Source organism: Lyngbya sp. PCC 8106 (genome assembly GCF_000169095.1).
GTDB lineage: Bacteria > Cyanobacteriota > Cyanobacteriia > Cyanobacteriales > Microcoleaceae > Capilliphycus.
This window is the reverse complement of sequence record NZ_AAVU01000026.1, coordinates 1-57,671: the sequence shown is the minus strand read 5'-3', so window position 1 is coordinate 57,671 and position 57,671 is coordinate 1. Positions and strand designations below refer to the sequence as shown.

Sequence of the window (57,671 nt, the reverse complement as noted above, 5' to 3'; positions counted from 1 at the left end):
CCACTGAAGTTTTTGTTGAAATTCTTCTCGCAATTTTTGATATTTTTCGGCTTTGACTCGATCTTTATTGAGACGATCTCTTTGGGCGATTAATTCTTGTTCGACAATACGACTGCGTTCTTCTCGTTCTTTTACGGTGTCTAACTTCTCTTTGGCTAAGGAAATTTTACGATCAAATTGCGCCACTCCCGCCAACTCATCGATAATTTCTCGACGTTCACGGGGTTTCATCGTAATAATACTGGTGACATCCCCTTGTAAAACAACGTTGTATCCTTCCGGGTAGACTCGCAGATGATTGAGTTGTTCGTGTAGTTCGGTTTGGGTACAGGCTTCTCCGTTGATATAGTAGGTGGATGTGTATGTCCCTTGTTTGGTGACGCGCAGCTTTCGGGTAACACTCCATTCGGGGGTAAAAGCTTGGGTTTCAGCTTCTTCTGTTGTCTGAGAACCATTGGTTTCTGAGGAGTGATCGGTTTCTAATTCTTCAAGTTCCTCGTCTGCGTAGAACTTCCCGTTGCGCTTCATGGCTGACCAGAGGTGGTTATCTTCGGAAAGATCAAAAGTTACGGTAACGCGGGTTTCAACGGTGGTTTTGCGGCTCTGGCTGTTGTTTACTAAGTCGGGTAAACGTTCGGCACGCATTCCTTTAGATGAAGAGAGTCCCAACGCAAAGAGTAACGCATCGAGGATATTGGACTTTCCGGAACCGTTAGGCCCTGAAACCACAGTAAAGCCGGGTAACAACGGAATATCCGTCGTACCGCCAAATGATTTGAAATTGGTGAGTTCTACGCGCTTGATGTGAACCATGTACGCTTTGGAGCTGTACCTGTGCCAACTGTGTGTTTATCTTCAACAGGGTAGCACAGTCGTTGTCCAATTCGTCATCGCGATCGCGAAAACCTCTACCAAAAAACAAAAAAAATCCCTCAGCCGAAGCCGAAGGATAATTGATCAGGGTGCATCTACTATCTTTTGTTTCTGTTGGGGGTATGGGGTTTCCGGAGAGTTTAGAATGTTTTTTAGAAAAAGGTGCCATCGGGAACGAATATAATTTCACTATCTGCGATTTCTGTTTGTAAGTCTTCGGGAATTGCTGTTCCTTCTTCGATGATAAAGACTTGTTTTCCGGGTGTAGTGGGTGCTAACAAATTATCAGCTTCGGTGGCTTATTTTTCCGAACTATCAATATTCAGTCTCGATTTCTAGAGTGCGTTGATGTAGCGTCAATAATTGAGTTGGGAGTCATGCTGTCAAAAAAAATCCCCTAACCGAAGCTAGGGGATAACCATCAGGGTGCATCTACTCTTCTATAGACTTCTGGTACGATTAGATCGGTTCCGGATAGGTTCTAAAATTTCACTGTTAAACAAGTTTATTTAGATTATTTGTGAGAAAATATATATCTAGCTAAAACACACCTCTACACAAAAAAAACCCTCAGATTAATCCGAGGGCTAGTTGATCGGGGTGCATCTACTCCTGTTCTGTTATTCGGTAAATATCAAGAGGCTTCCGGAATATTTGCAGAATTAATTTGATATCAATTTAAGTTGAATTGTGGCTAAATTGTGAAAATTTTGGGAACGTTTTGGGCAAAAAAAAATCCCCTAGCTTTTGCCAAGGGAAATTCATCAGGGTGCATCTACTGAGTGATTCTTCTACTCTCTATTGATCCTTTCAGGAGAGTTTCGTTAGAATTTAAAAAAGTAATCGTCTTTTGTCTTGTGCTAATGGTTTAATTAAAGCCTGCAACCGTTGAAGATTGCAGGAATTGAACATAGATAGATCAAGTTTCTTAAGCAATGATCGTGTCTGGTTTGACATCAAATACAGCTACCGTCATATTTTTAACGGAAATTTTGATTTTTTGAGCAAGGCGCATTTGAGAAATAGGTTCTCTTAACAGCTTTTGGGAAGCCGCCATCAAATCAGCCATATCTTGGCTAACACATTGAATATGCAACACACCCCAGCGACGGTAGACTTTGCATTTTGCTAAGGGCTGAAGTCGTTGCAGTTCTTCGTGATTTTCACGATAGAAATCCCAAATTAACCGGGTTAATTGTGAAGGTCGTCTCATATCACTAAAGTTTATCAAAGTTAGATTCAACAGTGAAACACTGCATTAATTAATTGCGTGTCTTTCTTCTAGTATGAATCATAAATTACCCTGGTTATCCATTAAATTAGTGAAGCTGAAATAAGACTTAACAGGAGTTTTCAAACTGTAAACTTTTGGATAAACGCACTCAAATCCTGTAAATTCAATCTCCTCTTACTATTCGAGGATCTGTTTATTTTTTTTCTGGAAAGATAATTAGACTTAACTTTACAGAAGTTTATACAACTTAACTATTTTGTCTCGATTTTATCCTCAATTTGTATCGTATGTAGCTGATCTCTTTGACGCTTTTGGTCTTTACTTCTCTTACCTGAGAGAGTAGACCTCTAAAGTGAAAAAAGAATTAATCACCACAATAAACAATCAAATCAATCTCAATATCACCCAAATCGGCAAGCCCGAGAACCCCGACAGTCGTGCGACTGGGTAAACGTTTTGAATTAAAATAAGACGCATAAATCTGATTCACACTTTGATAGTCACGAAAATCTGTTAAAAAAATTCGTGACATGACAACCCGATCAAAATTCGTTCCGGCGTGTTCGAGAACTAACCTCAAATTTTCCATCACTTGTTGGGTTTGTTGTTCAATACTTCCTTTGAGAATTTCTCCTGTATTGGGATCTTCAGGAAGTTGTCCGGTAACAAACAGAAAATCCCCTGCCCTGACTGCATGAGAATAGGGTGCAACAGGTGGTAAAATATTATCGGGTAGGGTGATATACTCAAACATTGTTAATAATTGCGACAAAAAATCTGAAAATTCTGATTCTGCTCGTCTGTTGATTCTACCCTATGCACTGCCCTCAATTGTTTAAGCTATAAATTTTTAACTTGTAAATTTTATATTCAGAAGGGGAACTGACTCGTGATAGGATAAGGGTTTTGCACGCACCCCTCAGAAGTATTGCAAGGAGAGACTCACTATGGCTCGGATGTATTATGATGCAGATGCCAATCTAGATTTATTGGCAGATAAAACGGTTGCAATTATTGGTTATGGTTCTCAAGGTCATGCTCACGCCCTCAACCTCAAAGACAGTGGCATAAACGTAGTCGTCGGGCTATATCCGGGTAGTAAGTCCGCACCCAAAGCCAAAGATGAGGGGTTAACGGTTCATCCTGTAGACAAAGCCGCAGAGATAGCAGACTTAATTATGATTCTGTTACCGGATGAAGTGCAGAAAACCGTTTACAAAACCGAAATTGAACCGCATTTAAAAGAAGGTAAGATTTTAGCCTTTGCTCATGGTTTTAACATTCACTTTGGTCAAGTGGTACCTCCGCCCGAGGTAGATGTGATTATGGTTGCGCCCAAAGGCCCCGGTCATCTCGTTCGTCGAACTTATCAAGAAGGACAAGGGGTACCGTGTTTGTTTGCAGTGTATCAAGATGCTTCGGGTCAGGCCCGCGATCGCGCTATGGCCTATGCAAAAGGGATTGGAGGAACTAGAGGAGGAATTTTACAAACCACGTTCCGTGAAGAAACCGAAACCGATTTATTTGGGGAACAGGTGGTGTTGTGTGGGGGTTTGAGTGAATTAATCAAATCCGGGTTTGAAACCTTGGTAGAGGCAGGCTATCAACCGGAACTAGCATATTTTGAATGCTTACACGAAGTTAAACTGATTGTTGACTTGGTGGTTGAGGGCGGTTTAGCTAATATGCGCGATAGTATTTCTAATACGGCTGAATACGGCGATTATACACGCGGCCCTCGGATTATTACTGATGAAACTCGCTCAGAAATGCGTAAAATTCTTAAAGAGATTCAATCAGGTCAATTTGCGCGAGAGTTTGTCTTGGAAAATCAATCGGGTAAACCGGGTTTTACTGCGATGCGTCGCCAAGAAGCGGAACATCCTATTGAGGAAGTCGGAAAAGATTTGCGGGCGATGTTTAGTTGGCTGAAGAAAAAATAATTCTGTAGAAGTGTTCTAGGGGTAATTTATCAACTACCCCTACTCCGTATCAATGCTGGCGATGAGATCTTACCTGTCTCCTCTCTCCTATTTACCTTTTTTCTCTAACTGTTCAATTTCTTTCTCTCGTTGGGCATCAAAATCTCTGCGTCTTAACCAATCTGGCCATAAACCCACGATGAACTTTCGACTTTTGACGCTGGCTTCTCTAGCGGGTTCGGGGAGAAACTCATAGGTATCGCCCGAAGTGATAAAGATGGCGACTAACAGTAAGAACAAAATACCCAGTAGCTTTTTAGGATTCATATCTGATGTTTTTGACAACTCCCGTCGCTAAAAGCGAGGGATTCTTCCTTCACAGTTTAACGCCTTGCAAAAGCAGTGCCTTTGCTTGGTCTGACTCGAACTCCAGAAGCGATTGCGCTCCGGCCCGCCCGCCACGCCAGTTGCTCTTCGACGGAGACCGTCAAGACCGCACTGGCTCAAAAGTCGTAAACCTTCTTCTCTGATATTTATCGCGGCATTTATGTCTCTGTCATGTTTTGTCTGGCATTTTTCGCAAGTCCATTCTCTGACATCGAGAGTCAAACTACCTACTTGATTCAGGCAAACATGACAAGTTTTTGAACTAGGAAAGAATCTGTCTACTTCAATGTAGGCTTTTCCTTCCCACTCCGCTTTGTATTTGAGCATGGTGCAAAATTGTCCCCAACCTGCGTCGCTAATTGATTTGGCGAGCTTATGGTTTTTGACCATGTTTTTGACCGCTAGATTTTCCACAACTATGACTTGGTTTTCGTCAACTAATTTACGACTTAGCTTGTGTAAAAAATCTTCTCGACAACGAGTGATTTTAGCGTGAACCTTGGCTACTTTAATTCGAGCTTTGTTTCGGTTCTTAGAACCTTTAACCTTACGGCTCAGTTGCTTTTGTTTCTTGGCTAACTTAGTCTCATATTTCCGATAATACTTAGGATTACCATGCTTACTTCCATCAGAAGTAATGAAAAAATGCGATAACCCACAATCAATCCCGACTGCTTTTCCGCTAGCTTTGACCGAGGGTTTTTCTTTGCCATTTTCGTACAGACACGAGGCGTAAAATTGACCCGATGGAGTTAGTGAAACTGTTACTGATTTAATTGTCCCTTCTGGTAATCGAGAGACTTTACAGTAAACTTTTCCTAATTTCGGTAATTTTAAATAGTCACCCGGCAATTTGACGCTTTGAGGAAACCTAATCGACTGCTGGTTGTGTTTCTTTTTAAAGTTGGGATATTTAGCCCGTTTCTCAAAGAAATTTAAAAATGCACTCGACAAATCTAGAGCGACTTGTTGCAAACACTGAGAGGGCGGTTCGCTTAACCACTCATGCTCTTTTTTTAAGCCGGGTAAAAGCTTGATGATGTCATTGCGACTCAAACCTTTACCTGTTTCTTTATAGGTTTGGGAAGTTAAGTTAAGGGCGTAGTTATAGAACCAACGAGCAGAACCCATTGACCGAATCAACTGGTCTTTCTGCTTGTTGGTGGGATATATTCGGTATTTATACGCCTTTAGCACATTTCTTACCAAACTACTTCTGCTATGATATCACATCCCTGGACTGCCATTCATCCCGTCACTAAATGTGAGGGTCTTCTGGCAGGTTAAGATAAAGGTTTAGCTTAGATTCTATGCAATATTTTGACATACTCCCCGAACTGAAGTTACGGGAATTCTAGACTCAAAAGAAGTCTATCTCAAAGAGGTGATCTCTCTCCAGTGACAAATTATCTCTTGGGTTTCTGTCGGAAGACTGAACTCAGATTGATTTCTACAGATTAAAATAAAAAAACCAGCCGAAGCTGGTCTTTCGTTACAATGAAAAGCACCGTTGTTGTTTCGATTTGAGACTAACCCAGGAGGTACGTTCCCTTGTAACCTGCGGGTTGGAGTTCTCAAATCTCCCTAATTCTCTATTGTAACAAAGAACACCAATTTTTCCGATAGTGTTTTCACTGATCTCGGTGAAGTCGGAAGGGTAATGTCGCGGTGTCAACACCTGTCGTCTAAAATGTGAGTATCGTTGGATCACTAATCTAAGGGTTTATAACCGCTTGTTGAGGATTCCCCCAGATCACGGTTTCATGCTTATAAATTACCATTCCAGGTTTGGCGCCTTTGGGTTTGTAGACGTGTTTGGGTTTGGTATAAATCACCGGAACTTGTTCACTCTGACGAGCGCGACTATAATATGCGGTTAAATTCGCTACAAACTGCAAATCTGTTTCCTCGGGAACTTCTCCGGCGTTGAGTCTTAATAACACATGGCTTCCGGGGATTTCTTGAGAATGAAACCACAAGTCATAATCTCCGGCGACTTTTGAGGTGAGAAGATCATTTTGGCGGTTATTTCGTCCGACTAATAATTCAAAACCACTAGGAGTTTTATACCGATAAAATTCGGTTTCTGTCGTCGAACGATTTTGATAACCGGGAGTATTAAAATAGCCTTCTTGGGTGAGTTCATCCCGAATTTCAGCTAGGGTTTGTAAATCTTCTGGTGTTTGATAGGTTTCAATTTGGGCGATCGCTGCTTCGACTTGTTCGAGATAATCAATTTCGGCTTGAACTTCGGCTAAAAGCGGTTCTACGGCTATTCGGGCGCGTTTTAACTTCTGATGACGTTTATAATAAGCTTGGGCATTTTGAACGGCATTTTTTTCAGGATTGAGGGGAATTTTAATCGGTTCTCCGGTTTCAAAGTCAGAGAGGGTCATACTTTTCATTCCGGGCTTCCATTCGTGTAGAGAAGCCATTAATAAGTCAGCTTGGGCGCGATAGGTATCGGCGTCGTCGGACTGTTTTAGACGTTGAATAAACCCATCGGCTTTTTGACGCAATTTGCTGAGAAGATTGTTGAGTTTTTGGCTAACTTGATGGCGGAGTTGCTTAAATTCTTGTTGGTTTAATTCGGCTGTATAGTAACGGTTTAAGAGTTCTTGTACGGTTTCAACAGCAGATTTCGGCGGGGTGTTGTTCCAAGCGATGACAGAATATCCGGTTTCGGTAAAATGAGGCTGAAAGTTTGATGTTTCTAGCGCTTCTAACCATTGACACCAACATTCAAATAAACGAGTCCATTCGGCTTCTGTCAGGTTTTCAGTCAGGCATTGTGGATCTAACCCTGCGGCTTGAACCATTGCGATCACTAAAGCCGAACTTAACCCCCGATAGGTTTTGAGGAGTTGGCGCTTGAGGGAACCCGGAATTAAACTGACTCGTCGTTGCCATTGTTCTTGGGGTTCATTTAACCGAGGAATGGGATCGGTGAGACTGGGCGGGAGTTCGTAGGGTTGACTGGTTTGGATCGGACGAACACTCGACTGTTGGCTACTGACTTGATGGGCGGCAGTGACAATCAGATGATCTTTTCCGGTTAAGACTACATTACTGTATTTGCTCATTACTTCGACATAGAGATGCCAGAGGGGGCTTTCGCCAGGCCGTTTGGCAAATTGTAAGTCTAGCACCCTTTCCCACGGTGAAACCTCAGCGATCGCCACTAGGGCCAGACCACTTAACTGATGTCGCAGTTGATCGCTAAAGGTAAAAGTATCGGGTATGCGAGGGGGGGGATCACCGATACACATTCGGGCGGCTTGGGGATGCCAAGCAATGTCTAGCCATCCTTTGCGTTTGAGGGTGCGTAACAGCAGGGAAATGGTAAAGCGATCGCGCTGATAGACTTGTTCGAGACGGGCGGGAAGCCATTCTTGACGAAGTTCAGTACAAGCGGCGATCAGAGTGGTGTAGTCAACAGGTTGCATGATCGAAGGAGGTAGGGAGGTGGGAGATGGGGAGGTGGGGAGGTGGGGAGATGGGGAGGTAGGGAGATGGGGAGGTGGGGAGGTAGGGAGATGGGGAGGTCGGGAGGTGGGGAGTTGCGAGGTGGGGAGATCTTGCCTGTTACCTGTTGCCTGTTACCTGTTGCCTTTTGCCTCTTGCCTTTTGCCTCTTGCCTGTTCCCTGTTCCCTGTTCCCTATTCCCTTTAACTAAATCCATGTTCGGTGAGAAAATCGGGGGTAATTTCTTCTATTGTAGAAATTGGGGAGATTTCGTCGAAAACGGGAGAGGTTGAGGGGTGGGGGCTGCTTCTGAGGAATTTGGCAACATATTTCCCCAGGATGTCGGCTTCGAGATTCACACAACTTCCGGGTTTGAGGTACTTGAGATTGGTTTCGTCGTAGGTGTGAGGAATAACGGCAACTTGAAACCCGTTCCCACGCGCGTCGCATTCAGCAATGGTGAGACTGATGCCGTTGATGGCGATGCTACCCTTGGGGACAATGTAAGGCGCGATTTGTTGGTACCATAAGTTTAAGCCTTCCCTGGGGGCGGTAAACTGCATTTCCCAGGAACTCGCCGTTTGAACCGAAGACTGCAAGCATCCAATCCCATCAACGTGACCTGTTACGAAGTGTCCGCCTAGCTTGCTGCCAGCACGCAGGGAGGTTTCGAGGTTAAAATAGCCGTTGAGATCTTGTCCTAATGTTGTCCGACGCAGCGTTTCTGGAGAGGCTGTGGCGACAAATCCCCCTTCTACGATTTCAACAACTGTCAAACAGACGCCGTTAACTGCAACACTGTCACCTATGGCTAAATCTTCTAAGATTAAATCAGTTTGACCGGAAACGCAGGAAATTTGAAACTGTTCGTCTGTTAGGGGCCGAATTACTCCCAACGCTTGAATTAATCCTGTGAACATGGCATTTTTTCAGTAGGGGATCAATGTTAAGTGAACAAATCTGAATTCGCGTATGACTTGAAAACTGAGTTTGACTCGCACAACGGGTTAAACAAAAATCCATTGTTGATTTCAGGGAATTTCAAGGCATACTGGAATGCAGGATGTTCTTTCTACGGGTTTTATCACTCGTTTGCCTAAAGTATTCTATCGAGGCTGAGTCGATGATTGAAATGAAAGTCGCCGGAATCGCGCTAGATGCTGCTACTCGCAGTCCCATCGTTCTTCTGAGGGATGCTTCAGAACGACGTGCCTTGCCTATTTTTATTGGTCAGGATCAAGCTCGATCTATAATCGGCGCATTGGAAAACCATAAACCCCCTAGACCGTTAACTCACGATTTGTTCGTGAATTTAATGGATTCTTGGGAAATGACTTTAGAACGGATTGTGATTCACTCTCTGCAAGATAATACCTTCTATGCGGTTTTAATTATGCGTCAAGGAGACATCAAAAAGGAAATTGATGCTCGTCCGAGTGATGCGATCGCTCTGGCTTTACGCACAGATAGCCCAATTTGGGTGATGGAAGAAGTGGTTGCAGATGCTTCAATTCCGGTGGATCGTGAGGCTGATGAGGCTGAAAGACGGGCTTTTCGAGACTTTGTATCCAATCTGAGTCCGCAGGATCTGATCAAACGCTCTGATTTTCGCAAAAAAGATGAAGCCCAATAGTCGGAGTTTAGATGATGGATGGTTGGATTGACAACTATTTGGCTCGATTTCCTAATCTAAAATCTGAAATTTAAAATGCGTTATCGGCGGTTTGGTAAAACCAATCTACGCCTCTCTGTGCTAACGCTTGGGACTATGCGATACCTGGCGTCGGCGGAAAATGCACGGCAAACAGTGCAGCAGGCAGTATCCCAAGGGATTAATCACATTGAGACGGCAAGAGGGTATGGGAATAGTGAACGGTATTTGGGTGCTGCATTGTTAGCCGGATTGCCTATAGCGCGATCGCAATTGTACATTACATCAAAGCTTACCCCGTCGGCTGATCCTAGCCAGATGGAACGTTGGGTTGATGAATGCTTAGATCGGCTAAATCTCGATTACCTCGATTGTTTAGCCCTTCATGGTATTAATAGCGGGGAACATCTCGATCAAGCGATTCGGGGAATGTCTGGGGTGCAGAAGACTCTTGAGGATGGTCGAGTCAGACACGTTGGCTTTTCGACACACGCACCCCTAGAGGTGATACTCGCGGCGATTAATACACATTTATTTGAATTTGTCAATCTGCATTATTACTATTTTTTTCAGCGAAATGCAGCGGCGATCGAGTTGGCGAATCAAAATGACATGGGGATATTTATTATTTCCCCGGCTGATAAGGGCGGACAACTTTATACTCCATCCCCGGATTTAGAACGGTTGTGTCAGCCTTTTTCTCCTCTGATGTTAAATTATCGCTTTTTGTTGAGCGATCGCCGAATTACAACTTTAAGCGTGGGGGCGGCGAACCCCGATGAGTTGGATGGGCCTTTGACGGTGGCTAATCAAGATGGGGAGTTAACCCAGGAGGAAAAAAGGGTTTTAGACCGTTTAGAAGCGACTCAGCGCTCTGTTTTGGGAAGTGAACGCTGTAGTCAGTGTTATCAGTGTTTACCCTGTCCTGAAGCGATTAATATCCCGGAGGTGTTGCGGTTGCGAAATTTGGCTGTTGCTTACGGAATGACGGAGTTTGGACAGTATCGTTATCGAATGTTTGAAAATGCGGGTCATTGGTTCCCAGGGAGTAAGGGAAACCGTTGTACTGACTGCGGTGACTGTTTACCTCGTTGTCCAGAAAAGTTGGAGATTCCGATGTTACTTCGGGATACTCATCAACGTTTAAAGGGGAAAGAAGGACGACGGTTGTGGGAATAAAACTAGAGGAAAACAAGGAGAAATCACAAAATGTTTCAACCTGTATGTGAACTCACCCAAGTCAAAAGTTATCCGACTATTATTGCAACCAATGGGGATAAAGCTGATATTTATTATCCCGATTTATCTCAACTCAAACCAACCAATTTTAAATTTCCGATTGCTTTATTTTTACAAGGATTTGAGGTTGATAAATCATATTATACTCGATTTTCTAAGTTAATTGCTAGTGCTGGATTTGTGGTTGTCGTTCCCAATCATACGCCGCCGGGTCGAACCTATCTCGCCCCTGAACTTACACAAATTCAAGCAATATTAGATTATTTTAAAAGCAATCCCGTTCAAGAAAATGCGGAAATGCTAGACTGTTTAGACCGGGATAAACTGGTTTTATTGGGTCATTCTTGTGGAGGGATAACAGGTTTAGAAGCGATTCGATATCCCCAAAAGGTTGAGGAGATTTCCCAGAAAGAATATATTCGACTTCCTGAGTTGGTTGGAGGGGTTTTTTATGGAACGAATCTGTTGAGAAAAGAAGCCGGATCGCTAACGATTCAAAACTCTGGAATTCCGATTGCTTTAATTGCGGGTGAACTTGATAGTATTGTTTCACCTGAATGGACTCAAAGAACTTATGAGAATATAGCCGATAGTCCGAAGGTTTTTCTGAGCATTAAAGGGATAAATCATTATGGAATTACCGATGTTTCTCAGCCGAAAGATGGGCCAGAAGAAGAAAAACAACCTCAACTTCAACAAACAGAATCTATTAAAATAATTGCGGAGTGGAGTGCATTATTTTTACAGGCTTATGTTCTAAAACTGCAAGCTTCTTTAGAGATTTTATCGCAGCATAAAGATTTTTCTAACGAACAAGTACAGGTAATGAGTGAGGGATAATTGATTAATATTATTGTCAAGAATTTTGCAAATTCAGTTGTTTGAATCGAAAAATAAGCAAAAAAGGGACAAAATTGCAGTATAATACCCCCTACATTCAAATTTAGAATAACAATAACCTTGGATAAAAATACAATCAAAATCGGATCATTAGAATGGTTTTATCGAGAAGCCAAACCTGAAAAAACTGATAAATCACCTGTTTTACTCTTACATGGGTTAGTTTCTCAGAGTTATAGTTGGGTTGTATTGATGGAAGAATTAGCCGCTAAAGGCTATCGGGCGATCGCACCAGACTGGATCGGGGCGGGGTTTTCTTCTAAAGCTGATAAACGGGATTTTGCTTATACTCCTGATGCGTTTTTAAAAGCATTATCTGAGTTGATTGAAGCCTTAGAATTGACTAAATTTCATCTAGTTGTACAGGGTTTTTTAGGTTCTGTTGGTTTACAATATGCGTTAAAAAATCCAGATAAAATAGATCGTTTAATTGTTCTGAATACGCCTATTTCATCTACGGCTAAAATTCCCTGGAAAATCAAACAAATGGGTTTACCGTTTGTCGGGGATATGATGGTACAAGATCCGCTACTCGTTGATCGAACTTTGGAAGGGGGAAGTGGTTATGTGATCGAAGACAAAGATTTAGATGTTTATCGCAGTCCGTTTTTAAAAAGTTCTGCGTCGGGGCGATCGCTTTTAGCAACGATTAAAAATTTAAAGCTGAAAGAAGCGATGGTGGAAGTTTCAACTGGGTTTAAAACTTGGGAACATCCAACTCAAATTATTTGGGGTGTTGCTGATCCCTGGTTGGGTGTTGAACAAGCCGAAGAATTTTCTAAGTTGGTTAGAGGTTCGGAGTTAGTAAAGATAGAAAAAGCCGGACATTATCCTCAAGATCATTGGCCAAAAGAAATTAGCGAATCGTTGTTATTGTTTTTAAGAAAACAAGCCGTTTAAATCTCGCGGTAACTCCCCTAGTTCCTATTTTATCCCCCTAAAATTCCCCGCCCCCGTGATCCCCAACATTGGGGGTATTGGGGGTAGAAGGGGGACTTTAAGTACACTTACCTCCTGCTATTTTCCCCTTTCTAAGAAGGGCTAGAGGGGATAAATCATCTAATTCCCTAAGTTAACTCGCCTTAACAATAGCAAGGGAATTATCGAGGGCGATCGCATTTCCGTAGGGGCTTAAATTCGCCCAAAGGGGAGAAAAGAAACGGTTGTGAAGGTTCATAACCTGATCGAGATTTGTCACTAATTCAACGTTATCATAGCCCTGTGCAGCTTTACGCCATGCGGTTAGAGTCAGATTTGTACTTCCTTTAAAGGCGATCAAACCATCAATTACAATTAACTTTTGATGGGGAACAGTCGCCCAATTGTCAGCATCATAAATAGTTTTTAGTTGCAAATTTGGGGATTCTTGGCTATAGTTTTGGAGTTCATCCCGCAGCCAAAGTTTATCAGGAGTGAGGGCGATAATTCCCCGAACGGGTATTTTTTTTGCCAGTAATTTCAACGCAAATAAAAAGTCTCGACTGATTCCAAAACTATTAATATGAACAAAAGATTGGGCTTGGTTGAGACTGTCTAAAAGAGCGGAAACGGGTGGATAATAACTGTTGTTTAGCTGCATTTTTTGAGCAATGGAAGCTAATTTTTTGGCGTGTTCGATGATATTGTCGAACTCAATATAGAGATTTGAGGCTTTATAATGATTGCGAAAATTTTCGTATTTTTCCACCCGTGTTTCACCGGAAACAACCGTCTCTACCCCACAAACCGGACAGGGAATATTACCCTTTTCATTGCAGGGGTGAATAGATGTCAGCAACCCCAAACACTTCTGACAATGGGCGCGAGGGGGTTGTAAATTCAGCAGGGTTTGTAAGTCAAAGCCGAGTTTATCTTGAGAAGAATTGAGAGAATACATGATTAAATATCCTGAAGGTTGACAATTTAATTTTGATTTATCTTGAGAAGAATTACGAGTGTAAATAGGGATAAGTTTTGGGGAAGTCTTCCCGACAGTTTAGGGGAAATGGGGAAGTGAGTTTTCCCTATTTTCCCTGTTCAACTTTGTTAGAGTCCGCTACAGTAGGAATAAACTAAGTTTGGGAGAGTAAAGCTATGTCAGATGAACGTTTAAGCTTGACTGAGGAAGAAAGACAAAAATTAACACAACTCTATAAAGAGAAAGAATTGACTCAACAGGAACTTGCTAAAAAAGCGGGTATTTCTCTGGATACTCTCAAGCAAATGTTGGGGAAAAAGGGAGACAAAGATTTAGTGAATAAATGGGATATTGAGAAAGTAGCTGATGCTTTGGGTTGTCATCCGACTGAATTTATTAATTCTCAACGTTGGAATATTGAAAAAAGCAAATACACGGGAAGATTTCAGGGATTAATTGAGGAAAAAATACGCAAGTTTGTAGGACGGGAGTTCGTTTTTAATGGGTTTGAAAAATTTATCAAAACTCACGATAGAGGATATTTTACAGTAGTGGGCGATCCGGGTGAAGGAAAAAGTACAGTTGCGGCGAAATATGTGAACGATCATCCCTCTTGTCTCTATTATTTCAATATTTATAACGATAGTAAAAGTCGAGCAGATCAATTTCTAGAATGTATTTGTCAGCAACTAATTTGTGAGTACGGGTTGGAAGATTATCAACCGGATTCGTTACCGCAAGAAGCCACAGAAGATAGCAACTTTTTAAAGGATTTACTTCAACAAGTGAGTAATAAACTCAAACCCCATGAAAAAGTAGTGATTGTGGTTGATGCTTTGGAAGAAGTAAATCTGAGTGATCAACAAAACGGTTCTAATATACTATATTTACCCCGATATTTACCCAAAGGTGTGTATTTTCTGCTTACTCGTCGTCGAGAGTTAGAAACCCGGTTGTTGTTTGAAACCCCTCAAGAGATCTTTGATTTCAAGGACTATACCATGAACAGTCGAGAAGATATCAAAAAGTATATTTATCTCTTTTTTGAGGATGATGAATTTAAACACTCGTTAAATGAATGGATTGGTAATCAAAACCTCAATAAGAAAGAGTTTGTCGAGACATTGGCGGAGAAAAGCGAAAATAACTTTATGTATTTGAGGTATGTGTTACCGGAAATTGCCAAAGGTTATTATCAAAATTTACAGTTAGAAAATCTACCCCAAGGTTTAACGTCGTACTACGAAGACCATTGGCGGCGAATGGGAATGCAGGATAAACCCTTACCGAAGTTAAAGATTAAGATTGTCTATATTCTCGGTGTGTTGCGTAAACCCGTTTCTCGTCAGTTAATTGCTAAATTTGCGAGTGTAAAAGATGAAATAATCGTTCAAGAGGTACTCAATGAATGGTCACAGTTTTTGCATTATAGTCAAATTCTAGGACAAACTCGCTATAAAGTTTATCATGCTAGTTTTGCTGATTTTCTCTCCCGCAAAGAGATCATTGAAGCCGCAGGAATTGAAATTACAGAGATTCATGGTTCGATAACGAATGCTTTGTTAGAAGATTTGGATACAACTGAAGACGAGGACTAAAACAATGAGTCAAATTGGCAACTGGTTAGCTAGAAAAACAGAAGAAGATAGAGAGTTTGTTTTAACCGAACTTATTTATCATTTGGTTGAAAACTCTCAGTTCCGAGAGGTGCATCGCTTTCTAACCGATTTTGAGTTTATGCAAGCCAAAATAGAAGCGGTGGGAATACAAGCGTTAATTGAAGATTATCAGCGTGTTGAACATCTGGAAACTGACGAAACCTTGAGACTGCTACAACGAACTTTTGAACTTTCGGCTCATGTTCTCAATAAAGATACAAATCAACTCGCCAGTCAACTCTGGGGACGACTTTTATCATATGAAAATAATCCCCAAATTCAACAACTTCTGCAACAAGCAAAACGATGTCAAACCTCACCTTGGTTGCGTCCAACTGCTCCTAATTTAACACCACCCGGAGGAGCGTTAATTCGGACTCTTGTTGGACATGGTAATCAAGTTTCAGCAGTCGCTATCACTCCTGATGAGTCAAAAAATGAGTCAAAAATTGTTTCGGGTTCATGGGATAAAACTATTAAAGTCTGGGATTTAGCAACGGGAAAGATACTGTCTACTTTAAGCGGACATGGTAATCCAGTTTCAGCAGTTGCTATCACTCCTGATGGCTCAAAAATTGTTTCCAGTTCATGGGATCAAACCGTTAAAATTTGGGATGTTGCTACAGCAACAGAACTGTTTACTCTTAATGTACATAGCAGTCTGCTAAAGGCTCTTGCTATTAGTCTCGATTGTTCAAAAGTTGTTTCGAGTTCAAATGATAACACTATTCAAGTCTGGGATTTAGCTAAGGGAAAAGAACTATTAACTTTGAGCGGACATAGCGATTCAGTAAATGCAGTCGCAATTACTCCTGATGAGTCAAAGTTAGTTTCTGGTTCTTCCGATAAGACTATCAAAGTCTGGGATTTAGCGACAGGAAAGAAACTCTTCACTATCAACGGACATAGTGATTCTGTAGAAGCAGTCGTCATAAGTCCTGATGGATTGAAATTAGTTTCAGGTTCCAAGGATTGTAGTGTTAAAATATGGGATTTAGCAACAGGAACGGAACTATTTACTCTGCTCGGACACAACTATCCGATCAATATAGTCACTATTAGTTCTAAGGGTTCAAAACTTGTTTCTAGTTCATTGGATCAAACTATCAAAGTTTGGGATTTAAACAGTGGAAAAGAACTGTTTACTCTTGCTGGAGATAACAGTTTCAATTTTATAACAGCAATAGCTATTAGCCTTGATGAATCAAAGTTAGTTTCCAGTTCATGGGATCACACTGTAAAAGTTTGGGATTTAACAAGTGAAAAGCAACGGTTAACTATTCGTGGACATAAGGGTTGTGTAAATGCGGTTGCTATAAGTCCTGATGAGTCAAAACTGGTTTCTTGTTCATACGATATGACTATAAAAATTTGGGATTTAGCAATGCGAAGGGAAGTGTTTACCCTTGATAAAGATCATGGTACAGTAGTAGGGATTGTTATTAGTCAGGATGGTTCAAAGTTAGTTTCTAGTACAATGAATACAGTCAAAGTTTGGGATTTAGATAGTAAAAAAGAACTATTTAATTTTATTGAATATAGTTATGTTAATCATATAACAGGAATTGCTATAAGCTCTGATGAGTCAAAGCTGGTTTATGCTATATTAGGGTATAAAAGTTTCGTAATTAAAGTTTTTGATCTACCCAGTAAAAAAGAACTATTTACTCTAAGTGGACACAGGAGTTTCGTGAGAGCAGTTACTATCAGCCCTGATAGTTCAAAACTGGTTTCTGGTTCATGGGATAAAACTGTAAAAGTTTGGGATTTAGCTACAGGAAAAGAATTATTAACTCTCAATGGACATAGCAGTTCAGTAAAAGCAGTCGCTATCAGTTCAAACGGTTCAAAAGTTGTTTCTGCTTCATCGGATAAAACAGTTAAAGTTTGGGATTTAGCTACAGGAGAAGAATTATTAACTCTCAATGGACATAGCAGTTCAGTAGAAGCAGTCGCTATCAGTTCAGATGGTTCAAAAGTTGTTTCTGCTTCATCAGATAAAACAGTTAAAGTTTGGGACTTAAACACAGGAAAAGAAATAATCACTTTTATTGGAGATAGTAATTTTAATTGCTGTGCGATTAGTCCCGATAATCAAACGATTGTGGCGGGTGATGTTTCTGGAATGTTGCATTTTCTGCGGATAGAAGGCTTGGACGTGAACGGCGTTGATTGAACTGAATACTGATTCAATGACAGGAGATGTTTCACTACGTTCAACATGACAGGAAATATTTTGCTGCGTTCAACAGGATAAAATGCCAACATATTCAAGCTTGAACGTGAGGAAAATTGTCTTGATTTTGATGATTCGAGGGTTCGGAAAATCGGGAACCGCCATCGTTTTGAACGGGAGGTTGCGGCTTGAAAAATCGACAAATCATTGCGTCTTCAAGTAGAGGCGAACTGATTACCGAATTCACCAGACCAAACACACTAGAACTGATCATTGCAGTCAAAAACAATACATTAATAAGGCTCTTAAATTTCATCATATCACTCTGGAACTCTACTATTCACTCAGAGGAAATGGAGAAATTTTATGCAAATCCCGTTTTTCGTGTAACAGTGATTCCTCTGAACTCCGGTTCAGTAGGTGAGGTGAATAGAGAAATTAAATTGTTATAAAAATTCCTCCTCGCCTTCTAGGAGAAAGAGTTAGGTGATAAAATAAGTTTTGTATTATAATAACTTCCGAAGTAATTGATCAATTTGTTGTCGGGTTTGTTCGAGCTGAAAATTTTCATTGGCTTTTTGATAAGCTTCTGTAGCAACATTGGCAGCTAATTCAGGGTTTTGATAGCAATTATTAATCACGTTAGCCAGTTCTTCTGAGTTACCCGGAGTAATCAGCCAGCCTGTTTTTCCCGGATTAACTAATTCGACGACACCCCCCGCAGCAGACGCCACAATCGGAGTTTTACACAGCATTCCTTCAATAATTACTCGTCCAAAAGGTTCGGGAGAGGTGGAGGTGTGAGCGACTAAATTGCAAGCTGTCATTAAGGGTACAACATCAGAACAAAACCCTAAAAATTTAACTCGATTTTTGAGTCCCAAATCTGCCACTTGTTTGTGGAGTTGTTCGACATATTCTTGCTCTCCAAATAGTGCATCTCCGACTAAAAGAGCAGTCACTTTTTCAGGACAATGGGTTAAGGCTTCGAGTAGAATATGTTGTCCTTTCCAGGGAGATAAACGGCTAAAATGACCAACTACAAATTTACCTTCGAGTTCAAACTGTTTTCTAATTGTATTAACTTCGGAAGTCTCCGGTTGATAGTTTTCGGGTTGAAAACCATTATAAACAACTTGAGCAATTTCTAATCGTCCTCCAGATTCTAGAAAGGCTGTGCGAGTCGCTTCAGAATTGGTAATCACTAAAGAAGCAAAACGGTTTGCTAATGTAACAGCAACACGGCGATTTGTGGAACTAAAATGCTCGGCGTTGAGAATATCTCGTAAGTGATAAACTAACGGACGATTACTGAGAAAACTGGCTAAAGCCCCAACTACTAAAGCTTTTTGAGTATTTGCATAAATCAGATCATATTTTTTAGCAATTTTAGCAACATTTAAAACCAGTGGTGCAATGGAACTAAAGCTACCTAAACTTTGCAGAAATCCGCTATTTTTTTGAACGTTAATCGACTGATTTGTGAGGATTTTAACGGGTATTTTTTTCTGTTCGAGTAACTGACGAAAAGCCCCGTCTGCAAATAAACCCACTAAGCAGTTTTCACGATAAGGATAGGCTACATCAGCGAGAGAAAGTTCCGCACCGCCTAATTTACCACTTTGATCTAAAAACAGAATTTTCATGTTCTCTCGTTGGATTAATTCAGTTCATCTTATTAGTAATGTATTCAACTCTTTCTCCAGAATACGCATTCTTTTTGAGATTGAGAAAGTGAATCACAAAGGGTTGATAATTGTTTAGGTGAAAAAGGTGATTTACAGTAATAGGGATGTTTAGGAATTCTAGAGGTGTAATCAAAAAATACTGTTAATCGATCTGAGTTGATTGGTTTTTTACCTCGATGAAATACACAGGCTGGATCAACGAAAATAACTGTTCCGGCTGAACCATAACAGGATTTCCACTGAGTTTTAGGAATAACTTGCTGCATACGCTGTTCTTGAACATAACTATAATTATACCGGAGTTCCTGAAATATTGAGTCAGTTAAATATTTAGGGATATACTGAAAAGGGCCAATATCCGGTGTGACCTCATTCAAATAAATAATTATTTTTAACATCCGTCGATCTTCTTTATCAAGATGCCATAATCTTGTTTTTTTCTCAACATTGTTTGCTAAATCTCGACGGAAATAAACGCCATGATAGGCTACTGGAAGTTTAATATACTGTTCTGCAATTTGTAATATCCTTTTTTGTAAACCCCATTCAAAAATACAAGAAAATTCCATTAATTTTTCACAAGATGCCTTAATCATATAGGTTGATGAATGATTCGGTAAACTTGTTAAAAGCGAAGGAATAATTTGGTGAGTATCTTTAATTAAATTCGAGGTATAAGGAATGGCTAACTGTTCTAAAGTTGTAATAAAAATTCCATTTTTTTGTAGTCCCTGAACAACTATTGAATCATCGAAAGAAAGAGTTGGTAAAAGTTGACTATATTGCTTGATATTGTTCTGATATGCTTGTTGTGATAGTCTTTTTAATACTGTTTTGCATTCAACTTCAAACAACACTCGATTTCTGATCTTGTGCCAATTTTGAATAATTTGAACGCTACACCCTGAAATCGTGACGAAGAATTCGTCTTTAAGCATTTAGTACAATCAATAAAACTTGATGTGCAATCCGATCATGTCACACTCAGAAGGATTTGTCGAACTTTTTGGGCAATATGCAGCCAGTTGAAATGAGTAGTCGCATAGTCTCGACAACTATCACGGGAGGGTACTGATATCTCATCTGTAAGGATAGCTTGCAGTTTAAATGTAATCGATTCTACTGTTGTGGAATCTGTGATTAACTCAGGAGTGAATTTCCCTAAAATTTCTGGCATTCCCCCGACTGGCGTACATAAAACAGGTGTTCCACTGGCAAGAGATTCGAGTAAAATTAATCCAAATCCTTCTAAAGATTGAGAGGGAACAACCGTTAAATCGGCTGCTTGGTAAGCGATGGGTAATTGTTCATCGGGTAAATAACCGAGAAATTTAACGTGATTATTCAGTCCAAGTTCAGTAGCTTGGTGTTCTAATTGTTCTCGTAAAGTTCCTTTACCTGCAATGGCTAACCAAACATCAGGACAACTAGATTTTAGATTGGCTAACGCTTGTAGTAAGGGGCTAATTCCCATACGATGAACGAGGCGACGGGGTGTAAATAAAATAAAGCGATCTTGGGGAAAATTAAGCTGTTTACGGGCTTGTTTACGAGATAAATTAGCTTGAAAACGCTGGGTATCAACTCCGCCAGGAATAATATTGATTTTATTCCAAGGAATGTGATAGTTTTGATTTAAAATATCGCCGAAGGCTTTACTTAGAACAATAAAGCGATCGCAACGTTTGTATACTTCTTGTTCCATCCAATATTTAGCCCAAACTCCCAATTTTTTTGCACCTTCTTGTTCGCTTTCTAATGCCCAAGGGCCATGAAAAGTAAAGGTTATAGGTACGTCTTTCGGTAAGTTTGAAATTAGCGGTAAACTATACAGTGAGAAATGTAAGTTAATGGCATCTGGTTGAGTTAAATGTCGGTTGTTGAAGTTTTGACGAGTTAACCAAAGTCGTCTTAATAGTGAAGTATCGGGTTCGGCTAAATTGGTCAGTTTGATGGAAGAATTCGGTTCAATGGGTGGAAGTCCAACGCCGCATAATTCAATGTTACCTCCTTGGGAGGCAAGTTGATGAGTGAGTTCATAAACATAGCGATTTAGTCCACCTGGCATTGTGGGAAACCAACCATTTCCAACACAGAGAATACTAGCAGGAAATTTTAAAGATGTGTTCATAATTAAGTTAAAACAAGTTATCTACTTTTGAACTAATCAATATCAAAGCTTTCTCGACTATAAATTTGTAAGGCTACATCTTCAGTCATCTCAAAAATTGATTTCCGTTCTTCAAGTGTTAAAGATTCACGACGCATTTTAAAAATGTCAGCACTATTTCTTTTGAAATCCTGTACTCTTCCTTTCCTCGCCTCAGCAGATTTGTTTCCCTGAGTTTGTTTTACGATCTTATTTTCAACAGATTTAGACCAAGGCAAACTTAGATCTTCATAAAGTTGCTTAAAAACTAAGATTGGTTCTTGACTCAGTTGTTCATGAGTAATGACTTTCCAATTTGGATATTGTTTACTTTGCTCTAACAAAACTTTATAAATGACACGCCAAAGTGCAGCAGTCGCTAGAAGTGGATCTGACCAATCTTTGGTTAAAAAATCTACTTCATTTTTAAAGTAATCTTGAATTAGATAAGGTTGATCACTGAACTGATCTGGACCAAGTTTAAAATCAACTCGTTTGATACTAGCAACAAAAGATGCAGGATGTTTTACGATAATGACAGGTTTTACTCCAAAATGAACATAGAGATATTCACACATTAAACACCCAATAGGATCTTTAATAATTGCTGAATTATGGAAAGGATTTATTTTGGCTATTCTTAAGTAGAATTTTCCTCGACTTCCAATAGTCTGTTTAATCAGTTGTTTATGCCAGGGATCATCTTTTGGAACTTTAGTTCTAAGTTTAAAGTCATAGGTAAAAATTCGTTGAGTAAGCTGATGATACTTTTGCATCTCCTCGGTATCTAAAGTAGGTTTTACATAGCGATACCATTGAGTTACGCCTGGTAAACCACATTGAGGATTAAAAGGTTCGTGAATGTAATCTACCTCTAGAGGTAAGCTCAAATTCATGCCAACAAATGTTGTTCCCGTGCGAGGCGCTCCCGTAACGAAAACCCAATTTTTGATTGAACTATTTTCTAACTTTATCATAATATAAGCAGTAAAAAAGGGCAGATTAATATAAAAGTAATGAATTATTGATCATTGGATAATTTTTCATATTTCTTATATAAAATTTGAGCTTCTTGCAACAAAGCAGTATTTTTAGGTTTTATAAGTTCTCGTTTTTTTATCTGTTTTATATTCTGTCTTTTAGATACTTTATTATTATTTTTTGGAGGTCGGCACTCTTTATTGACTTTTGCTACATCAATCGTATCAAAGTTGCTTCCAAATCGTTGATTGATTTTATTGACAACTAAATCTAAATGTTGTGTGGTTTGTGTAAAGTTACTAACAATATAATGTTCAGAATATGGCTCTAGTTTTCTGTAAAAAGCAATGTAGCTTTGTAGAGCTTGAGATACAGAAATATGAGGCCATCGACTGGTCAGAGAAAGAATAGTGCCTTCAGGTTCTCGAATAGTTAGCCAAACAGGAATATTTTGCTCAATCGCTTGAAGAATTTGAGATGGAGAGTGCATATGATGAGCTAATTTGATATCTTGGCTTTGAGAAAATTGAAAAGCCGCCGTTGCAAAACTATTTGCTGAACCTTGAAATCCATCAATTACCAACTTAGTATGTGGACACACAATGCGTTCTTCTGGATTTGCATTGATAGCTTTTTTCTTTATCTGTCCCCACCAAATATAAAATTGATATAAGAACCAATAACTGGGTTCTCTAGCAACGAATGAGCGAACAGAGAAACTGAATCGTCTGGGAAGATTCATTAATGAGCTTTGCTGAATTTTAACAATTAATTGAAAAGTCTTCATAGATTTGACGACAAGAGATAGATGAGAAAAATTTTGGTAAAAATGTAGTTATTTAGGGTTGGGCGGAGTTTAAAGTCTTGATATTTGTGCTTTTTTGAAAATTATAATATTTCTTGGCAGCTACGCCCAGGCTCAGAAAAGACCATAATATCATACCTTGAACCTCTACATAGGATCGGGTTAAAGGAAGTTGAATAAAGGTGCTAACAGCAATGGCACGGGCAGCACTAGCAAATTGATCATTACGAGTTTCAGAACCTTGAAATAAACTAAATATTAGTATAAGAATTCCACCTAAGTAAAAGAGAGTTCCAAACCATCCTAAATCTAAAAGTGTAGATAAAATTCCACTATCATGGGCAAGCCCACCGATACCTCCTCCTAAGTAACTATTAAGAGCATCATCAATGAGTTTAGAGTAGGTTTCCTGTCTAGCCTCAGCACTATTATCTTCCTGTAATTCGCTAAGGGTACTAAAACGAGCTGCAAGAAAATCAGAAAAGGGCTGTAAAGTAACTAAAGGAATAATACTGATTACTGTTAATATCAGTGTGATTATAATCCGCATTTGAAGATTAGCTTTGAGAGATCCAGTTAGTAATAACAGTCCAAACAAATAACTAGCCCATGTAGTCCGTTTTCTGGCAAGTAAAAAGGAAAGATAACCCACTCCTGTAACAGGTAGACTTAAGGTTCCTTTATTGGGATTAACCAGTAGTAGCAGTAAACCAGATGCCATTACAATTCCAAAGGGTTGATTTGAAGCCATGGTACTCCAAACATTTAATCCCAAAGGTTCGGGCTTTCCACCACTGGCAAACTCGGCTTTAATTAACCAATACACATCCCATTGAGGAGCAATCAAAAATTGCACAACCCCGTAAGTTCCCATCACCAAAACACCCCACAGAAAGATCCGTTGAAGAGTTTTACGATAGGTGAGATAATTTTGCCAATTCATTAATAAATGAAAACCAAACAAAATGGGACAAAGCCAATCTAATAATCCAATACCCACCTTTAAAATTGATCTATTGATCAATCCAATTAGAAATCCATAAAATACTGCTAACAACGATAGAATATAAGGAAAACCACCCTGCTGATAGATTTTTGGTAGATTTCGCCAAAGAGTGATGACTGTGATAAATGTCACTAAGAAAGGAGCGAGTAAGATTGGACTGGGTTCAGTATAACTACTACGATAATCGGATAAACGTCGAATTAACGGAGTTAAAAACCATAGCCACCATGTAAAACCTAGATATAAAAGGGGATAACGAAAATATAAAAATACTCCAACTCCCAAAGCACCAGCAGGAAAAAGTAGATTTAAAATCTTTCCTAACCCCGCCAGAATACATAGAGTTGAAACAAGAGTAAATCCTAATATCGCAGTCCAAGCTAGGGCGGGCTGCAAGCTAAAAGGCTTTAAAAATGATTTTTTATCATTCACGAAATTTCTCCTATCTGAACGTTACTTTTCTTTTTTAAAGCCTCAGCAAAATTTTAGGATTTATACTGTGTTAAACTTCCTACAGATTGGCTAAATGACTGACTGTTTTTCCAAGTTTTCCAACCCTGAAAATGTCCGCGTATCGATACAATTAGCTTTTTTCCGGCAACTTTTCCTTCGCTGGGTAAAAATCGAACCCACTGCACCAAACCTCGCTCACCTCGGGTTCCGACTAATATTGCCCAGAACATGAAAATGAATCGTTGTATCGGTGAGAAATAGTCTAATACAGCTAACGTTTTATTATGGACAATATTAAACATCGCCAGCTCATTAAACTGATTTCGTTGATCTTCGTCAAACCGTTTTCCTAAATAATGGTCAACTTCAATATTCGGATCATAAATGACCTTCCAGCCTGCTTTTTTTAAGGCTAAACAAAACTCAATTTCATAATGAATTTGAGAACTTGTGCCTAGCATTCGAGTATCAAAGCGCTTATCCCCAATTGCTTTTCGTCGAAAACTCATATTAACGCCTTTAAGCACATCAACTTCACGAGCTTCTCCTACTCCAAAGTTATGGTTGCCAATAACCCGTCCAAACCATTGAAGTCGCCCGACCACTTGCCGCGAACCTGCTTTTAATTCATTGTTGATATACATAAAGTCACGTCCACCCACTCCGCCTACTCGGTCATCGGATAAAAAATGAGCTTCAATACGCGCCAGCCATTCTGGGCGAGGTACAGCATCATCATCTGTAATCGAGATAATATCTCCATGAGCAGCATCCAAAGCCATATTGAGAGCCGCAATGACTCCAGATGCGGTTACTGTGATTATATTCAGTGGTAAACTCTCTGGGTTTAAGGTTTCTAAAAAAGTCCAGGTTTGGGTATCTATATCCCGAACTGTAACAATGATTTGATCGGCAAGTCTGACTTGATTTTTCAAGCCTTCTAGACAATTTGCTAAGTCTTGAGGACGACGATAGGTTGGAACAATGACAGTTATTTTCATGGAAATTTATTTCTATAGTTCTAAATGTACTATTTTTTTACAACTTAGCAGCAAAACTAAACTACCACAACTCCAAAAAGCGAGAACGCTGAATAATATCTGGCCATGCACTCAGAGCATTTTTTCGGAGCAAATATTGTGTGGTATGAGGAAAATAGATGCTCAAAAAAGTAGCCAACTTGATCGGATTTGGAAATAAATCTTTATAACGTTTCACACCAATATAAAGTCGAGCTGCGATTTGATGGATATCATAATCAGTAAGTTTGCCAATCTGATTATTATCTAAAGTGTTTTTCTCTCCTTCAAAACGAGGACGAGTATCTAAAGCTCTCAGTTCTTTACAGAAAAGAATCTGATAACCTAGCTTCAAAGCCCGCAAGCAAAGAATAGCATCTCCTTGGCCAAAAAAGATTTCTTCTTCCCATTGAGCATCATAAAAGAATGAGCGAGGAAACACGGCAGCATGAATATGTACACATTCGGGATTTCCATCAGTAGGATGATAGTATCCTCGGAAAGAAAGTTTAGTTGGAAAGTTTTTTTCACGCCCTGATTTAGTATAGCTGACTCCGGTTAAAAATGTATATTTTTGCTCTTGAGGAGAGAGCGTTGCATATCTATCTAGAGCGTTGGCAATAAAGTCAGAATCCAGCCAAATATCATCATCAACAAAGGCGATGAAGTCAGTATCTTCGATAGAATTAACAGCACAGTTGCGGTTAGCATTAACACCCCGTTGAGGGCCGAGAACGTACCGAGTTCCCGGATATTTTTCAACAATTTCGCGGTGCTTTTGTTGCATCTCTGGGTCGGGTGAATCATCGGAGACAACAGCCGCATGGGGTTTGACCGTTGAGTTCCAAATAGCCGCCAGACAGGTCTCTAACCGTTCGGGAGCATTCCTTACTGTAATACAAGTTGATAATCGCATATTTGATGATTCTCCAATTTAAGGTTACAAACTTTTTTTTCTGATTTATGTAGACAAGGTATCGGATAAAAAAAACTTTCTGATAGTGGTTAAAGCTGAGGTCGGCAAATAGCCTTTAGTAAACCGCAGCAAGTCACGCATCATATTAAAGAGAGCGTATCCCAAAGACGTGTATTTTGCCACATCTATCCAGGCAGTTATCCAATGTATATAATGCTTCTCCCTAAAAAACTCCCGGGCGGCTGTCGAGTAAATTTCAGCGTAGAGACGGTTTAAGGGTAAAAGTTCTTGTTGTTCCTTTTTCATCAGAGGATAAAGTTGTTCTAAGTAGACAATTCTTGATTGTTTCCTTTCTTCTATCTTGCTGGCATTAAAGTCGGTCATTTGACCCTGATTATGCTTTCGTATAACGACGAGTGGTTGTTCTGTGAAAACAGGCTGATAATTATGTATGAAACAGCGAGCGTAAAATTCTCGGTCTGCTCCAACTCTGAAGGATTCGTTGAATAAGCCCACCTCCTCAAACATCTCTGATTGTAGGACGACACAGGAAGGGCTAATGATAAAACTTGATGTAACAAGAAGCTGATGAATTGGAGAGATAAATCTGTCTAAATCATATTTTTGAAGCTTGACAATTTTCTCCTCTTGAACGGTATCCCAAAGCAAAACGGTACTCACGCAGAAACTTCGCTCTCGACCTTCTAAGGCTAAAATTTGAGAGGATAAATAATTCGCTTTCCAAATGTCGTCCGAGTCAAGAAATGCAATATATCGTCCTTTCGCTTGATTAATACCTAGATTTCGAGCGGCAGGACATCCCACGTTTTCATTGAGGGTAATTAAATGTATATCGGGATACTCTCGAGCTATAAATTCTGAAGTTCCATCCCCTGAGTTGTCATCAACAACAATAACTTCTACCTTTTCCTGATAATCTTGAGACAATATACTGGTTAAGGCTTCCTTTAACATCGTCAGGCGATTGTATGTCGGAATAATTACTGAAACATCAAAATCTTTGTTCATGACATTTTCTGTGAGAATTTTCAAGTTCAAATCTAATTTATCATCTTTGGTTTAGCTTTTTGAAAAGATTTTATCAATATTTCAACTCTAAATTTTTATCATATTTTCCGAGTTAGCTTTTTTTTAATGTAAGAGAGTAGAGTTCTGGTCATATAATATAAACCATAACCTGGAAATGTATAATTAGCAATTTTTTTTGAGCAAATAAACCATTGCTTAAAGTTATTCTGTTTGAGATACATTCGAGCATACTTTTTATACAAATCTGCATAAAGCCGATTTTGAGATACGTTTAATTTACTTTTATCTTTAATTAAAGGATAATTTTTTTGAATGCTCAATAATCGATTTTTAATTCTATCTTGTTGATTTTTTAGATCCGTTAACTGTTCTTTATCATGTTTACGTTGGATGACTAAAGGTTTATTTGTCAGTATAGGAACATAATCAGCTATAAAACATCGAGCAAAAAACTCTGCATCTTGACCGTATCTAATTCTCTCATCTAATAAACCAACTTCTTGTAGTACCTGCTGAGGAAAAATAACGCAGGAAAAAGTATGAATAAAATTCCCGACCATCATATGATGAAGAGGTGAGGTGTATTGTTTTAAATTAGGCTGCAAAACTTGAATCTGTTTTTCATTTTTTACAGTATCCCAAACCACGATATTACTAACGCTGAAACACTTATCTTTACCTTCTAAAGCTGAGATTTGAGTTGGAAGATAATTTTTTTCCCACAGATCATCGGAATCGAGAAAAGCAATGTATTTTCCCTTAGCTACTGATAAACCCCGATTTCTGGCAGCGGCGGCTCCCCCATTTTGCTTGAGACTAATCAAGTTTATTTGCGGATATTTGTGATCAATAATTTCCGAAGTTTTGTCCGAAGAATTGTCATCAACAACAATAATTTCAACCGTCCCATCGAACTCTTGAGTCAAGACACTTTTAAGTGCTTCTTCCAGCATATAAATTCGATTGTATGTGGGAATAATAACCGAAACATCAATTTTCTGATTCATGGTAAACTGTTCCTTCTTTATATGTTGTATCGAACTTTTACATTTTTTCTCGAACCGGATGATTTGGATGAACTAAAGTTCAAAGTTTTAGAGAGAGGGTTTCTTAATACCAAAAACTTTCTTAATCATATTTTTCTGCGTTACCTGTGCTGTTTTCTGAAAAAATTGAAACGTTCTGAAATCGGGTTGATTGACAAAAACTTTGAAGCCCAACTTCAGATAATCTATAGGAGAGCCGTATATTTTATAATAGGCAGCCGATCCCATAGAGTTTAGAAATGATATTACGGGTTTCATACCGTTTTCTTTTAGTTTCATATTCAAAAACTCCTCACGCAAAACTAAGAACTCTTTGCCATGAACTTTCCTTGTACCATCAGACCAATTATTTTGACCGTGAATCCGATATTGACCAAGACTTTTATCAATACCATATACATTTCCTAACAGGAGTGCAGTTTTAACCACAAAATCGTCTGCTGATGTCTGCACGCCAAACTCTGGAATTGGAAAAATGCGTTCGGCAAGCTTTCTGGCGATCACATTTCCGCTGGTAGTAGAAGTAGCAAAAGGTACATACTTAGATTTACAAGCAAACTGATAGAAATTAGAATAATCCTTATATTTATTGTTGAGTTTAGATGTCTGTATGCGACTCAAAAAATTGCCGCATTGATCTACAACATCCAAATTATGAGATACAAGAGTTAAAGGACTAATTTCCTGTTGGCTCAAAATTAACTTTACACATTCTTCTACTTTCTCAGAGTAAAAGGTGTCATCGGAGTCTAAAAAACAAATCATCTCACCTTGAGAGGCTTTCCAACCCGAATTAAAAGCGGAACCTTGACCCCGATTTTCTTGAAATATTGAAACGATTTTATCTCCATAGCTTGCAATAACTTCTCGGGAATTGTCGGTAGAACCATCATCTACAACAATCACTTCGATATTAGAATAAGTTTGATTCAATGCACTATCAATTGCATCATTGAGAAAGTGTCCGTAGTTATAGTTGTTAATGAGAACGCTGACCAAAGGTTTCGATGTTTCTAGATTTGTCATTTTTACACCCCTGATTTAAGTCTAAAAATATTGACTGGAAGACCGGAAAAGCCCAAATAATATTGGATAAAAAATGCTTAATATTCGGATAAGTTTTGAGTTTTAAGAGACATCATTTTTCCACTTTAGCGCTCTTATGCGAGTTGATACCATCTCAAGGTCTACCTCGAATTTATGTAGTGTTCCTTTCGGCATTGAGGTTTTGTGATTGGCTAAATGAAACAAGATTCTGGTCTGTATATTTTTCATTCGAGAAGCTCCTTTTCTTTGTAAAGTTTGAGTAAAAGGTCGGGTTTAAAGTAAGCGATAATACGACCCGAAACAAAAAGTAGCTCAAACCACAAGACAATGGGGACTGCCAATGGAAAAAAAAGTAAGTAGCGTGAGTTTTGTGACAAAACAGTACGGATTTGTTTAAGACGGAACGGCTTGATCTGAGAAATTGTTTGGCTAACACCGTGTGTTTTTTGCTCGGGTGTAAAGTTGATATGGGCTGAGAGTTGAGAGGAGTCTGTAATATCTACACTCTCTGTCAATCGATGCTTGATTACTTCTCTTAAAGCTTTATCACGTCCTTTCAGTAAATAACGCCAAAAAATGAAGGATGGTGTTGGAGGTTCGTGAGTCGCTTGTGCTTGAGGATGTTTCCAAATTTGCTTTCCTTGAAGATCACACAGGTAATAAGTATGTAATGCACAATTACTTCGATAGAGCGGTAAATTAGTGGGAAAAGGATTTTGCAGTAAAAATTCCCGGCGAAAAGCCACTCCATTCAAAAAGTAGTGATTTGAGATATAGGGTTCTTTTTGGGAAGTGAACCGAGGAAAGAAATAGTGCATTGCTACAGCTAATTCGTAGGGATTTCTAACTGGTGTGCTTGTTTCTCCACCTATCACCTCAATGTCATAATTCTGCGATAAAGTTGTGAGTATACTGCTTAACCATTGAGGTTCATATTCGCAGTCCGAATCCATATAAATCACAATCTCACCCGTTGCTAGTTCGGCTCCCAAAAGTTTGGCTTCGTGATAACCAATTCCCGGTTCTCGTTTAACGGTAATCCAAGGATATTTTGTACTTAGTTGTTCGATAATTTCTGGGGGCGCGTTACCACCATCTATAATTAAAAACTCGTTAGCCTGACTCGGAGAAATCTCTTGAGTAGCTATCGAAGCTAAACTTCGATAAATATTTTCAAGTTCAACGCTGGATAGGTTTTCGGTTTCATATACGATAGAAAAGCTAGGAAGTTGGAGTTCTGTGTTTAGCTGCATGGTTTTTAAATTTATTGTTTGCACTTAGAGATATTAAAAAAAGTTAACGGTATTATACCTGATGAACTTGTAAAGTTCTTTGGAGTTGCCTCAACCCTTTTCTTAAGGTACTCCTTAAAGTCCGGCGCAAACTAAATTTACCGTATAAAATCGAGTTGTTGTGATAATATCTAGGTGAAGTTATACGCCAATTTTCTGAATCATTAATTCTTTCGCATATTTTTGCCAAGTTCTCCTCATGACCATGAAAGATTTTGACATTTCCCCAAATACCATCAGGATAGGGCAAGCGATAGTTGTAGTTTGACGGCAGAACACCAAAGCGAATATCACTATGGTAAAGCGTATTCCGAAATGGGGGTTGATCCTGTTTTTCTCCCCAATCTTTATGAAGTTTTGCCCAGTCAGAAAAGAAATTATCTATTCGTTGGTTCTTTTGATACACAATTACTCCTGTATTTAGGTTAGGAAAGCAAACAGGAACACCATTTTCTTCTACATTGCCTCCATTTCTTTTCAGTTTAACCATCCATCTTGGGGTAACGGCAAGAGCGATCTCAAACCGATTAAGCATCTCGAATAATTCCCAAATACTATCAGCAATATAAGTATCTGTATCAAGATATAAAGTATTTTCAAAAGGAGTTTTGCGAAGTGACCACATCTTTAATTGCTTGATTCCTACCTCATTTGGTGCTTTGATTTGGATATCAAAGAGTTCTTTCGGAAGTGGTGTATCGGATACGATTGCAGTTTTAATATTCGGCATGACAGCCTTAACACTTTGAGCCGATTGCAATGCCTCTTTAATCCACCGTTCCCCTTTTGCATAATAGAGAATACCCCTAGAATTTGGACGACCTGCTAGATAATTAACCTCTGGACTCTGCATGATTATTTTCCATCCTGTTTAGCTAACTTGACTTAAATCGTGCTGCATTTGATGATATTTCCAAAGTTTTCCACGCTGTTCTAACAACTCTTGATAACCTCCCTCTTCCACAATTTGTCCTTGTTCAAGCACTACAACTTTGTCTGCTCTAACAATGGTTGAAAGTCGATGAGCAATAGCAATTACCGTTCGACCTACGGCTAGTTTTTCCATTGATTCTTGAATTAATCGTTCTGAAACTGAATCTAAAGCGCTGGTTGCTTCATCCAGAATCAGAATATCTGGATCGCGTAAAATGGCGCGGGCGATTGCAATTCGTTGTCGTTGACCTCCCGATAATCGTACACCTCGATCTCCTAATTTTGTATCTAACCCGAGAGGGAGTTCTTGAATAAAATCCAAAGCATTGGCAAAACGAGCGGCTTCTAAAACAGCTTCCTCTTCGACATTTTCTAAAGCATAGGCTATATTATCTCGAACGGTAGTATTAAATATAAAAGTATCTTGACTCACCACTGAAATTCTTCGACGCAGTGAGTAAATATCAAATTCTCGTAGATCTATTCCATCTATTAAGATTTGACCTTGAGTAACATCATAAAAGCGAGGAACTAGACTTGCTATAGTTGTTTTTCCTGCTCCCGATGCACCTACCAATGCGGTTGTTTCTCCTCGATTAAATGTTAAATTAATACCCTTCAAGACTAAATCTTTTTCATCATAACCGAACTTAACCGATTGAAACTCTATAGATTTTTGTAATTTAACGAAAGGCTGAGTTCCATTTTTTAGATAAAGTTTATCATCAGTTCTCAGGAGTTCTTTAATATTATCAATTGAACCTTGAAAACCACTCAGCCTTGTACGAGCATTATTAAGTTGACGAGTAATTGGCATTAAGCGAAATAGAATAAATAGAAATGTGAGTAAGGAAGAAATCTGTAATTGATCGTTTGGAATAAAAATAGCAAAAGATAACATTAATATTCCCACTAAAATCAGGGTGGCTACGGCTTCGGAAATCGGAACCACTGAAGCACTATAGGTAACAGTATCATTTTCTGTTTCTAAGAGTTTTTTACTGGTTTGGTAGAAACGTTTACGCTCGAAGTCTTCCGCCGCAGATGCTTGAACTGTGTTAATTCCATTAATAAACTCGATTGCGGTTGCAGTATAGGAACCTCTAGCTTTTGTTTTTTCAAAACTGATCTCTCTAACCTTCTTAATAAGAGTGGAAACTCCGACCGTTAGCAAGCTAAACAGTATCAGTGAAAGAACAGTTAACTGCCAAGATAGTAACATCATCGAAATAATGTATACCATCAAAACCGAACTTCTTACTAATATAAAAAAGAAAAGTTGAACAGCTTGCATTAACTGTCCAATTTCAGAGGTAATACTATTAACTAACTCTCCGGAACGAGTTTTGCTGAAAAAACTTAAGCTTAGTCCTTGAAGTTGTTCAAATATACGAACTCGTAAATAATATCCCAGATAACTCTGAGACAAGCCACCGTAGACATCACTCAGATACATCATACTGGTTCGTGCTAATGTTGTTAGTAATATCAGAGCAGATATTCGATAAATTCGCGCAATCGTTGTGGCATTTACTCCCAGTATCCAAATATCAAACCATTCAATTCCTGTACGGATGGGTTCTGCATCTGGTTCAGTAAGGTTTTGTAAAAATGTTAAAAGAAATCCAACTCCAAATCCTTCAAAGGCTGCTGCCAAGAAAGTAAATATTATTGCTAGAGTCAGAGTTTTACGAAAATTTTTAAATTCTTTAAAGATAACAGAATTATCTTTCCAAATACTGGTCTTTTTAACTAGATGTTTGAAATTTTTTTTGAGTTCTAGAGTTAGAGTCATATTCAAAAACTATCCTTGTATATTTTAGGAGATTAACAATGAAATTTTGGTAAACTAGCTATAGTCTCGCAAGTTAACGATTGAGTGGGTTACTGAATTTGAGAGTTGACCATTTTTTTCGATATACGTTATTTGGTTACTTTTTGTGTTGTTAGAAGCATTCGCGACAATTCCAATAACATTTAATTTTTTAAGCATTGTAGTTGCTTGATTAAGTTCTGTTTGAGTAATTTGATCGATTCGTTCGACGAGAACAACTCCATCACAAAATGAAGCCGTTTCTAGGACATCTACTGTTCCCAGAATCGGAGATGTATCCAATAATATTAAATCATAATTTCTTTCAAAAATTGTCATCAGTTGTCGCATTTTATGAGAACTCAAAAGCTTGACTGGATCAGCAGTAATTGACCCTCCGGTTAAAACGTCAATACTCAAACCTAAAGCAGAAATTTGATTTAAGTGGGGCATCGAAACTTCATTTGATAAAAAAGTTGATAATCCTTGTTCATTAGAAAGATTGAGCTGTTCGTGGAGTGCGGGAGAACGTAAGTTTGCATCGATTAGTAAAACCCTCTGATGTAAGCGAGCTGCGCTTATAGCTAATCCGACAACTAAAGTCGATTTACCGGCTCCGTTTAGTGCTGAAGTCACTAATAGAGATTTGGGTTTTTTGGGTGAACTCAACAGTTGGATATTTTTGTAAATCAAGTCAAGGGATTCTCGAAATGGAAGCCAATAAATAGTCCGTAAAATTACAGAATCTTGAGTGGAAGATTTACGGAAAGGTAGATTTATAATTGAACTGCTGGATTGAGCATGAGGAATTTTAGGCACAATTCCTAATAAGGGTATCGCAACCTTTTCCTTTAAATCATCAGAACTATGAACTGTATCATCCATACTTTCTCGCAAGAAAGCAGCAATTCCTCCAAGGAATAATCCCACTACTCCGCCCAAAGCTACATTTTTTTTCAGATTGGGTGCAATTTGTCTTCCTAACTGAGGAGGTTCTACAACTTGCCAATTGAACCCTCCTCGAGTAATTTCTAAACTAATTTCTTGCCTTTTTTCTAACAGTTGCTCAATCGTCATCCGTTGAATTTCTACTTCGGGCTGTAATCGATTGTAGTTAGCAATTACACTTGGAAATTGATTCAATCTTGCTCGCAGTTCTTCTTCACTTACCGCTAAACTTTGCAGGCGAGCTTGTAGTGTTTGCAATTCTGTTTGAGTTTCAGCGAGTTGACGAACTAACTCCTGATCGATACCACTGAGCTGTCCAGTTTTGAGTAAATCTTCGGCTGTTATATTAAGTTCGGCTGGGATTCTCCCTAAAATTCGGATGATTTCTTGTCTCAATAATGCCAGTAAACTTTGACGTTGTTCCAGTAACTTTTGCACTTCGGGATCAGCATCGGTAAATATTGTTCGTTGTTCAGCCAGAAGAATTTCTGTTTGTTGAAGTTTATTTAATAATTCTTGATAACGAGAAGATTCACTTAAACGAGCTGTAATTTTTGCTTGTTGGGGAGACAGTTCAAGTTGCTCTTGTAAGGTTTCATAACGGGCTTGAACACTTTGATATTGAATACGGGTTTCGAGCAAATCTTTTTCTACAGTGTTCAGTGCATCACTGACAGCTTTAGCTTGCTCTTCAGGATCAATAAGGTTTTCTTTTTCCCGAAATGCTTCTAAAGATCCTTCAGCTTGAAGTAATTTTTCTTGAGCAGTCGGCAATCCTTCATTTATAAATGATAACCCTTGCTCTAAACGGAGTTGATCTTGTTTGATATTATAGTCTTGATAGACTTTCTGCATTGCTGTTAACACTTCCTGAGTTTTAATCGGATTATTATCGGTGTATACTGCTTCAAAAACTCGAGTTTGAGTGTCTCCCTCTTCTATTTGAGATAAAGTTAAATTTTTCTCAATGTCTCCTCCTTCTATTAATGGATATTCTGGTCGTAGTAATTTGGCTGCTTTTTCTGTAAACTGAGAACTTCGCATCAGTGTCAATTGAGTAGCATAATCTTCTTCCGAAGATAGAGTTTCTTGTTCTCCTTCTAAAGTCGTTTTAGCCGGAAAATTAGGCTGAACTAAAAGCTGCATTTTACTTTCATAAGTTGGTTCGGTATACCACTTCGTTTTAACCACGGCAATCGATAGAACGGTTACAAATATAGTCAGCAGCCAAAAGCGTCGGCGCAGAATAATTTCTAAGAGTTTACCATACCCTAAATCTGCTTCAGAATTGTTCTCAGAAAAGTTTGATGTCATGACCCTCTACCTAAGCAATTTTGGACTGGGGTTCTTCAATTATAATTCTTTGTCCACAAAGCTGTTTGAAGATGGGTTCAAGTTTACTAAAAAATGCAGTCTGTGAAAATTTATTCACCGCATGATCTCTAATTCCTGAATAATTCCATTGAATTTCCTGGAATTTAATTAGGGCTGCATAAAGTGATTCTGATGTTTGTTCCTCAAAAAATAATCCTGTATATTCAGGAATTTGAGTATCTAAGACACCACCTGCACCATAGGCAATAACAGGGGTGCCACTGGCATTTGCTTCTACCGGAACTAAACCATAGTCTTCTAGAGCAGAAACAATTACAGCACGGGCATTTGTCATTAATTCTTTGCGCTGTTCATCACTGACAAAACCTAAAAATTCAATATTCTCTTTTGCTAAAGATCTCAACGATTCTTCTTCGGGACCACTACCAATAATTTTCAAGGGTAATCCTAATTTATTAAATGCTTTAATCGTGATATCAATGCGCTTATATCCTAAGAAACGAGATGCGACAAGAAAATAATCTTGTTTTGAACTCGAAAAGAAAAACTTATTGGTATCGATAGGATAATTCACGACCATCGCATTTTTGTTGTAAATTTGCCGAATGCGCTTGGCAACTTCTGTCGAGTTAGCAATATAAACATCTGGTTCCTGAGCATATTTATGATCAACTTTTCTCATCGCTCGGAAGACTTGCTCTAGAAATGGATAAAATGCTCGATATCTTTGATATTTGTCTAAGTAAGTTTCCGTATCCCAAAGAAAACGAGTAACATTATGACAAAAACAGATATGCTTGGCTCCAATTCGCTTTCTCACTGCTTTCGCAAAGCTAGTGCTACTACTAATAATTAAGTCGTACTCTTGTAAGTCTAAAGCTCGAAAAGCTCGATAATAAAATGGTGCTAGCAGTCTAAAATTTTTGGATGCTCCCGGAATATTTTGCAGAGCTGTTGTGTATACAAGTCTATTTTCAAGATTAATTGTTTCTTGAGGTTCATATAATGAAGTAAAAATATCTGCTTTTGGAAAAGCATGGCAAAGCAGTTCAAAAACCCGTTCTGCTCCTCCTTTTTGAGTTAGATAGTCGTGAACTAAGGCGATTTTCATAGATACATCCTGTCTAATATATACTTCTTAAAGAAGTTCATTTATTTTATTTTAAACATTTAAACATAGTTTAAATTTATGGTAAAAATATAATCTATATTTCATAATCTGTCAACTTAAATTGCCGAAACCGAAACAAGCATCTTTTTCTTTGGTGCTTAATTGAATGAATTACAGATCACAAAATAAGAACGTCTATTGGTCTATAAATTAGCATTCTAGAACTATACACTTCATAATCTTAGTCCTTGGTTTTCTCCGTTAATCTACATCGTAGAGCAAGAGTTTTTTAATTGAGTTGCAGTTAGTACATCAAATTTTATTTTTAAATAACTAATGTTAACCTCTGTTATTATAACATGATTTTTACAATTGGCAAGAGTTATGTAATCTTTTTATTGTCTATATATTTATACCTCTACCGATCAATAAAATCTAATACTAAGTCCGGTTGTCAAAATCCCTTTATAGAAATTGACCTAATCCCGTTCTATCATAAATAATCTAGGCTCCGAAAATGAGAGGAGTATGAGAACCGGATTTAGCATAACATAACCCATTTATTGATTTTAAACTCAATCAAGGTTTAACTCAATCCATCTCAAGGCGACGCTAAGAAACTGTTTATTTTTCTCCATAAATAGTGACTATGATTCGACGTTGACGTGGTTTAATATCACACTCTAAGTGAAAAATTTGTTGCCAGGTTCCTAACTCTAACTGACCTTGTTTGATCGGAACGGTTAATGAAGGGCCAAGCCAAGTGGCTTGTAGGTGAGAATGTCCATTACCATCATGCCAAGTTTGTTCGTGACCATAGTCTTGACTCGGTGGAATTAATTGATTTAGAATTTCTGGTAAATCTTTTTGTAATCCGGGTTCAAATTCAATTGTTCCAATTGCACCTGTACTACCTATATTAAAAAGATTTACCATTCCAGTTTTAATACCAGAACTTTTAACGATTTTATTAGCAGCTTGGGTGAGATCTTGCATATCTCCATTTCCGGTTGTGCTAATTTCTATTGAATCTTGATGCACCATACTGGTCTACGCTGTTAAGATTGTGATGGCTAAAAAATTAAGAGAGTGATTTTATTTCAAACTCTTTATCACCAATTTAGGGAACTTTACTCAGGACAAAGACACTCCCTTCATTCCCTCGTCCAATTCGCATATTATCATCTAGATAGGTAAAATCCAACCATCCTTGTTGAGTCTCTGGATTAATTGTAAAATCAATTCCTAAAAACTTTTTGTCTGTTTCAATTGCATTAATAAACTGATTAGGAGATTGATAACCCAAAAAACGCTGTAAACCGACGACAAACCGATTAAATTTAACCTCAACTCGTCGATTGGAAACCGATTCAAATTTAGCAACTACACTCACTAAACCTTCTGAATACGGAATACCAACCAACTCCGCTATATTGTATATTTTACCTGTTTGGACTCGTATACATTGATAGACATTGCTAAGATTATAGAAGGGAAAACGATCAATTCCTAATAATTCTTGACTACTGGTATAAAGTAATTTCCAGTTTCCATCCAAAAGTTCGGCTACTTCTAGAGGCTGAGGATAAGGATTATAATCTTCGAGTTGAGCGATTGCTGCTAAAATTGCCTGACAATCTAGCTTACTTGCTAATAAACCGCGATTTTTGCCGTAAATCAGCTCTAATAATTTTGCCTTTTTAATCATTTCAGCACTTGTCTTTTCTATTGAATTATCACTAACCATTGCTAATTCAATCAGAATACCACAGAATTTTAACAAATGTTTGACTCTAAAAAATCTATCTCAGGTTTGATTTATGAGACAAAGAATGGGGGTAACTCCCGTCAAAGTTCTAGGGGTTAGTCTCTTAAAGAAGTAACTGACCCAATTTGCACCTGCTTCTTCTAGATGTTCAACTCCAGCAATGATGATCCTCAGCAAATTTTCAAAATTTAGTCAAAATATTGGCACAATTGTCAAGATTGTGTAAAACTTCACGGCAGAGGTTGATGTTTTGATTTTTCTAAGATATTCTGGATTTGGGATCAAACCGAAGTATAATTTGTTAAAAGTGTTTTGAGTGCTTCTACTGATGATGTCTTGAATTTGAGACCTTCTCAGTTTAGTATTTAGATCAAAATAAGCAAATTATAGGCTTTTGCTTGCAAAGCCTCTAGGAGTTGAATACACTGGCTGTGTCTTTATCTAGTCCCTTTCATCTAATTTCTGGCTTACCTCGTGCTGGCTCAACGGTGCTAGCGGCTTTACTTCGGCAAAATCCTCGCTTTCATGCTGGAATGACATCGCCCGTCGGAGGATTAGTCAACCGAATGCTGGATGCAATGAGCGAGGAGAATGAGTTCTCCGTGTTCATTTCTCCTGAACAAAGACAAGATCTAATTCTGAGCATATTCTCTGCTTATTATCAACAGCAAATTGCTGAAAATAAAGTCATTTTTGATACAAATCGTCTTTGGTGCAGTAAGTTACCTCTGATTTGTCAGTTATTCCCAGAAGCGAAAGTGATTTGTTGTGTGCGTAATGTTGCCTGGGTTATGGATTCTCTCGAACGATTAGTTCGGCGGAATACTTTTGAAATTTCTAGAATGTTTAGAAATCGGGCTGAAATTTCAACGGTTTACAGTCGCACAGAAGCCTTAAGCCAAGGCAATCGCTTAGTGGGTTTTGCTTATAATGCTTTGAAAGAAGCGTTTTACAGTGAACAAGCTGATCGTTTACTATTGCTAGATTATGAATTTTTGACGATCGCTCCTGAGCAAACGTTATCATTAATTTATCAGTTTCTAGGAGAGGAACCCTTTAATCATGATCTAGAAAGTATCGAATATGAAGAACCCGAATTTGATCGAAAGCTGAAAACAGAAGGTTTACATACTGTCCGTTCTCGGGTAGAATTTAAACCTCGTAGAAGTATCCTACCCCCAGACTTATTTGAGCGATTTAGTCAACTTTCTTTTTGGACAGATACAACGAATAGTGTGGCTAATGTTATTAATTTTAAAACGTCTTCTAAATAACTGGAGTTTGGTGAAGCAGCTAGACTTATTTTGCGCTCAGGAAACATTCACAAAACAATATCTATATTTACCGATCACAAATTATTTTCCTCATCAAACTGACTTCAGTTCATTCATTTTTTTGAAGGGTGTATTTCTCATTTTTAAATAGTCTCACTAACAATAAATGTGAGGTTCATAGGTTTTGTTTAAACTGGTGTTTGAACAAATTCACAGCGTCTACTCTATCTCACTAAACATGACTATTGTCAACAGATGCCATGACCATGGAACTACTCTTTATCGACTCTGCTGTCCAACAACCTGAATATTTAACTCAACATTTAACTCCTGAGTCTCATCCGAATCTACATAGCTTTATTATTTCACAGACAACCAATTTTCTTGCAGAAGTTACACAAATCTTAACTAAATATTCTCAAGTCAACGCCATACATTTTGTCTTTCACGGAGAAGATCATAACCTACGATTAGGTCAGATTAATCTCACTCCAAAAACCCTCGAAACCTATGCACCCCTACTCAAACAATGGCATAAAGTTTTAACGGCTGATGCCGACATTCTCCTGTACGGATGTAACGTTGCTAAAACTCCGAAAGGTCAAGAACTTGTTCATCAGTTAAGTCAACTCACTAGAACAAATATTGCAGCTTCTACTCACTTAACCGGAAATGCTAAACTTGGGGGTTCATGGGACTTAGATTATCAAACAGAACCCGTTAAAACACCCATTTTATTCAGTCAAAAAATACAAGAATCCTATCCGTTTGTGCTTGCCACTTTTGACGTTTCTCAACCCACTGATGACGGAACAGGAAATCTACCCGGAACCTTAAGCTGGGCAATACAACAAGCCAATCAAACAGCCGGAGATGATACCATTAGTTTCAATACTAATGTCCGATTAAACTTAGACCCTAGCCTCAAACGAATTCAGCCGTTAATTAATAGCAATATCAACTTTATTGGCAATAATAAAACGATTAGCGGTGACAACGATAACGACGGAGTGATAGACCTCAACGGCGAAGACCGTCCTTTATTATTCATCAACTCTGGAGTAGTCAGTTTTGAAGATCTCACGTTCACAGGTGGAGTCGCCAAAGGCGGAAGCAGCCTGTCTGGGGGTGGAGGTGCCGGACTTGGGGGTGGGTTATTCATTAACTCCGGCGACATCACCCTTGACAACGTTACCTTTGAGAAAAACTACGCAATTGGGGGAGATGCCAACTCCGGGGGTTATGCTGGCGGTGGTCTTTCTGGTAAAGGCTTCAACCGTGTTGGAGGCGGTTTATTTACAGATGGCCCTGATGAAAATGGCAGTGGTTTAGGCGAAAATGGCGGTTTTGGTGAGGGCGGTGGCTTCGGCAACAACGCTAACGGCGGAGATGGGGGTTTTGGCGGGGGCGGTGGCGAGGGCAACAACGCTAACGGCGGAGATGGAGGTTTTGGCGGTGGCGGAGGCTTCGGCTACAACGCTAACGGCGGAAATGGAGGTTTTGGCGGTGGCGGAGGACGCGGTAGTATTACTCCGGGTCAAGGCGGTTTTGGCGCTGGAAATGGAGGCGAGTCTGCTGGAGGCGGAGGGGCAGGTTTCGGGGGTGCGTTATTTATCCGCGAAGGAACTCTAACGATTCAAAACAGCACTTTTAGCAACAATAGCGCCCAAGGCGGTGAAGGTCGAGGGGGTTCAGAAACAGGTCAAGGTTTAGGTGGGGCTATTTTTGTTCCTAACGATACGACTAATTTACCTAATTTGCCCACATTATTGTTATCGAATGTAACGTTTAGCGACAACACGGCAAGCAATGATACAAATAGTGAGAGTAATAATGATAACATCTACGGTGTTTTTACAGAACCAGTTATCGAAAATCCAGTCCCAGAAAATAAACCCCCGACGTTTGTTAATAGGTTAAATCTCTACGACAACTTTGAGGTTACTCCTGATGATTCCACCGCTACAATAAACGGTTCATGGTTAGCTTTTGGTAATCTTGTTCCGGGTAGCGTTACACCTACAGCCAATGGAAGTTTTACTACATTAGATAGCACGGCTGAGTTAGATTTATTTGCCGGTTATAGTAACTATAATCTAATGTCAGATGACTTGGTAAACGCTGCTTTTCCGACTCTTGATCTCGATACAGGTTATACTCTTAGTTTTGTCGCGCAAGTCATTTCCGAAGATAATACAGACAGTGATAAAAACGCAGACGGTAAACGTGATCGGGCTGGGTTTAACGTTACTGTTATTAGTAGTGACGGCAAAAATGGGATTGAATTAGGGTTTGAAAATGATCAAATTTGGGCGCAGGAAGATGAGACAACCCAAGATGATCCTTCTGCTGAACCGAACCCAAATGAACCTAATACTTTTGATCGCACTTTATTCACTCAAGCAGAAAGCGTCATATTTGACACAACTAATCGTTTAATTCAATATGATCTAACTATTCTTGGCGAAACTTATACCCTTTCTGTGGATGGGAATTCTATTCTATCGGGTCAATTAAGAGATTACACTGCATTTAATGATCGTCCCGATCCTTACGAATTGCCTAACTTTATTTTCTTGGGTGATAATACCACATCAGCGCAAGCCGAAATTCACTTAGGAAAAATTTCTGTTACTACAGCAGCCAACAATACAGGTTATTCGTTTGAGTTAGTTGAAAATGCAGCCAATGGATTAGTAATTGGTCAAGTTTTGGCGACTGATCCAGATGGAGATAATCTCACCTACAATATTACGACTGGGAATGATAACGGCATTTTTGCAATTAATTCTGATACGGGAGAAATTAGCCTTGCTAACAATAATAGTTTAGATTTTGACACTGAACCAACTGCATATTCTCTAACCGTTGAAGTGAGTGATGGTTCCTTAACTGATACGATTGATGTTGCGGTTAATTTAACCAATGTCAACGAAGTTCCCGATAATTCCGAAGGTGAAACTGACGGGGAAACTCCCGAAAATCCCGAAAATCAAACTCCCGAAGTTCCCGATAATTCCGAAGGTGAAACTGACGGGGAAACTCCCGAAAATCCCGAAAATCAAACTCCCGAAGTTCCCGATAATTCCGAAGGTGAAACTGACGGAGTAACTCCCGAAAATCCCGAAAATCAAACTCCCGAAGTTCCCGATAATTCCGGGGGTGAAACTGACGGGGAAACTCCCGAAAATCCCGAAAATCAAACTCCCGAAGTTCCCGATAATTCCGGGGGTGAAACTGACGGGGAAACTCCCGAAAATCCCGAAAATCAAACTCCCGAAGTTCCCGATAATTCCGAAGGTGAAACTGACGGGGAAACTCCCGAAAATCCCGAAAATCAAACTCCCGAAGTTCCCGATAATTCCGGGGGTGAAACTGACGGGGAAACTCCCGAAAATCCCGAAAATCAAACTCCCGAAGTTCCCGATAATTCCGGGGGTGAAACTGACGGGGAAACTCCCGAAAATCCCGAAAATCAAACTCCCGAAGTTCCCGATAATTCCGGGGGTGAAACTGACGGGGAAACTCCCGAAAATCCCGAAAATCAAACTCCCGAAGTTCCCGATAATTCCGGGGGTGAAACTGACGGGGAAACTCCCGAAAATCCCGAAACAGCGGAAAATCCAGATCCGGAAGAAAACCCGGATTCTGAAACTCCCGACAATTCCAATTCAGGAGATAATACAAATACTGATAACTCGGATTCAGAAAATGGGAATAACGGAAATACAAACAATCCAATTCGGGGTGGCATAGATACGCAAAATCCGGGAAATCTCAATTCAAACCCCGGTAATTCCGATACGGGAAATAACAACAATACACCCGAAAATAATAACGAAACCGATCAAGAAACAGGCATTACTCGGATAGAAAACTTTGATTCATCTTTAAATTATGATCCGACAGACTTCATCTCATTAATTAACTTTCCGAGTCTAAAACCCAACTTAATCCGAAATGAACGCAGTCGAGAAGCGACCTCTCAAGGAGACAACCTCGAAGCAACTTCGGAAAATCAAAAAGTGTTTGGTTTAGAAGGAGATGACAATATTTACGGAACGTCTGCATCCTTGGAAATCTTTGGAAATAAGGGCAATGACTACATCGAAGGTCAAGCCAATAGCGAAGCGATTTACGGAGGAGAAAATAACGATCAAATTAAGGGTGAAAATGGCAATGATACCCTGTTTGGTGACAAAGATAACGATGCCATTACAGGTGGAAATGGCGATGATGTTATCTACGGAAATACTGGAAATGATACCCTAGAAGGCGCTCAAGGTAACGATTCTTTATATAGTGGTCAAGATAATGATTTGGCTAAAGGTGGTGTCGGTAATGATCTCGTTTTTGGGGATATCGGGGATGATATTGTTGAAGGAAACGAAGGAAATGACACTCTCCACGGAAACCAAGGAGTTGATACAATTTCTGGTAATGATGGCGATGACTTGATTTATGGGGGTCAGGGAAATGACCTGCTTGATGGAAACAACGGTTCAGATACTCTTTTCGGTGACAATGGAGATGATACCCTCGATGGCGGTTTCGGAGATGATAGCCTCATTGGAGGGAATGGTGATGATTGGTTAGTTGGCGCCGAAGGAAATGATACGTTAACAGGTGGAGAAGGTCGCGATCGCTTTTATATTTCCAGCAGTTTCGACGATAATTTTATCACTGACTTTGCTGATGGTTTCGATAAAATTGCCTTGACTGGAGGTTTAACTTTTGAACAATTAGAGATTACCTCAGACAACGGTTCAACCCTGATTAAACTCGCAGATACTCAAACTGAATTAGCAACATTGTTAGGCGTTGATAGCAATGTAATCACCTCTGATGACTTCCTAATTGGATAATCATTTATTCTCTTATTCTCTATCCTCCCAAACACTGGGGGGATATTTTTTGTCGGGACGCAAGATTGTCGCCCCAAACTGGTAAAAATTTCTACTGCTGTTGGTTGAATGTCATTATTTTATTTGTTCTAGACTGGATAGTTTCTCGAAACTTGTTCGATATTGAATCCTCTTTTAATTTCTCCAAATATTCTATATCTTGATTCACCGTAGATAATCCTTGTTGAACTTCTTTCGATTTAAAATCTAATTTTTGTGCAGTCAAATGATGCTTTTTTGCGACTTCCAATTCGTTCATACGCTTGTTGATTCTGTGATTTTTTATGTTCGACAAACGACGTTCTGCTTCCCCCAAGTTAGTATAAGCAACTGCATCTTTCGGGTTATTCGCAATGAGATCGCGATAGCAATCAATCTTACTTTCTAGGTTTTTTATCGTATCAGAATCAGCCGGAATATAAACGAGGAAACCGCTACAATTTGCGGGAGGAGTAGAAGGAATTGCTGCTTCTGGCTTCATAAGAAAAATAATTGCACCTGCGATCGCACCAATTAGGGTTGTAATTCCTCCTAAAGCAGAAATTAAATTTTGCTTACTCTCAACTTTTTTTAAAAACTGTTTAAGCTTTTCAACTGGCCTTTGATTGTTGGATGAGGGTTGTTGAGTCATGGGTCTATTGTTAAGTTAGGTTAACTCATTTGATTTATCAAACCTACAGCTTAGAATACCTCAACAGTTAATCCTTTGCAAGCCCTATTATGGGATAATTAAATGAAATTTGATGTTAAATTAACTTATTATTTTAAAACTTATCTTGACAACATAAATTACCCCATGATAACTTGAATTATTCAACAATTATTTAAAATAATCCATGAACAGTTGTATTTTTTCATTCTTTTCTGGTGCAGGATTTTTAGATTTAGGAGGTGAAAAAATTGGTTTTTAAATTGCCTATATAACTGATATTAATGCTTCTTTTATCCAAGCTTATTGCTATTCGGGAAAATGCCTTCAACTCCCCGAATTCTTAAAAAGATTAACTAGCTGCTCAAAACAGTATTTCTTTCACTCCTCTGCTGAATATTCATTGTAACCGCTAAAATTTAAAAATAAGTTCTCAGACTCAAACATTCAAAATGACTCAAACTTCTCCTGTAGACTTTCAAGACGAATTTGATATTGTAGTTGTCGGTGGCGGACATTCCGGTTGTGAAGCCGCCCTCGCCTCAGCCCGTCTGGGATGTCGCACCCTGATGTTGACCTTGAACCTCGATAAAATAGCTTGGCAACCCTGTAACCCCGCCGTTGGGGCGCCGGCTAAGTCTCAACTCACCCACGAAGTGGACGCATTGGGGGGCGAAATTGGCAAAATGGCCGACCGAACTTACCTGCAAAAACGCCTGTTGAATAACTCTCGCGGCCCCGCAGTCTGGGCATTACGCGCCCAAACGGATAAACGAGAATATGCTGCGGTGATGCAAAATATTATTGAAAACCAAGAAAATCTCGCCATTCGTGAAGGCATGGTTACGGATGTTGTATTGGGTGAAAATGATGAAATTATTGGGGTAAAAACTTATTTTGATGTTGCGTTTAAATGCAAGGCGGTTATTCTAACAACCGGAACGTTTTTAGGCGGCGTTATTTGGGTGGGAAATAAGTCAATGTCCGCCGGACGTGCGGGTGAATTTGCTGCGGTTGGTTTAACAGATACGCTGAATAAGTTAGGTTTTGAAACTGGACGGTTAAAAACAGGAACTCCCGCCCGAGTTGACAAACGTTCGGTGAATTATAGTCAGTTAGAACCGCAACCGGGAGATGAAGAAGTGCGCTGGTTTAGTTTTGACCCGGAAGTGTGGGTTGAACGAGAACAAATGTGCTGTTATCTAACTCGAACTACCGCAGAAACCCATCGAATTATTCGGGAAAATTTACATTTATCTCCCGTTTATGGCGGTTGGGTAGAAGCGAAAGGGCCGCGTTATTGTCCGAGTATTGAAGACAAAATTGTGCGGTTTGCCGATAAAGAAAGCCACCAAATTTTTATCGAACCGGAAGGGCGAAATATTCCCGAATTGTATATTCAAGGATTTTCTACGGGTTTACCGGAAAGACTGCAATTACAAATGTTGCGGAGTTTACCCGGTTTAGAAAAGTGTACCATGTTGCGTCCAGCTTATGCAGTTGAATACGATTATTTACCTGCAACCCAATGTTATCCAACGTTGATGACCAAGAGAATTGAAGGGTTATTTTGTGCAGGTCAAATTAATGGAACAACAGGTTATGAAGAAGCCGCAGCCCAGGGAATTGTTGCCGGAATTAATGCAGCAAGATTTTCCCGAAATCAAGAGATGATTATCTTTCCTCGTGAAGGGAGTTATCTCGGAACTTTAATTGATGATTTGTGTACAAAAGATTTGCGTGAACCCTATCGAATGTTAACCAGTCGTTCGGAATATCGTTTATTATTGCGTTCGGATAATGCAGACCAACGGTTAACACCATTGGGTCGAGAAATTGGCTTGATTGATGACCGTCGTTGGCAACTTTTTGAACACAAACAAGCGAATATTATCGCCGAAAAAGAACGCTTACATTCTACTCGAATTAAAGAACGAGATGAAGTAGGAATGGCGATTGTTTCCGATACACAGCAAAAGATTAAAGGTTCAATAACCTTAGCTGATTTGTTAAGACGTCCGGGATTTCATTATGTTAATCTAGAACGGTATAATCTGGGAAATCCCGATATAGATTCTGTAGAAAAAGAAGGTGCAGAAATTGAGGTGAAATATTCCGGTTATCTGCAACGCCAACAAAATCAAATCGACCAAATTAGCCGCCACGCAAATCGAAAATTACCCGAAAATATTAACTATATGATGATTGAAACCTTGTCGATGGAATCTCGGGAAAAGTTAACAAAAGTTCGACCGTTAACTATTGGTCAAGCGTCTAGAATTGGTGGTGTAAATCCTGCTGATGTTAATGCGTTGTTGATTTATCTAGAAATACAGAATCGTCAACAAACCTTAACGGTGGGAAACTAACAAAAAAGGGTGTGTTTAACTTCGGTTAACGCACCCAATTAGATTTTAAGAAGACCATGAACAAAGCCCCAGTTATTCCCGCTTCCAACTTAACGCTTTATGATGTGGAAACTCGATTTAATCTTGAGTTTTTGCAAGAAGATAGTTTCTTTCTAACTTGGTTGGATGAAATACCCGAACTTACTCCCGAAGAAAAACAGCGTTTGGATAGAGTCAAACAGCAATATCTCTATCTCGCTAAACGGGAAATGTTAGAGGAAGTCGTTAAAATTGTGGTGGTTTCGCCGTTGCTTGACCTCGCCGGATTTTTCAATTCTCCCTTTTCTATTGCTGCGGAAAGAGAAGTTCAAATTGATGACGAATTTAAAGGGGATAGTATTCGCGGAAAAATAGATTTTTTGGTGTTTCAGGGAGAATTTTGGATTGCTATCATTGAAACCAAAAGAACCAAAGCAGATGTGATGGTCGCCCTTCCCCAAACTCTCGTTTACATGATGGCAAGTCCCAACTTAGAAAAACCCATTTTTGGATTAATTATTAATGGTCGAGAAGCGGTTTTTATCAAACTGAGTCGTGAAAATAAAGCCGAATACAGCTTATCCAAATCCTTTTCAATTTCCAACCCCGGAAATGAGTTTTATGATGTTCTCAGGGGATTGAAAAAAATCGGTCAGATGTTAATCTTATAAAACATTAATCTGAACACATACTCCAAATCCATTTCATCCAACTTATAACCGTTTGAGAACGTCTATATTTTGTGTTATTATTTAGGTTTAAATGTGACATCATATCGCTAACTTGATTTCTTTTAGGGATTTCTCCGGTTTGAAGTCTCATCTCAAACGTTTTGTAGAAAACTGGATATTTCAAAATCGTTTTAATCAGTGAAAGAATCTTTGACTTATGCTTCTTACTCATTAGACTTCTTCCTTCCTCCGTTAGACAGAAAGTAATCTCTTTACTACCAGAAGTTTTAATTTTATCGACCAAACCCAAGTATCTACCCGCATCAGTATAGTAGTTTGTTTGTCTGGCTGTAAATTGATATTTGGTTGTAATTTCATCTTTAGTTAAATCATTCTCAGAAAGCAGTGTTAATAAATCTACAACTTTATTAAAATCATCCGCTTGCGGAAATGTAATATCTGGTTCACAGACAACTGTAACAGATTTAAACACTTCTAATAAATCATCTTTAGTTATTTTTTCCGAATCGATGATATAATTTTTCTGCTGAATTAACCGGATAGAATTGTAATCTGATAAATTCTCGAAATCGTACAGAAAGAAGCTGAATTGATTGGTTGAATTTGAAAAGGTCATCAAAGCCACTAACACTTTTTTATGAACTTTACTCGACCAAAGCCGATAAGGATAATACAATTGTCTAATTAAAAAATCCTCCACACCATACATCTTGGCTTCAACAATGAGAAAGTATTCTTTAGTTTCAAACCCCGCATCTATTTCACATTGAGAGTTATTAACCTCCAGTAAATAAGGAGAGTTACTCGATAAACTGTTAATCGAAAAATTAAAACTTCCCGTAGACATCCGACCCGAAATGGTATGGAAAACTTCGTCTATTTCTGTGTCTAAAATATCGCCAATCATATCCGCATGAAAAGCACAGTTTATCGCCAAACTTTCAGAAGATAAGGTTTCATAGTCCAAGCTTTCAATATAACTTGGAAATGTTACCGGAATGGGTTCAATTTCAGAATGATATTGAACTTGATAGTAAGTATTAAAATGTCCGATAACATACCGAGAACGAGAAAGGGGAAGGATAGACAGTGAATTTTTTTGAAAAATTTGAGGTAAATTAACCTGATGGTCAAATTTTGCCATTAACCGACTTTCTCTGAATTGATTAATGGTAACTGCATCAATTTCAAAACTACCCCGTTCAGAAATATTTTCTAGAATGTTATATTGTTCAAATATCTTTTCCCATGCAATATCATTTTTTGTGAGATTATTTTTATTTGAATTACTCATAGTTTTTAACTAAAATCTCATCAACCCTACCTCTTTTTTTGGCGTTAGAATTAATTGCCCTAATTGCAGAAACTTTAATGTGTGGTTTATAATCTTTGTACAAATCAACAATAAAATCCGTATAAGCATTACTCAACAACACATAACATCCTTTTTGAGTCAACTCATCAACGGTGGCTTTTAAGCGTTCCTGTTCATTGCGATTAAACCCATTAATATCATAACCTGTAAAAGAAGCGGTATCCGAAACCGGGTCGTAGGGAGGGTCAAAATAAATAAAATCTCCTTTTTTAGCGGTTTTCACTGCTGTTTCAAAGTCTTTATTTAGGATTTTAACTTGATTATCATTGAGATATTTACTGACGGCTTTTAGTACAGATATATCAAGAATATTTGGATTTTTATATCGACCAAAAGGAACATTAAATTGCCCCCTGGAATTCACTCTAAACAGTCCGTTATAACAAGTTTTGTTCAAATAAATAATTCTTGATGCTCGTTCGACTGGGGTTTTCTTCTCAAAGCTTCTTTTCCGGTCTAATCCCCTCATGTCATAGTAGTAATCTTCTTGATTTTTATGCCTTCCCAAATCTTCAATCAGTTCTTCCACAGAATCTCTAATCACTCGATAACAGTTAATCAGTTCTCTGTTGCTATCATTAATAACTACTTGTTTGGGTTGTAAATTAAATAAAAAAGCACCGCCACCCACAAAAGGTTCATAGTAGGTTTTGTATTTTTTGGGGGGAAGATGTTCTTTCAATACCTGAAGCAATTGTCTTTTCCCCCCAGCCCACTTTAAAAAGGGTCTGACTAACGGATTTTTGGCAGAAGGTGAAACTCTATTTTCTAATTGCTTCTCAGCAGACGACATTTTGATTTATCCATAACAGCTTTAAAATTATAGAAGATTTTTTCGTCAATGTCACGACTACAAAATCATATTAACTTAAATTACATCACCCAATCAAGCTTTAAAATAATTCTTGAATTAATAACAATTTCTACAACACTAATCAAAGCATTATTGGATAGACTCATTTGCTCACTCCGTAAATTTACATAGAGACGCTGAAAATTTAGCACTACCAAAATCTCAAAAGTTCCGCATAATTGCTGTGGGTTTTCCCGTGAAAATTGTCTATCTTGGATATAGAGTTTCCAAAATTCCAATGCCAGTTAGCACTTCCGACATACCTATTCTCATCCGTACCCTCAGACAACGCCTCGGCTTGTCACAGAGGAAATTAGGAGAGAAGCTAGGGGTTGTATTTCAAACCGTCAATAACTGGGAAAATGGTCGCACAAAGCCTACTCGTATGGCGATGATGCTGATCAAACAAGAGCTAGAACAAATGGGTGAGCAGGGAACGGACTTATTAGATGAGTATTTTTGTGAGTAACTCAGACCCAAAAAACTTACATCTAGTCTGTTCAGGTTGGATTTAATTGCAAGACTACGACAAAACATTATTTTATAAGTTGAGGTTAGCCATCATGTTAGTATTTACTGGAAGATTAGCTTTATTCTGTTCTCTCTTAGTTTTAAGAGTCTTAGAATCACTGTTGAGTCTGACAATTAGAGCGATTCTGTTTTCGTTGAGTTCGACCTGGAAAAGCTTCAGTCTTTTCATTCTTAATTTTCAATCTTCGCTTCTTCATAGTAAAGCGGATATTTAGTTCTAATCCCTGACAAACTTAAATAGATATATACCCTCACTAATCAACTTTGATCTCAATATTGATCATCTTTTCGGGGCGCAAGTTAGCGCCTCTATTTTTTTGTCCTAAAGTCAAGAGAAAAACTCTAAACTCCTAAACTCCTTTATTTTCTGTGGGTTTCAATCCGCTTGCGAGGAACAGCGATCGCGATTATAAGTAAGATAGAGTATCCTGATTACTTTTACCTTGAACTGTTGTGATGAGTTGTCGTCTGTTTTTTCCCGTCTCGGTGTTATCTGTCGCTCTCTGTGTTAACCTGAGCGCCTGTTCTCCTCAAACTGCCCAAAACCAAGCAACCACAGGTAATACAGACAGTTTACGAATGTTGTATTGGCAAGCCCCAACCATTCTCAACCCTCATCTCGCCACGGGGTTCAAAGACTTTGACGCCGCCCGTATTGTTTACGAACCCTTAGCCAGTTACGATCAAAATGATCAATTGATTCCCTTTTTAGCCGCAGAAATTCCCACAGTAGAAAATGGTGGAATTGCTAAAGATGGAAAATCTGTGACTTGGAAACTCAAACAAAATGTCAAATGGGCCGATGGTGAACTGTTTACCGCAGAAGATGTAGTTTTCACCTATGATTTTATTAGCAATCCTAATGTTGCTTCGGCAAGTTTAGAGTATTATTCAACAATTGAAAAAATAGAAGCAATTGATGATTATACTGTAAAAATTACTTTTAAAGATGTTAATCCGGGCTGGTCGGTGCCGTTTACAGGTCAAAATGGGATGATTTTACCGGAACATATTTTTGCAGAATATAATGGTGCTAATATTCGAGAAGCCCCAGCAAATCAAAAACCCATTGGAACCGGGCCTTATCAAGTGGTTGAATTTAAGCCCGGAGATATTATTATTTATGAACCCAATTCTAATTATTGGGATGAAGGAAAGCCTTATTTTAACAGAATCGAACTCAAAGGTGGAGGTGATGCAGTTTCAGCAGCAAGGGCGGTACTGCAAACGGGAGATGCTGACTATGCGTATAATTTGCAAGTGGAAGCGAATATTTTAAAACAGTTAGAAGCCGCAGGAAAGGGAAAAGTGGTGGCAAACTTTGGGCCGTATGTTGAACGAATTATGATTAATTTTACAGACCCAAACCAAGCTACAGCAGACGGAGAACGTTCAAGTGTGAAGTTTCCTCATCCTTTTTTTAGTGACCAAAATGTTCGTCAGGCGTTTAATTTAGCAGTTGATCGTGAGACAATTTCTAATCAACTTTACGGGCCAACAGGTCGCCCGAGTTCTCAACTTTTAGTCGCCCCCCAAATCTACAAATCCGATCAAATCACTTCTGAATTTAACTTAGAAAAGGCGGCAAATTTGTTAGATGAAGCGGGGTGGAAAGATAGCAATGGAAATGGTATTCGCGATAAAAATGGCGTAGAAATGCAGGTTGTCTTTCAAACTTCTGTGAACCCAGTGCGACAAAAAACCCAAGAAATTGTCAAACAAGCGTTAGAATCAATCGGAGTTGGAGTCGAACTCAAAAGCATTGATGCGAGTGTCTTCTTTTCTGGAGATCCCGCCAATACAGATACATTAAATCATTTCTATGCTGATTTACAAATGTTTAATACAGGCAATGATAGTCCTGATCCCCAAGCCCATATGAAATGGTGGACTTGTGAAGAAATTTCTCAAAAATCTAATAATTGGCAAAAACCAAACTATGCTCGTTATTGTAACCCCAAATATGATCAACTCTGGCAACAGGCGAGTACGGAACTTGACCCCAACAAACGGGCAGAACTCTTTAAACAGATGGATGAACTCTTACAAGCAGATATCGCCGTCATTCCGATTGTTGATCGGGCAAATACTCAAGGCGTTAGTAATCGTTTAACTGGAGTTGAACCGTCACCGTGGGATGCAAACACTTGGGATATTAAAAATTGGCAACGTTCAACCAATTAAAGTTCTACTTAACCCGATAATCAAGAAGTTAGAAGACAAACGTTTTTTGGATATCTCCCCTTTTTCTCTCAAACATTGAAGTCTTTAAAATCAGAAAAGGACGCAAGCTTTGCGCCCCTAAAGTACACCACAGGAAAGTTGATCGAGTTCTCAAAAATAAAGATAGACTAATTTAAGGATAAAAACTCAACTTCGGCAGTCCCAAGGTTTCATCCCAACCCATCATTAAGTTAAGACATTGTACACCTTGTCCAGCTTGACCTTTAATTAAATTATCAATCACCGACATCACAATCACTCGATTTGTGCGTTGATCAACTTCCACTCCCAGATAACAAAGATTCGTTCCACACGCCCATTTAGTTTGAGGATAAGTTCCACTCGGTAACACTTTCACCCAAGGAGAATTCCGATAAAAAGCGGTATAGATCGTGATCAAATCTTCCCGAACTAATCCCGGATCTCGAAGCGTTGCATAAACCGTTGCTAAAATTCCTCGCGCCATCGGAATTAGATGCGGTGTAAATTGAACTTTCAGATCATGTCCAGCAAGATCACTACAAATCTGTTCAATTTCTGGAGTATGGCGATGATGTCCTGCAACTCCATAAGCTGAAATTGCATTATCGGCTTCTGCGTGTAAAAGATTAGTTTTCGCTTGCCGCCCGCCTCCAGAAGTCCCTGATTTAGCATCAATAATCGCGCTATCTGTTGCAATCAATCCTTGCTTTAATAACGGAGATAATGCCAATAAACTCGCCGTTACATAACAACCCGGACAACCAATTAATTGGGCTTTAGAAATGCGATCGCGATAGAGTTCTGGTAAACCATAAACCGCCGTCGAAGCAATTTCTTGATCATCCCGTTCGCCACCATACCATTTTTTATAGGTATCGAGGTTAAAAAAGCGATAATCTGCGGAAAGATCAAGAACCTTGCATCCCTTTTCCAAAAGTTGAGGCGCCATCTTCAAAGCTAAACCATTGGGGAGAGATAAAAACACAACTTGACACTGACTCGCTATACGATCTAAGTCAATGGGTTCCACCATCAAATCAATACAGTGACTCAAGTGAGGATATAAAGTATAAAAAGGCTTTCCGGCGCTGCTATCTCCTCCGAGATAAACAATTTTTACATTGGGATGATCTTGTAGCAGGCGTACAAGCTGGACACCACCATAACCGGAAGCCCCAACTATCCCCACCGATACCTGTTCTGCATCTCCCATATTTTCTAACTCCTGTGTGATGTGAAACAACAATAACCTAGTTTTTGACGCATTGTAGTATCAAACTGTTATATGATGCCGTATTCTGTTCAAGTTTGGGAACAACTTCCCCAAATCACTCAGTAGTCAGACAAATCAAACGAATTCGAGTATTCTCTAGAAGTCCGCCCTGGGAGGATGTTAGAGATTGAATCCCATCTGTTGTAGGGTTTGACGGAGACGTTCGGCTTCTGTCGGATCACTTTTTTGATGGAGGGCGATCGCCGTTTTCAAAGCTTCTAAAGCACTCAGCACTTTACCCGCACTCAAAAGGGCAACTCCCAAATTCTGATAAGCTTCCGCATAGTTTGAATCGAGTTGAATGGCTTTGTGATAGGCGGCGATCGCTTCGGCATAGTCTCCCATTACTCTGAGAGTCATCCCTAAGTTATAGTATCCTTGGACAAAATTCGGATCAATTTGTAATGTCATTTCATAGGCGGCTTTGGCTTCTAGCAAATGTCCGGTATCTTTTAATAAAGTACCCAAATTATTATAAGCACCGAGTTTCAGTTGGGGAAGAATATTAGCCTTGATCGCGATTTCGTAATAATGTTTGGCTTCGGCTATATTTTGTTTTTTGCGATGGGCAATTCCGAGATGATAATGAAGTTCATAAAACAGAGAATCATCCGCCTCTGCTTCGTCATATTTTGAATATAGACTGAGTTGTTTGAGTCCTTTAGTCAGCAACTGTAAGCCCTTCGCAATCTCTCCCATATCTACATATAATGCTCCCAATTTACTCGCCACATAGGGATCACTAGGTTGTTCTGCGAGATAGGATTGCATGGCTTGTTTGGCAATTTGTTGTTTATTGCGTCGGGCGATCGCATCGGGTTGATATCCTTCATGCAAAATCGCCACATCTGCTATAGAGCCGATTTTCCAGCGACATTCCTGTTTTAAAAGCTGGTTCACACTATCATCAATCAGAGCATGATAAGGACGATTGAACTGTATTTTAGGATGATTTCTAAATAGCCTAGAAATTAATGAATATGGAGATTGAGATGCCCCAATTTCTTGTCTAACTAAGTTAATCACTAAACAGTCTTCCTGAGTGATCGCTTGCTTAATTTGAGGAACAATACTTGACACTAACCTTTCATCCGCATCCAGCACTAAAATCCATTCTCCCGTCACATATTTTAAAGCAAAATTACGAGCCACCGCAAAGTCATCACACCAGTCAAAATAATAAACTTGCGCCCCCCATTCTTTGGCAATTTCCGTCGTTCTATCGGTTGAACCTGTATCAAGTACCACCATCTCATCGACGACACCCTTAACACTTTGCAGACATTGCGCTAAATTCTGCTCTTCATTTCTCACAATCATGCAAAAACTCAAACTCATAGACTCACGTTACCTTGACTTCAATTATGGACTCAATACACAATACTCTAGCCTCTTTTCAATCTATCCTTTGACTAAAAAGAGACAATACATTCGGTCAGAAAAAACCCCCACTACTATAAATAACGTAATGGGGTCGTCTATTATTGAGTCATAGATCACAGATACTCAAACTTTTTTGATCAATAATCGCTGTTAAAGCTCTATCTTTAGATAGTCGGACATCACTCAGGTAAGACCATCACCTTATCAATCACATGAACCACTCCATTACTCGCCGGAATATCGGCATCAATCACATTTGCATCTCCTACCATTACCCCATCAGACTCGACATCAACATTCACCGAACTTCCTTCAACGGTTTGTACTTCCCCAGAAGATAATTCCTCCGATGTCACCTCACCCGGAATCACATGATACTTCAGCAAATTTGTCAATTGTTCAAGATTTTCTGGTTTCATTAACATTTCTAGCACTCCATCGGGCAAAGCTGCAAATGCTTTATCTGTCGGTGCAAAAATCGTAAAAGGCCCGCCTTCTTTGAGTTGATCGAGTAATCCTGTTGCTTTTAATGCTGTTGCTAATGTGGTGAAGCGAGAGTCTGACAAAAGAATGCCGATAATATCTCCACTAATAGATTCTCTAATTTGACCGGGGAGATCTTCAAAACTTTGAGTTAGGATCAATTCTTGGCTTTTTTCTACGGCTACCGCTTGATTTAGAGTCGTAAATCCGGGTACATTGATGATTGTAATTGCGATCGCGATCGCTCCTATTCTACTCACTGTTTTATACTTCTGAAAATAATATTGAGTTTTCATTTTATTCTCCTGATGTTCAAAATTAAATTGATGGAATAGACCATAAAACCCCGTAACTCTCTCTAGGAGTCCGGGGATTTTACCTTTTTGTACCTAAAACTTGTGACTTCAACTATTTAGGTAAAATAACTGTATCAATCACATGAATCACACCGTTACTCGCCGGAATATCTGCTTTAATGACGTTAGCCTCATCGACCATCACGCCAGAATCAACCTTCACCATCACAGAACTTCCTTGAACGGTTTTGACTTGTCCAGACTCAAGTTCGCCTGAAGTGACTCGACCCGGAACAACATGATAAGTCAAAATCGCAATCAGTTTATCTTTGTTCTCCGGTTGCAGTAATTCTTCTAAAGTGCCTTCGGGTAAAGCCTTGAATGCTTCATCTGTTGGGGCAAATACGGTAAATGGCCCGTTTCCCTTGAGCGTATCAATTAAACCTGCGGCTTCTAACGCCTGTGCCAAAATCGTGAACTGACCTGCACTGGTTGCCGTTTCGACAATATCTCCCGCCGCCGCTTGAGTTTGTCCGCTTTGAGAAGTTTGACTACTTGTCGGCCCACCCCCTGCCTGGGCGACTTCCGGTAAACCAATGAGAGT

General features: G+C 39.1%; 48 protein-coding genes (1 of these 48 running past the window's edge). 13 read left to right on the top strand and 35 right to left on the bottom strand.

The features are described from left to right. The 4 genes from smc to L8106_RS17415 form a co-directional block, all read right to left on the bottom strand. A protein-coding gene (gene smc / locus L8106_RS17425; RefSeq protein WP_009785711.1) for a chromosome segregation protein SMC crosses the window boundary here: on the bottom strand, positions 1 to 813 show its beginning. It extends 2,841 nt beyond the left edge of the window; only the first 813 of its 3,654 coding nucleotides appear in the window; the start codon lies at positions 811 to 813; its stop codon lies off the left edge, out of view. A gap of 212 nt (positions 814 to 1,025) precedes the next feature. Next, positions 1,026 to 1,154: a hypothetical protein gene (locus tag L8106_RS34265; protein WP_009785710.1), complete on the bottom strand. Its 129-nt coding sequence runs from the start codon at positions 1,152 to 1,154 to the stop codon at positions 1,026 to 1,028. 647 nt (positions 1,155 to 1,801) lie between these two features. Continuing rightward, a complete protein-coding gene (locus L8106_RS17420) occupies positions 1,802 to 2,086 on the bottom strand; it encodes a hypothetical protein (protein ID WP_009785709.1) in 285 nt (94 codons plus the stop codon). Between the two features lie 385 nt (positions 2,087 to 2,471). Beyond that, the gene (locus tag L8106_RS17415) at positions 2,472 to 2,861 is read right to left on the bottom strand and encodes a RidA family protein (RefSeq protein ID WP_009785708.1); all 390 of its coding nucleotides are present in this window, start codon (positions 2,859 to 2,861) and stop codon (positions 2,472 to 2,474) included. Between the two features lie 193 nt (positions 2,862 to 3,054). On the opposite strand from L8106_RS17415, the gene ilvC reads away from it, so the two are divergent. Beyond that, on the top strand, positions 3,055 to 4,050 hold the full coding sequence (ilvC, locus tag L8106_RS17410; RefSeq protein WP_009785707.1) for a ketol-acid reductoisomerase: 996 nt from the start codon (positions 3,055 to 3,057) through the stop codon (positions 4,048 to 4,050). Positions 4,051 to 4,137: 87 nt separating this feature from the next. On the opposite strand, the gene L8106_RS17405 is transcribed toward ilvC, so the two are convergent. The 4 genes from L8106_RS17405 to L8106_RS17385 form a co-directional block, all read right to left on the bottom strand. Then, positions 4,138 to 4,356 (bottom strand): hypothetical protein, encoded by a 219-nt coding sequence (locus tag L8106_RS17405; RefSeq protein ID WP_009785706.1) that lies wholly within the window; start codon positions 4,354 to 4,356, stop codon positions 4,138 to 4,140. A gap of 27 nt (positions 4,357 to 4,383) precedes the next feature. Beyond that, positions 4,384 to 5,613, bottom strand: a complete 1,230-nt coding sequence (gene tnpB, locus L8106_RS17400) for an IS200/IS605 family element RNA-guided endonuclease TnpB (RefSeq protein ID WP_198012965.1) — start codon at positions 5,611 to 5,613, stop codon at positions 4,384 to 4,386. A gap of 518 nt (positions 5,614 to 6,131) precedes the next feature. Continuing rightward, positions 6,132 to 7,862, bottom strand: a complete 1,731-nt coding sequence (locus tag L8106_RS17395) for an NFACT family protein (protein ID WP_009785704.1) — start codon at positions 7,860 to 7,862, stop codon at positions 6,132 to 6,134. 222 nt (positions 7,863 to 8,084) lie between these two features. Next, complete coding sequence (locus L8106_RS17385; protein ID WP_009785702.1) at positions 8,085 to 8,801, bottom strand: riboflavin synthase; 717 nt, start codon at positions 8,799 to 8,801, stop codon at positions 8,085 to 8,087. A 203-nt stretch (positions 8,802 to 9,004) separates the two neighbouring features. Between L8106_RS17385 and L8106_RS17380 the strand changes: the two genes are divergently transcribed. The 4 genes from L8106_RS17380 (at position 9,005) to L8106_RS17365 (ending at position 12,571) form a co-directional block, all read left to right on the top strand. Next, on the top strand, positions 9,005 to 9,514 hold the full coding sequence (locus L8106_RS17380; protein WP_009785701.1) for a bifunctional nuclease family protein: 510 nt from the start codon (positions 9,005 to 9,007) through the stop codon (positions 9,512 to 9,514). 75 nt (positions 9,515 to 9,589) lie between these two features. Next, positions 9,590 to 10,711, top strand: a complete 1,122-nt coding sequence (locus L8106_RS17375) for an aldo/keto reductase (protein WP_039896587.1) — start codon at positions 9,590 to 9,592, stop codon at positions 10,709 to 10,711. A 30-nt stretch (positions 10,712 to 10,741) separates the two neighbouring features. Beyond that, entirely contained in the window at positions 10,742 to 11,611 is an 870-nt protein-coding gene (locus L8106_RS17370; RefSeq protein WP_009785699.1) for an alpha/beta hydrolase, read from the top strand. Positions 11,612 to 11,725: 114 nt separating this feature from the next. After that, entirely contained in the window at positions 11,726 to 12,571 is an 846-nt protein-coding gene (locus tag L8106_RS17365) for an alpha/beta fold hydrolase (RefSeq protein WP_039896586.1), read from the top strand. Between the two features lie 172 nt (positions 12,572 to 12,743). Here the strand turns inward: L8106_RS17365 and L8106_RS17360 are convergent, their stop codons facing one another. After that, positions 12,744 to 13,547, bottom strand: coding sequence for a phospholipase D-like domain-containing protein (locus L8106_RS17360; protein ID WP_009785697.1), 804 nt, complete (start codon positions 13,545 to 13,547; stop codon positions 12,744 to 12,746). Positions 13,548 to 13,744: 197 nt separating this feature from the next. On the opposite strand from L8106_RS17360, the gene L8106_RS17355 reads away from it, so the two are divergent. Together L8106_RS17355 and L8106_RS17350 are read left to right on the top strand one after the other, a co-directional pair. Beyond that, complete coding sequence (locus L8106_RS17355) at positions 13,745 to 15,166, top strand: AAA family ATPase (RefSeq protein WP_009785696.1); 1,422 nt, start codon at positions 13,745 to 13,747, stop codon at positions 15,164 to 15,166. Between the two features lie 4 nt (positions 15,167 to 15,170). Then, a complete protein-coding gene (locus L8106_RS17350; RefSeq protein ID WP_009785695.1) occupies positions 15,171 to 17,402 on the top strand; it encodes a WD40 repeat domain-containing protein in 2,232 nt (743 codons plus the stop codon). 94 nt (positions 17,403 to 17,496) lie between these two features. Here L8106_RS17350 and L8106_RS33080 read toward each other — a convergent pair whose 3' ends face one another. The 19 genes from L8106_RS33080 to L8106_RS17255 all read right to left on the bottom strand — a co-directional run bounded on the left by L8106_RS33080 (position 17,497) and on the right by L8106_RS17255 (position 38,702). After that, the gene (locus L8106_RS33080) at positions 17,497 to 17,676 is read right to left on the bottom strand and encodes a hypothetical protein (RefSeq protein ID WP_198012964.1); all 180 of its coding nucleotides are present in this window, start codon (positions 17,674 to 17,676) and stop codon (positions 17,497 to 17,499) included. Positions 17,677 to 17,908: 232 nt separating this feature from the next. Continuing rightward, the gene (locus tag L8106_RS17340) at positions 17,909 to 19,048 is read right to left on the bottom strand and encodes a glycosyltransferase (RefSeq protein ID WP_009785693.1); all 1,140 of its coding nucleotides are present in this window, start codon (positions 19,046 to 19,048) and stop codon (positions 17,909 to 17,911) included. A 44-nt stretch (positions 19,049 to 19,092) separates the two neighbouring features. Continuing rightward, positions 19,093 to 20,028, bottom strand: coding sequence for a hypothetical protein (locus L8106_RS17335; RefSeq protein WP_009785692.1), 936 nt, complete (start codon positions 20,026 to 20,028; stop codon positions 19,093 to 19,095). Positions 20,029 to 20,063: 35 nt separating this feature from the next. Then, positions 20,064 to 21,221: a glycosyltransferase family 4 protein gene (locus L8106_RS17330; protein WP_009785691.1), complete on the bottom strand. Its 1,158-nt coding sequence runs from the start codon at positions 21,219 to 21,221 to the stop codon at positions 20,064 to 20,066. Positions 21,222 to 21,253: 32 nt separating this feature from the next. Then, on the bottom strand, positions 21,254 to 22,216 hold the full coding sequence (locus tag L8106_RS17325) for a sulfotransferase family protein (protein WP_009785690.1): 963 nt from the start codon (positions 22,214 to 22,216) through the stop codon (positions 21,254 to 21,256). 44 nt (positions 22,217 to 22,260) lie between these two features. After that, positions 22,261 to 23,007: a hypothetical protein gene (locus tag L8106_RS17320; RefSeq protein ID WP_009785689.1), complete on the bottom strand. Its 747-nt coding sequence runs from the start codon at positions 23,005 to 23,007 to the stop codon at positions 22,261 to 22,263. A gap of 52 nt (positions 23,008 to 23,059) precedes the next feature. After that, positions 23,060 to 24,463: a hypothetical protein gene (locus L8106_RS17315; RefSeq protein ID WP_009785688.1), complete on the bottom strand. Its 1,404-nt coding sequence runs from the start codon at positions 24,461 to 24,463 to the stop codon at positions 23,060 to 23,062. 53 nt (positions 24,464 to 24,516) lie between these two features. Further along, the gene (locus tag L8106_RS17310) at positions 24,517 to 25,485 is read right to left on the bottom strand and encodes a glycosyltransferase family 2 protein (RefSeq protein WP_009785687.1); all 969 of its coding nucleotides are present in this window, start codon (positions 25,483 to 25,485) and stop codon (positions 24,517 to 24,519) included. Positions 25,486 to 25,546: 61 nt separating this feature from the next. After that, positions 25,547 to 26,419: a glycosyltransferase family 2 protein gene (locus tag L8106_RS17305; RefSeq protein WP_009785686.1), complete on the bottom strand. Its 873-nt coding sequence runs from the start codon at positions 26,417 to 26,419 to the stop codon at positions 25,547 to 25,549. Between the two features lie 45 nt (positions 26,420 to 26,464). Next, a complete protein-coding gene (locus tag L8106_RS29760) occupies positions 26,465 to 27,448 on the bottom strand; it encodes a glycosyltransferase family 2 protein (RefSeq protein ID WP_009785685.1) in 984 nt (327 codons plus the stop codon). A 98-nt stretch (positions 27,449 to 27,546) separates the two neighbouring features. Continuing rightward, positions 27,547 to 28,476 (bottom strand): glycosyltransferase family 2 protein, encoded by a 930-nt coding sequence (locus tag L8106_RS29755; RefSeq protein ID WP_009785684.1) that lies wholly within the window; start codon positions 28,474 to 28,476, stop codon positions 27,547 to 27,549. Positions 28,477 to 28,563: 87 nt separating this feature from the next. Continuing rightward, entirely contained in the window at positions 28,564 to 29,541 is a 978-nt protein-coding gene (locus tag L8106_RS17290) for a glycosyltransferase (RefSeq protein ID WP_009785683.1), read from the bottom strand. Positions 29,542 to 29,786: 245 nt separating this feature from the next. Further along, complete coding sequence (locus tag L8106_RS17285) at positions 29,787 to 30,815, bottom strand: glycosyltransferase family 2 protein (protein WP_009785681.1); 1,029 nt, start codon at positions 30,813 to 30,815, stop codon at positions 29,787 to 29,789. 52 nt (positions 30,816 to 30,867) lie between these two features. Beyond that, on the bottom strand, positions 30,868 to 31,707 hold the full coding sequence (locus L8106_RS17280) for a hypothetical protein (RefSeq protein WP_009785680.1): 840 nt from the start codon (positions 31,705 to 31,707) through the stop codon (positions 30,868 to 30,870). A gap of 18 nt (positions 31,708 to 31,725) precedes the next feature. Next, positions 31,726 to 33,582 carry a heterocyst formation ABC transporter subunit HepA gene (gene hepA / locus L8106_RS17275; RefSeq protein ID WP_009785679.1) on the bottom strand — a complete coding sequence of 619 codons (1,857 nt, stop codon included), beginning with the start codon at positions 33,580 to 33,582 and terminating at the stop codon, positions 31,726 to 31,728. A gap of 54 nt (positions 33,583 to 33,636) precedes the next feature. After that, positions 33,637 to 35,862 (bottom strand): polysaccharide biosynthesis tyrosine autokinase, encoded by a 2,226-nt coding sequence (locus L8106_RS17270; RefSeq protein WP_009785678.1) that lies wholly within the window; start codon positions 35,860 to 35,862, stop codon positions 33,637 to 33,639. Positions 35,863 to 35,872: 10 nt separating this feature from the next. Beyond that, positions 35,873 to 36,994, bottom strand: coding sequence for a glycosyltransferase (locus tag L8106_RS17265; protein ID WP_009785677.1), 1,122 nt, complete (start codon positions 36,992 to 36,994; stop codon positions 35,873 to 35,875). Positions 36,995 to 37,618: 624 nt separating this feature from the next. Continuing rightward, entirely contained in the window at positions 37,619 to 38,038 is a 420-nt protein-coding gene (locus tag L8106_RS17260) for a secondary thiamine-phosphate synthase enzyme YjbQ (protein ID WP_009785676.1), read from the bottom strand. 76 nt (positions 38,039 to 38,114) lie between these two features. Next, positions 38,115 to 38,702 (bottom strand): PAP/fibrillin family protein, encoded by a 588-nt coding sequence (locus tag L8106_RS17255; RefSeq protein WP_039896592.1) that lies wholly within the window; start codon positions 38,700 to 38,702, stop codon positions 38,115 to 38,117. Positions 38,703 to 39,193: 491 nt separating this feature from the next. Between L8106_RS17255 and L8106_RS17250 the strand changes: the two genes are divergently transcribed. Together L8106_RS17250 and L8106_RS34260 are read left to right on the top strand one after the other, a co-directional pair. Next, entirely contained in the window at positions 39,194 to 40,036 is an 843-nt protein-coding gene (locus tag L8106_RS17250; protein ID WP_009785674.1) for a sulfotransferase, read from the top strand. A gap of 266 nt (positions 40,037 to 40,302) precedes the next feature. Then, positions 40,303 to 44,901 carry a DUF4347 domain-containing protein gene (locus L8106_RS34260; protein ID WP_009785673.1) on the top strand — a complete coding sequence of 1,533 codons (4,599 nt, stop codon included), beginning with the start codon at positions 40,303 to 40,305 and terminating at the stop codon, positions 44,899 to 44,901. Positions 44,902 to 44,992: 91 nt separating this feature from the next. On the opposite strand, the gene L8106_RS17240 is transcribed toward L8106_RS34260, so the two are convergent. Further along, complete coding sequence (locus L8106_RS17240) at positions 44,993 to 45,571, bottom strand: hypothetical protein (protein WP_009785672.1); 579 nt, start codon at positions 45,569 to 45,571, stop codon at positions 44,993 to 44,995. 470 nt (positions 45,572 to 46,041) lie between these two features. On the opposite strand from L8106_RS17240, the gene mnmG reads away from it, so the two are divergent. Next, entirely contained in the window at positions 46,042 to 47,958 is a 1,917-nt protein-coding gene (gene mnmG / locus L8106_RS17235; RefSeq protein WP_009785671.1) for a tRNA uridine-5-carboxymethylaminomethyl(34) synthesis enzyme MnmG, read from the top strand. 56 nt (positions 47,959 to 48,014) lie between these two features. After that, the gene (locus tag L8106_RS17230; RefSeq protein ID WP_009785670.1) at positions 48,015 to 48,647 is read left to right on the top strand and encodes a type I restriction endonuclease; all 633 of its coding nucleotides are present in this window, start codon (positions 48,015 to 48,017) and stop codon (positions 48,645 to 48,647) included. Positions 48,648 to 48,651: 4 nt separating this feature from the next. Here L8106_RS17230 and L8106_RS17225 read toward each other — a convergent pair whose 3' ends face one another. Together L8106_RS17225 and L8106_RS17220 are read right to left on the bottom strand one after the other, a co-directional pair. Next, entirely contained in the window at positions 48,652 to 49,962 is a 1,311-nt protein-coding gene (locus tag L8106_RS17225) for a type II restriction enzyme (RefSeq protein ID WP_009785669.1), read from the bottom strand. Then, entirely contained in the window at positions 49,955 to 50,836 is an 882-nt protein-coding gene (locus L8106_RS17220; RefSeq protein WP_009785668.1) for a DNA adenine methylase, read from the bottom strand. The genes L8106_RS17225 and L8106_RS17220 overlap by 8 nt, the downstream gene beginning before the upstream one ends. A gap of 298 nt (positions 50,837 to 51,134) precedes the next feature. Here L8106_RS17220 and L8106_RS17210 point away from each other — a divergent pair, with 298 nt between their 5' ends. Beyond that, positions 51,135 to 51,365: a DNA-binding transcriptional regulator gene (locus tag L8106_RS17210; RefSeq protein ID WP_009785666.1), complete on the top strand. Its 231-nt coding sequence runs from the start codon at positions 51,135 to 51,137 to the stop codon at positions 51,363 to 51,365. A 518-nt stretch (positions 51,366 to 51,883) separates the two neighbouring features. Further along, complete coding sequence (locus tag L8106_RS17205) at positions 51,884 to 53,611, top strand: peptide ABC transporter substrate-binding protein (protein ID WP_009785664.1); 1,728 nt, start codon at positions 51,884 to 51,886, stop codon at positions 53,609 to 53,611. Between the two features lie 172 nt (positions 53,612 to 53,783). Here L8106_RS17205 and argC read toward each other — a convergent pair whose 3' ends face one another. The 4 genes from argC to L8106_RS17185 all read right to left on the bottom strand — a co-directional run. Further along, positions 53,784 to 54,845 carry an N-acetyl-gamma-glutamyl-phosphate reductase gene (argC, locus tag L8106_RS17200; protein ID WP_009785663.1) on the bottom strand — a complete coding sequence of 354 codons (1,062 nt, stop codon included), beginning with the start codon at positions 54,843 to 54,845 and terminating at the stop codon, positions 53,784 to 53,786. 180 nt (positions 54,846 to 55,025) lie between these two features. After that, positions 55,026 to 56,243, bottom strand: a complete 1,218-nt coding sequence (locus L8106_RS17195; protein WP_039896585.1) for a glycosyltransferase family 2 protein — start codon at positions 56,241 to 56,243, stop codon at positions 55,026 to 55,028. Between the two features lie 224 nt (positions 56,244 to 56,467). Then, positions 56,468 to 57,067: a fasciclin domain-containing protein gene (locus L8106_RS17190; RefSeq protein ID WP_009785661.1), complete on the bottom strand. Its 600-nt coding sequence runs from the start codon at positions 57,065 to 57,067 to the stop codon at positions 56,468 to 56,470. 112 nt (positions 57,068 to 57,179) lie between these two features. After that, on the bottom strand, positions 57,180 to 57,671 hold a 492-nt coding region (locus tag L8106_RS17185; protein WP_009785660.1), incomplete at its 5' end, for a fasciclin domain-containing protein.

Excerpts from the sequence above, each read along its gene's own strand:
- L8106_RS17420 (WP_009785709.1), bottom strand. The coding sequence starts at position 2,086 with ATGAGACGACCTTCACAATTAACCCGGTTAATTTGGGATTTCTATCGT.
- L8106_RS17415 (WP_009785708.1), bottom strand. The coding sequence starts at position 2,861 with ATGTTTGAGTATATCACCCTACCCGATAATATTTTACCACCTGTTGCA.
- ilvC (WP_009785707.1), top strand. The coding sequence starts at position 3,055 with ATGGCTCGGATGTATTATGATGCAGATGCCAATCTAGATTTATTGGCA.
- L8106_RS17405 (WP_009785706.1), bottom strand. The coding sequence starts at position 4,356 with ATGAATCCTAAAAAGCTACTGGGTATTTTGTTCTTACTGTTAGTCGCC.
- L8106_RS17395 (WP_009785704.1), bottom strand. The coding sequence starts at position 7,862 with ATGCAACCTGTTGACTACACCACTCTGATCGCCGCTTGTACTGAACTT.
- L8106_RS17385 (WP_009785702.1), bottom strand. The coding sequence starts at position 8,801 with ATGTTCACAGGATTAATTCAAGCGTTGGGAGTAATTCGGCCCCTAACA.
- L8106_RS17380 (WP_009785701.1), top strand. The coding sequence starts at position 9,005 with ATGATTGAAATGAAAGTCGCCGGAATCGCGCTAGATGCTGCTACTCGC.
- L8106_RS17375 (WP_039896587.1), top strand. The coding sequence starts at position 9,590 with ATGCGTTATCGGCGGTTTGGTAAAACCAATCTACGCCTCTCTGTGCTA.
- L8106_RS17370 (WP_009785699.1), top strand. The coding sequence starts at position 10,742 with ATGTTTCAACCTGTATGTGAACTCACCCAAGTCAAAAGTTATCCGACT.
- L8106_RS17360 (WP_009785697.1), bottom strand. The coding sequence starts at position 13,547 with ATGTATTCTCTCAATTCTTCTCAAGATAAACTCGGCTTTGACTTACAA.
- L8106_RS17355 (WP_009785696.1), top strand. The coding sequence starts at position 13,745 with ATGTCAGATGAACGTTTAAGCTTGACTGAGGAAGAAAGACAAAAATTA.
- L8106_RS17350 (WP_009785695.1), top strand. The coding sequence starts at position 15,171 with ATGAGTCAAATTGGCAACTGGTTAGCTAGAAAAACAGAAGAAGATAGA.
- L8106_RS33080 (WP_198012964.1), bottom strand. The coding sequence starts at position 17,676 with ATGATCAGTTCTAGTGTGTTTGGTCTGGTGAATTCGGTAATCAGTTCG.
- L8106_RS17340 (WP_009785693.1), bottom strand. The coding sequence starts at position 19,048 with ATGAAAATTCTGTTTTTAGATCAAAGTGGTAAATTAGGCGGTGCGGAA.
- L8106_RS17335 (WP_009785692.1), bottom strand. The coding sequence starts at position 20,028 with ATGCTTAAAGACGAATTCTTCGTCACGATTTCAGGGTGTAGCGTTCAA.
- L8106_RS17330 (WP_009785691.1), bottom strand. The coding sequence starts at position 21,221 with ATGAACACATCTTTAAAATTTCCTGCTAGTATTCTCTGTGTTGGAAAT.
- L8106_RS17325 (WP_009785690.1), bottom strand. The coding sequence starts at position 22,216 with ATGATAAAGTTAGAAAATAGTTCAATCAAAAATTGGGTTTTCGTTACG.
- L8106_RS17320 (WP_009785689.1), bottom strand. The coding sequence starts at position 23,007 with ATGAAGACTTTTCAATTAATTGTTAAAATTCAGCAAAGCTCATTAATG.
- L8106_RS17310 (WP_009785687.1), bottom strand. The coding sequence starts at position 25,485 with ATGAAAATAACTGTCATTGTTCCAACCTATCGTCGTCCTCAAGACTTA.
- L8106_RS17305 (WP_009785686.1), bottom strand. The coding sequence starts at position 26,419 with ATGCGATTATCAACTTGTATTACAGTAAGGAATGCTCCCGAACGGTTA.
- L8106_RS29760 (WP_009785685.1), bottom strand. The coding sequence starts at position 27,448 with ATGAACAAAGATTTTGATGTTTCAGTAATTATTCCGACATACAATCGC.
- L8106_RS29755 (WP_009785684.1), bottom strand. The coding sequence starts at position 28,476 with ATGAATCAGAAAATTGATGTTTCGGTTATTATTCCCACATACAATCGA.
- L8106_RS17290 (WP_009785683.1), bottom strand. The coding sequence starts at position 29,541 with ATGACAAATCTAGAAACATCGAAACCTTTGGTCAGCGTTCTCATTAAC.
- L8106_RS17285 (WP_009785681.1), bottom strand. The coding sequence starts at position 30,815 with ATGCAGCTAAACACAGAACTCCAACTTCCTAGCTTTTCTATCGTATAT.
- L8106_RS17280 (WP_009785680.1), bottom strand. The coding sequence starts at position 31,707 with ATGCAGAGTCCAGAGGTTAATTATCTAGCAGGTCGTCCAAATTCTAGG.
- hepA (WP_009785679.1), bottom strand. The coding sequence starts at position 33,582 with ATGACTCTAACTCTAGAACTCAAAAAAAATTTCAAACATCTAGTTAAA.
- L8106_RS17270 (WP_009785678.1), bottom strand. The coding sequence starts at position 35,862 with ATGACATCAAACTTTTCTGAGAACAATTCTGAAGCAGATTTAGGGTAT.
- L8106_RS17265 (WP_009785677.1), bottom strand. The coding sequence starts at position 36,994 with ATGAAAATCGCCTTAGTTCACGACTATCTAACTCAAAAAGGAGGAGCA.
- L8106_RS17260 (WP_009785676.1), bottom strand. The coding sequence starts at position 38,038 with ATGGTGCATCAAGATTCAATAGAAATTAGCACAACCGGAAATGGAGAT.
- L8106_RS17255 (WP_039896592.1), bottom strand. The coding sequence starts at position 38,702 with ATGATTAAAAAGGCAAAATTATTAGAGCTGATTTACGGCAAAAATCGC.
- L8106_RS34260 (WP_009785673.1), top strand. The coding sequence starts at position 40,303 with ATGGAACTACTCTTTATCGACTCTGCTGTCCAACAACCTGAATATTTA.
- L8106_RS17240 (WP_009785672.1), bottom strand. The coding sequence starts at position 45,571 with ATGACTCAACAACCCTCATCCAACAATCAAAGGCCAGTTGAAAAGCTT.
- mnmG (WP_009785671.1), top strand. The coding sequence starts at position 46,042 with ATGACTCAAACTTCTCCTGTAGACTTTCAAGACGAATTTGATATTGTA.
- L8106_RS17230 (WP_009785670.1), top strand. The coding sequence starts at position 48,015 with ATGAACAAAGCCCCAGTTATTCCCGCTTCCAACTTAACGCTTTATGAT.
- L8106_RS17225 (WP_009785669.1), bottom strand. The coding sequence starts at position 49,962 with ATGAGTAATTCAAATAAAAATAATCTCACAAAAAATGATATTGCATGG.
- L8106_RS17220 (WP_009785668.1), bottom strand. The coding sequence starts at position 50,836 with ATGTCGTCTGCTGAGAAGCAATTAGAAAATAGAGTTTCACCTTCTGCC.
- L8106_RS17210 (WP_009785666.1), top strand. The coding sequence starts at position 51,135 with ATGCCAGTTAGCACTTCCGACATACCTATTCTCATCCGTACCCTCAGA.
- L8106_RS17205 (WP_009785664.1), top strand. The coding sequence starts at position 51,884 with ATGAGTTGTCGTCTGTTTTTTCCCGTCTCGGTGTTATCTGTCGCTCTC.
- argC (WP_009785663.1), bottom strand. The coding sequence starts at position 54,845 with ATGGGAGATGCAGAACAGGTATCGGTGGGGATAGTTGGGGCTTCCGGT.
- L8106_RS17195 (WP_039896585.1), bottom strand. The coding sequence starts at position 56,243 with ATGAGTTTGAGTTTTTGCATGATTGTGAGAAATGAAGAGCAGAATTTA.
- L8106_RS17190 (WP_009785661.1), bottom strand. The coding sequence starts at position 57,067 with ATGAAAACTCAATATTATTTTCAGAAGTATAAAACAGTGAGTAGAATA.